41 protein-coding genes and 1 riboswitch are annotated in these 53,085 nt (G+C 41.5%); of the genes, 28 read left to right on the forward strand and 13 right to left on the reverse strand.

The features are described 5' to 3' along the window. Positions 1–29: 29 nt before the first annotated feature. Positions 30–743, reverse strand: a complete 714-nt coding sequence (gene torR, locus RH40_RS19580) for a two-component system response regulator TorR (protein WP_009603457.1) — start codon at positions 741–743, stop codon at positions 30–32. Positions 744–1,481: 738 nt separating this feature from the next. Between torR and purR the strand changes: the two genes are divergently transcribed. The 4 genes from purR (at position 1,482) to RH40_RS19600 (ending at position 4,556) form a co-directional block, all read left to right on the forward strand. Beyond that, positions 1,482–2,489, forward strand: coding sequence for an HTH-type transcriptional repressor PurR (purR, locus tag RH40_RS19585; protein WP_009603458.1), 1,008 nt, complete (start codon positions 1,482–1,484; stop codon positions 2,487–2,489). 145 nt (positions 2,490–2,634) lie between these two features. Continuing rightward, positions 2,635–2,721, forward strand: a riboswitch (cyclic di-GMP riboswitch). Positions 2,722–2,851: 130 nt separating this feature from the next. Next, entirely contained in the window at positions 2,852–3,442 is a 591-nt protein-coding gene (locus tag RH40_RS19590; RefSeq protein WP_009603459.1) for a TfoX/Sxy family DNA transformation protein, read from the forward strand. Between the two features lie 116 nt (positions 3,443–3,558). Beyond that, positions 3,559–4,254, forward strand: coding sequence for a TVP38/TMEM64 family protein (locus RH40_RS19595; RefSeq protein ID WP_009603460.1), 696 nt, complete (start codon positions 3,559–3,561; stop codon positions 4,252–4,254). Further along, positions 4,251–4,556, forward strand: coding sequence for a putative signal transducing protein (locus tag RH40_RS19600; protein WP_009603461.1), 306 nt, complete (start codon positions 4,251–4,253; stop codon positions 4,554–4,556). Before RH40_RS19595 ends, RH40_RS19600 begins: the two co-directional genes overlap by 4 nt. Before the next feature lie 69 nt (positions 4,557–4,625). Here the strand turns inward: RH40_RS19600 and RH40_RS19605 are convergent, their stop codons facing one another. From RH40_RS19605 to RH40_RS19620, 4 genes are all read right to left on the reverse strand, one after another. Further along, positions 4,626–5,429 (reverse strand): alpha/beta fold hydrolase, encoded by an 804-nt coding sequence (locus tag RH40_RS19605; protein WP_009603462.1) that lies wholly within the window; start codon positions 5,427–5,429, stop codon positions 4,626–4,628. A 154-nt stretch (positions 5,430–5,583) separates the two neighbouring features. Then, a complete protein-coding gene (topA, locus tag RH40_RS19610) occupies positions 5,584–8,214 on the reverse strand; it encodes a type I DNA topoisomerase (RefSeq protein ID WP_009603463.1) in 2,631 nt (876 codons plus the stop codon). Between the two features lie 431 nt (positions 8,215–8,645). Then, the gene (gene aroA, locus RH40_RS19615) at positions 8,646–9,926 is read right to left on the reverse strand and encodes a 3-phosphoshikimate 1-carboxyvinyltransferase (protein WP_009603465.1); all 1,281 of its coding nucleotides are present in this window, start codon (positions 9,924–9,926) and stop codon (positions 8,646–8,648) included. A gap of 225 nt (positions 9,927–10,151) precedes the next feature. Continuing rightward, positions 10,152–10,607: an outer membrane lipoprotein gene (locus RH40_RS19620; RefSeq protein ID WP_009603467.1), complete on the reverse strand. Its 456-nt coding sequence runs from the start codon at positions 10,605–10,607 to the stop codon at positions 10,152–10,154. 19 nt (positions 10,608–10,626) lie between these two features. On the opposite strand from RH40_RS19620, the gene aat reads away from it, so the two are divergent. The 3 genes from aat to infA all read left to right on the forward strand — a co-directional run bounded on the left by aat (position 10,627) and on the right by infA (position 12,343). Continuing rightward, a complete protein-coding gene (gene aat / locus RH40_RS19625) occupies positions 10,627–11,331 on the forward strand; it encodes a leucyl/phenylalanyl-tRNA--protein transferase (protein WP_009603468.1) in 705 nt (234 codons plus the stop codon). Between the two features lie 14 nt (positions 11,332–11,345). Beyond that, positions 11,346–12,044 (forward strand): arginyltransferase, encoded by a 699-nt coding sequence (locus RH40_RS19630; protein WP_009603469.1) that lies wholly within the window; start codon positions 11,346–11,348, stop codon positions 12,042–12,044. Between the two features lie 80 nt (positions 12,045–12,124). Beyond that, positions 12,125–12,343, forward strand: a complete 219-nt coding sequence (infA, locus tag RH40_RS19635; protein ID WP_001040192.1) for a translation initiation factor IF-1 — start codon at positions 12,125–12,127, stop codon at positions 12,341–12,343. A gap of 81 nt (positions 12,344–12,424) precedes the next feature. Here the strand turns inward: infA and RH40_RS19640 are convergent, their stop codons facing one another. Together RH40_RS19640 and cysS are read right to left on the reverse strand one after the other, a co-directional pair. Continuing rightward, a complete protein-coding gene (locus RH40_RS19640; protein ID WP_009603475.1) occupies positions 12,425–13,003 on the reverse strand; it encodes a thymidine kinase in 579 nt (192 codons plus the stop codon). A gap of 59 nt (positions 13,004–13,062) precedes the next feature. Next, positions 13,063–14,442, reverse strand: coding sequence for a cysteine--tRNA ligase (gene cysS, locus RH40_RS19645; protein WP_009603476.1), 1,380 nt, complete (start codon positions 14,440–14,442; stop codon positions 13,063–13,065). 200 nt (positions 14,443–14,642) lie between these two features. Between cysS and RH40_RS19650 the strand changes: the two genes are divergently transcribed. From RH40_RS19650 to RH40_RS19660, 3 genes are read left to right on the forward strand one after another with little or no spacing between them, the layout of a single operon-like run. Continuing rightward, a complete protein-coding gene (locus RH40_RS19650) occupies positions 14,643–15,137 on the forward strand; it encodes a peptidylprolyl isomerase (protein ID WP_009603477.1) in 495 nt (164 codons plus the stop codon). A 48-nt stretch (positions 15,138–15,185) separates the two neighbouring features. Beyond that, entirely contained in the window at positions 15,186–15,908 is a 723-nt protein-coding gene (gene lpxH, locus RH40_RS19655) for a UDP-2,3-diacylglucosamine diphosphatase (protein WP_039955073.1), read from the forward strand. A gap of 43 nt (positions 15,909–15,951) precedes the next feature. After that, positions 15,952–16,413: a YchJ family protein gene (locus RH40_RS19660; protein WP_009603479.1), complete on the forward strand. Its 462-nt coding sequence runs from the start codon at positions 15,952–15,954 to the stop codon at positions 16,411–16,413. A gap of 40 nt (positions 16,414–16,453) precedes the next feature. Here RH40_RS19660 and RH40_RS19665 read toward each other — a convergent pair whose 3' ends face one another. After that, positions 16,454–16,744, reverse strand: a complete 291-nt coding sequence (locus RH40_RS19665; RefSeq protein ID WP_009603480.1) for a YeaC family protein — start codon at positions 16,742–16,744, stop codon at positions 16,454–16,456. 105 nt (positions 16,745–16,849) lie between these two features. Between RH40_RS19665 and RH40_RS19670 the strand changes: the two genes are divergently transcribed. Beyond that, positions 16,850–17,671, forward strand: coding sequence for a DUF2989 domain-containing protein (locus RH40_RS19670; RefSeq protein WP_009603481.1), 822 nt, complete (start codon positions 16,850–16,852; stop codon positions 17,669–17,671). A gap of 99 nt (positions 17,672–17,770) precedes the next feature. Here the strand turns inward: RH40_RS19670 and msrB are convergent, their stop codons facing one another. Beyond that, the gene (msrB, locus tag RH40_RS19675; protein WP_009603482.1) at positions 17,771–18,172 is read right to left on the reverse strand and encodes a peptide-methionine (R)-S-oxide reductase MsrB; all 402 of its coding nucleotides are present in this window, start codon (positions 18,170–18,172) and stop codon (positions 17,771–17,773) included. A 309-nt stretch (positions 18,173–18,481) separates the two neighbouring features. Here msrB and gap point away from each other — a divergent pair, with 309 nt between their 5' ends. The 7 genes from gap (at position 18,482) to RH40_RS19710 (ending at position 25,861) form a co-directional block, all read left to right on the forward strand. Further along, positions 18,482–19,477, forward strand: a complete 996-nt coding sequence (gene gap, locus RH40_RS19680; protein ID WP_009603483.1) for a type I glyceraldehyde-3-phosphate dehydrogenase — start codon at positions 18,482–18,484, stop codon at positions 19,475–19,477. A 79-nt stretch (positions 19,478–19,556) separates the two neighbouring features. Continuing rightward, positions 19,557–20,441: a D-hexose-6-phosphate mutarotase gene (locus RH40_RS19685; protein WP_009603484.1), complete on the forward strand. Its 885-nt coding sequence runs from the start codon at positions 19,557–19,559 to the stop codon at positions 20,439–20,441. Between the two features lie 76 nt (positions 20,442–20,517). Then, positions 20,518–21,330: a 23S rRNA (guanine(745)-N(1))-methyltransferase gene (gene rlmA / locus RH40_RS19690; RefSeq protein ID WP_009603485.1), complete on the forward strand. Its 813-nt coding sequence runs from the start codon at positions 20,518–20,520 to the stop codon at positions 21,328–21,330. Between the two features lie 133 nt (positions 21,331–21,463). Further along, positions 21,464–22,414, forward strand: a complete 951-nt coding sequence (locus RH40_RS19695) for a ChaN family lipoprotein (protein WP_009603486.1) — start codon at positions 21,464–21,466, stop codon at positions 22,412–22,414. Positions 22,415–22,728: 314 nt separating this feature from the next. After that, positions 22,729–23,088: a hypothetical protein gene (locus RH40_RS19700; protein ID WP_009603487.1), complete on the forward strand. Its 360-nt coding sequence runs from the start codon at positions 22,729–22,731 to the stop codon at positions 23,086–23,088. Positions 23,089–23,385: 297 nt separating this feature from the next. Continuing rightward, positions 23,386–24,963 (forward strand): alkaline phosphatase, encoded by a 1,578-nt coding sequence (locus RH40_RS19705; RefSeq protein ID WP_009603488.1) that lies wholly within the window; start codon positions 23,386–23,388, stop codon positions 24,961–24,963. Positions 24,964–25,261: 298 nt separating this feature from the next. Continuing rightward, complete coding sequence (locus RH40_RS19710; RefSeq protein ID WP_009603489.1) at positions 25,262–25,861, forward strand: alpha-ketoglutarate-dependent dioxygenase AlkB family protein; 600 nt, start codon at positions 25,262–25,264, stop codon at positions 25,859–25,861. Between the two features lie 31 nt (positions 25,862–25,892). Here RH40_RS19710 and RH40_RS19715 read toward each other — a convergent pair whose 3' ends face one another. Beyond that, entirely contained in the window at positions 25,893–26,807 is a 915-nt protein-coding gene (locus tag RH40_RS19715; protein WP_009603490.1) for a DMT family transporter, read from the reverse strand. 121 nt (positions 26,808–26,928) lie between these two features. Between RH40_RS19715 and RH40_RS19720 the strand changes: the two genes are divergently transcribed. The 4 genes from RH40_RS19720 to RH40_RS19735 all read left to right on the forward strand — a co-directional run bounded on the left by RH40_RS19720 (position 26,929) and on the right by RH40_RS19735 (position 29,232). Continuing rightward, the gene (locus RH40_RS19720) at positions 26,929–27,819 is read left to right on the forward strand and encodes a LysR substrate-binding domain-containing protein (RefSeq protein ID WP_009603491.1); all 891 of its coding nucleotides are present in this window, start codon (positions 26,929–26,931) and stop codon (positions 27,817–27,819) included. 90 nt (positions 27,820–27,909) lie between these two features. Next, positions 27,910–28,305, forward strand: a complete 396-nt coding sequence (locus tag RH40_RS19725; RefSeq protein ID WP_009603492.1) for a VOC family protein — start codon at positions 27,910–27,912, stop codon at positions 28,303–28,305. 227 nt (positions 28,306–28,532) lie between these two features. Further along, a complete protein-coding gene (locus RH40_RS19730) occupies positions 28,533–28,811 on the forward strand; it encodes a ribbon-helix-helix domain-containing protein (protein WP_009603493.1) in 279 nt (92 codons plus the stop codon). Positions 28,812–28,947: 136 nt separating this feature from the next. Beyond that, entirely contained in the window at positions 28,948–29,232 is a 285-nt protein-coding gene (locus RH40_RS19735) for a putative quinol monooxygenase (RefSeq protein ID WP_009603494.1), read from the forward strand. A 120-nt stretch (positions 29,233–29,352) separates the two neighbouring features. Here RH40_RS19735 and rtxA read toward each other — a convergent pair whose 3' ends face one another. Genes rtxA through rtxH form a run of 3 tightly spaced genes read right to left on the reverse strand, consistent with a single transcriptional unit; the run spans position 29,353 to position 44,207 of the window. Next, the gene (gene rtxA / locus RH40_RS21125) at positions 29,353–43,341 is read right to left on the reverse strand and encodes an MARTX multifunctional-autoprocessing repeats-in-toxin holotoxin RtxA (RefSeq protein ID WP_009603495.1); all 13,989 of its coding nucleotides are present in this window, start codon (positions 43,339–43,341) and stop codon (positions 29,353–29,355) included. A gap of 18 nt (positions 43,342–43,359) precedes the next feature. Continuing rightward, entirely contained in the window at positions 43,360–43,821 is a 462-nt protein-coding gene (rtxC, locus tag RH40_RS19745) for an RTX toxin-activating lysine-acyltransferase RtxC (RefSeq protein ID WP_009603496.1), read from the reverse strand. A gap of 32 nt (positions 43,822–43,853) precedes the next feature. Then, complete coding sequence (gene rtxH, locus RH40_RS19750) at positions 43,854–44,207, reverse strand: protein RtxH (protein WP_009603497.1); 354 nt, start codon at positions 44,205–44,207, stop codon at positions 43,854–43,856. A 426-nt stretch (positions 44,208–44,633) separates the two neighbouring features. Here rtxH and RH40_RS19755 point away from each other — a divergent pair, with 426 nt between their 5' ends. The 6 genes from RH40_RS19755 to RH40_RS19785 all read left to right on the forward strand — a co-directional run bounded on the left by RH40_RS19755 (position 44,634) and on the right by RH40_RS19785 (position 52,770). Then, positions 44,634–46,730, forward strand: a complete 2,097-nt coding sequence (locus RH40_RS19755) for a peptidase domain-containing ABC transporter (RefSeq protein WP_009603498.1) — start codon at positions 44,634–44,636, stop codon at positions 46,728–46,730. Then, on the forward strand, positions 46,723–48,084 hold the full coding sequence (locus RH40_RS19760; RefSeq protein ID WP_009603499.1) for an HlyD family type I secretion periplasmic adaptor subunit: 1,362 nt from the start codon (positions 46,723–46,725) through the stop codon (positions 48,082–48,084). Before RH40_RS19755 ends, RH40_RS19760 begins: the two co-directional genes overlap by 8 nt. A gap of 2 nt (positions 48,085–48,086) precedes the next feature. After that, a complete protein-coding gene (locus RH40_RS19765) occupies positions 48,087–50,213 on the forward strand; it encodes a type I secretion system permease/ATPase (RefSeq protein WP_009603500.1) in 2,127 nt (708 codons plus the stop codon). Between the two features lie 458 nt (positions 50,214–50,671). Continuing rightward, positions 50,672–51,304: an alternative oxidase gene (locus RH40_RS19770; protein ID WP_009603501.1), complete on the forward strand. Its 633-nt coding sequence runs from the start codon at positions 50,672–50,674 to the stop codon at positions 51,302–51,304. Between the two features lie 293 nt (positions 51,305–51,597). Beyond that, entirely contained in the window at positions 51,598–52,449 is an 852-nt protein-coding gene (locus RH40_RS19780) for an SDR family oxidoreductase (protein ID WP_009603503.1), read from the forward strand. A 21-nt stretch (positions 52,450–52,470) separates the two neighbouring features. After that, a complete protein-coding gene (locus RH40_RS19785; protein ID WP_009603504.1) occupies positions 52,471–52,770 on the forward strand; it encodes a hypothetical protein in 300 nt (99 codons plus the stop codon). Positions 52,771–53,085 lie beyond the last annotated feature (315 nt).

Below are 53,085 nucleotides of genomic sequence, written 5' to 3' on the forward strand. Positions count from 1 at the left end.
ACACTACTCGTGCGGCTTTTTTATATTCGTTAGTCTCCCGCAAACATATAGCCTTCCCCATGCACGGTGACAAATATTTGTGGATTCTTTGGGTCGAACTCCATTTTTGCTCTCATACGGCGAATAAGAACATCAATAGTCCGGTCATTGGGAGCATCAACACGATGGCTAATCATGTTTAAGATCCGTTCCCGGCTTAAAACCTGATTGGGGTGCGAGGATAACGCAACCAGAAGCTCATATTCGGCTTTTGTTAGTTTCACAGGGTCACCGTCATTGCTAAGCGCTCTTCTCTGAATATCAAAAACCCAGTCCCCAAAACGCACTAAGTTTTCATTTTGTTTTCCGGATACCTCAGAGTAAAAATCTCCTTTTGCCGCTGACATTCGCCATAACAAATTCTTGACTCGGACAAGAAGCTCTCGCAATTCGAATGGCTTAGTAACGTAGTCATCTGCGCCCATTTCGAGTCCAACAATTCTATCGATACTGTCTGTTCTGCCTGTTACCAGAATAATGCCTATATCAGATTGACTCCTGAGCTCACGAGTGAGCATTAAGCCATCTTCACCTGGTAAGTTGATATCCAGCATAACCAAGTCAATCTCATTACAACCAAGTATATCGCGCATTTCAGCTCCGCTCTCAGCCTCACTGACACAATATCCTTCGTTTTGAAAATAACCCGCCAACTTGCTCCGAGTAACCGCATCGTCTTCTACAACTAGTACATGATAACTCATCTGGTTCACTTATTCTGCATTGGTATTTAATTTGGTAGTTATTCTATTCATAAAAAACCACAATTCTAGTATTAATTATTTTATTTAAGATCAATTTTGCCAATATATTTGTTATTGTCTAAGCCATATTCGGCATACATTTAAACAAACACTATGCCAACCAAATGTAAACTGACAATTTTATCTTTAAATACAACTGCCTAAAAGTTCAACAGCCATAACCCAAAGATAAATGCAATTAGCAAAAATCGTCAACAAAAAAATATGTCTTCTTTAATTATTTATTAGTTAAAACACACTAAATAGCATACAGATAATTAATAGGCTGTCGTCCTTTTTTTTATTCTAATCCCAATGGAGAATATACCCACGTTACTTCAAAAGGTAGAACTCATATAACCAAGTGACTTCAAAATACAGGGTTTAGAGCGATGCCACAGTGTTGAGTTTAAGGAAAATAAAACGGAGCCTAACCCACTGGCCATAAGCAGTAACTATCGAGCACCACTAGATAATTGTAACTGTGTAAAATAAGAGCTCGCTATCAAATACTGAGAGCAAAAATGATTTTTGTTTGCTCAATCTGATTTTGCGGTCTAAAATCGGCATTGAAAATAATAGTATTGTTTAACTTGAATATAAACCGCTAATGATGGCGGTTTTTGTTTTTCTGATAGTTCTTCTTTCCTCTCGCTTTGAATTAGAGAAAAAGTCGCATTATCAACAGGATATCACTTTATGGCAACCATTAAAGATGTTGCTCGCCTTGCTGGCGTGTCAACCACTACTGTCTCCCATGTCATCAATAAAACGCGCTTTGTTGCTGAAGCAACCCAAGAGAAAGTGCTTGAAGCAGTAAATGAACTAAACTACGCACCAAGTGCAGTGGCTAGGAGCTTGAAGTGTAACAGTACCCGTACTATCGGCATGCTCGTCACACAATCAACAAATCTTTTCTTTTCTGAAGTCATTGATGGGGTTGAAAGCTATTGTTACCGCCAAGGTTATACACTTATCCTGTGTAACACTGGGGGTATATACGAAAAACAACGTGACTATATCCGAATGCTTGCAGAGAAGCGTGTGGACGGTATTTTAGTCATGTGTTCAGATTTAACCTCTGAGCTGAGTGAAATGCTCGATCGTCAAAAAGATATCCCAAAGGTTATCATGGATTGGGGACCAGAAAGCTCACAAGCAGACAAAATTATCGACAACTCGGAAGAAGGTGGATATCTTGCCACCAAGTATCTGATTGAAAAGGGACATAAAGATATTGCTTGTTTAAGTGGTCATTTCGAAAAAGCAGCCTGTCAGGAGCGAATTCGTGGATTTAAGCGGGCAATGAATGAAGCAAACTTGGATGTGCGAGAAAATTGGATTCTAGAAGGTAATTTTGAATGTGATACTGCCGTTCTAGCTGCCGATAAAATCTGTGCTATGGATAAAAAACCCTCGGCAATATTCTGCTTTAACGACACGATGGCTCTCGGCCTTATGAGTCGACTCCAACAGAAAGGCATACGGATTCCTGAAGACATCTCAGTCATCGGTTATGACAATATTGAACTAGCTGAGTACTTTTCTCCTCCACTTACTACTATTCATCAACCCAAGCGTCGTGTAGGTAAGAATGCGTTTGAAATATTATTAGAACGTATCAAAGATAAGGAACATGAAAAGCGGGTTTTTGAAATGCATCCGGAAATTGTAGAACGAAATACTGTTTGTAATTTCAAAAATTAAGCTTGAATATTTTTGCTCAGTCGAACGGTTTTGTATTGACTGAGCGTATGAATTTGGGCTTTTTCCTGCATCAAGATCACACTTATTTGATTTGGGCGTGATGTTACGCTCAAAATTTATTTATTCTCAGAATGTTCGAATCGTGCCACGAACAGGGCAAACCATTTCGAAAGAGTGGGACGCAAAGCCTCCGGCCTTAAACATGATAATGTCTGGTAGCGGGGTTGCCGATGGCAAATTTGCACATATCATTTGCTGTACTTGCATATGCATGACAGCACATTGACATTGTATATGCATAATTTTGCTAATCTCTCGGACCTGAATTGGTGGCGTATACATATACACCGAGAATAAAAAGCATGGATAAACCAATATTAAAAGACTCAATGCGTTTGTTTGAGCAGCTTGGCTATATTAAGTCTCGTTCGATGTTTGGTGGTTTTGGTATTTTTGCCGATAACACGATGTTTGCGCTCGTAGTGAACGATAAACTTCACGTTCGTGCCGATGCAGAACTCACCAAGCAATTTGTAGGTCAAGGGCTAGAACCATACGTTTATAAAAAACGTGGCTTTCCAGTGGTCACTAAATACTTCGCTCTATCAGATGATTGGTACTCATGTCCCACTCAAACTCTAGATATTGCGAAAATTGCTCTTAAATCTGCCAATCTGGATAAGCATACTCAGTCGACGACAAAACCAAATCGTCTAAAAGACTTACCAAACCTAAGGCTTGCGACCGAAAGAATGCTTAAGAAAGCAGGAATAGAGTCAGTAGAAAACCTTGAGAAGACTGGCGCGGTAGATGCATTCAAAGCGATTCAGTTGACACATTCATCTGATGTGAATATTGAGTTACTTTGGGCACTAGAGGGGGCTATTAATGGCACCCACTGGTCAGTTGTCCCTCAAAATCGAAGACAAGAGCTTCTACAGCAACTCAGTTAATATAGTGCTTTAAAAGTCAGTTTTACTGGCTTTTTTTGTTTCTTTGAAATTTTCTCGCCATTTGCTCTGTCTATCATAATTAAGTTACATGTGCTCAGACAGAGAGAGGGTTGTTAATGAACAAGAAGCTGTTACTAGGTATTGCTTTAATTATTGTTGTCTTAGTCGTTGGCCTGAATTTTGGCCAACACCTTACTTTGGACAATGCGAAACTGAAACAAGCAGAGCTTTCATCATTTATCGAAAGCAATTTCTTCATGGCCATCGCATTATATTTTGTGAGCTATGTAGCCATCACTGCTCTCTCAATACCTGGCGCAGCCGTTGTTACCTTGTTAGGTGCAGCTCTATTCGGGTTCTGGATCAGTCTTGCCTTGGTATCGTTTGCTAGTACCATAGGCGCCACACTTGCCTTTTTGAGTAGTCGATATTTACTTCGTGATTGGGTTCAGAAAAAGTTTGGTAATAAACTTACTGCTGTTAATCAGGGTGTTGAGAAAGATGGCCCATTTTATTTGTTTTCCCTACGCCTCATTCCTGTCTTTCCATTTTTCCTAATTAACTTACTGATGGGGCTTACTCCCATATCGACAATACGTTTTTATCTTGTTAGCCAATTAGGCATGTTACCCGGTACAGCCGTGTACCTAAATGCAGGAACGCAATTGGCTCAAATTGATAGCTTAGCCGGGATAGTCTCACCCGCCGTCTTACTCTCATTTGCCCTTTTAGGCATTTTCCCTATCATCGTAAAGTGGATAATGAATAAATTTAAAGTTTCACCATCAGCAGCAAACAACGACACCGAATGAAAATATACAGTGCACTGAATCCAACAGACGCCCATATTATTTGTGAGTTACTAAAATCACATGATATCGCCTGTGAGGTTCATGGTGCGGATTTATTCGGTCTACAGGGTGAACTACCCTTAGGTGAATCAACAGAGCCTTATATCTGGTTATTTGATGATGGCCTTTATGAAAAAGCCAATCAGATAATCATGCAGTATAGGGAGCCATCTCATCGCGCTGATTGGCGCTGTAAGCGTTGTGGCGAAGATAATGGCGCTGAGTTCGATATATGCTGGAACTGCGGTACAAACGCTGAATAGGTGTCTAGATTTTCAAATTCATGTCTACCTGTAAAGCAAGCCATCCGCGCTGAACCTCGCATCTTGAGGTTACTTAGAGATACAGTGTTGTTTAATGAATGTTATCGATAGAGAATTAAATTCCTCAGGTTTTTCAACATTGCACACATGACCACAGTCCTCAATTTGATGCAATTGACTTAAACTATGAGCGGCAACCATTTCCTTGACGGGTTGAATGAACATGTAGTCTCTCTCTCCCATCAAATACAAAGTTGGAATTGCCAATTCCCTCTCTTTAAAATACTTCATCATGGGATTAACGTCAGCTGTTAGAATGAACCAACGCTTAAATTCTTTTTGACACAGCTTCTTAGCCTCTCGAATAAACAAGCTTCTTGACTCTTTCTGTGCACTCTGTGGCATCACAATGTAAGCAAATAATCGATATAACCACATATAAGGAACAATATGCTTACATAGGTTGCCCAGCTTGACTAACACTTGAGAGCGTATATCCAGCCGTGTCACTGCGCCACCCAAAACCATAGATTGGACTCTTGGTAAAGCTAGCTCAGCGATATTTCTCACGATAATAGTACCTAGAGACATACCAACAAAGTGTGCAGAGCGAATTTTTAAATGATCCAACACTTTGAGGATATCCAAAGTAACCGCTTTAAATGTATAGCGATTCGCTATCAGATCCCTGAAAAGCTGATTAGACTTTCCATGTCCACGTAAATCTATCAATAAGAGATTAAAATGCCGTTTGTATTCTTTCACCTGCTTAAACCAGATTGATGAGCTTCCACCAGCGCCGTGCACAAATACGACCCACTGATTACTGGAAGGATGTAAAAATGTTTTGTGGAATAGCAAAGCGTCAGACATAGGCTCTTACTTATACAGTGAACTGTCACGGAGATTATCATAACTTTAGTGTCATTTTAAATGATTGGCCTCCCCAAAAGTCTTGAATCACTGAGAATGTGAAAAAAATAGCGTTTAATAGCAAAAAAGCAGCCCATGGCTGCTTTTTGTTTGTTTATTTTGCTTTTGGCTTCTTGCGTTTATCTGTCACTTCCCACTTACCATCAACATACAGCGCCGTGTAGCCAGATGGCTTACCATCCACTTCTGAGCGCACATAGTTTTCTTTGGTCTTGCGGCTGAATCTCACAACCATAGGAAGACCATCAGGGTCATTTTCAGGTGCTTCGGTTAGATAGTGAAATTTAGGTGAAATTCTATCTTTAAATCTCTTCAACTCTTCTACAAGCGGAGCTCGAGTTTCACGCGATTTAGGGAAAGTGCTCGCAGCTAGAAACAAACCAGAGGCCCCATCACGGAGCACAAAATAAGCTTCTGAGTTCTCACATGGTAGTTCAGGAAAATGAACAGGGTCTTCCTTCGGAGGTGCAACTTCGCCATTTTTTAGGATCTTACGAGTGTTTTTACAACTTTCGCTCGTACAATCCATGTATTTACCAAAGCGTCCATTTTTAAGCACCATGTCGCTACCACACTTGTCACACTCGACAACTGGGCCATCATACCCTTTCACCTTAAACTCGCCGTGCTCAACCACATAGCCGTCACAATTGGGGTTATTACCACAAACGTGCATCTTTCTCTTGTCATCAACAAGATAAGCATCCATAGCAGTTTCACAAATAGGGCAGCGTTTTTTCGCTCTGAGTGCGGCCGTCTCAACGTCTTCCTCTAGTACGTTAACGATGCCTTCCTCGTCACCAAGGTTGATGGTTGTCTTACAACGTTCTTTAGGTGGAAGTGCATATCCCGAGCAACCCAAGAACACGCCAGTAGAAGCGGTTCTTATTCCCATAGGACGAGAGCAAGTTGGGCATTCTATGTCAGTTTGCACGATATGATTGGGCTTCATACCGCCTTGTTCTTCGTCTTGCTCTGCAGCCTCTAGATCCGTCGTAAAATCATTAAAAAAGTCATCAAGTACCGTCTTCCAGTTAGCATCACCTTCCGCTATCTGATCGAGTTTCTCTTCCATTCGAGAAGTAAACTCGTAGTTCATCAAATCGTCAAAGCTTCCATCTAAACGGTCAGTAACAATTTCTCCCATTTTTTCCGCATAAAAACGACGCTGTTCAACTTTGACATAACCTCTATCTTGGATTGTAGAAATAATAGAAGCGTAAGTTGATGGACGACCAATTCCTCGTTTTTCTAGCTCTTTAACAAGCGCTGCTTCAGTAAATCGTGCTGGGGGCTTGGTGAAATTTTGCTTTGGCTCAAGATTAACAAGGTCAACACTATCCCCAACTTTAACCGCTGGTAGGATTTGGTCCTCATTTTTTCCTAGAGGTCGCTGAACACGAGTCCAACCATCAAACTTAAGAATGCGCCCTTTGGCTTTGAGAGTGTATTCTGCCGCCTTGACACTCACAGTAGTAGAATCGTACTTCGCAGGTGTCATTTGACACGCAACAAACTGATTCCAGATTAGATTATAAAGTTTGTGCGCATCGGCCTCCATCCCGTTAAGATCGTCCGATTTCACCGCAACATCAGAAGGCCTTATCGCCTCGTGAGCTTCCTGAGCTCCAGCCTTACTGCCGTAGACGTTGGCTTTTGAAGGCAAATAATCATCACCGTATTCTTTGCCAATGAAGCTTCTTACCGTTTCAACAGCCTCACTGCTCAAATTTGTCGAATCAGTCCGCATGTAGGTAATATAACCCGCCTCATAGAGACGCTGAGCCAACATCATGGTTTTTTTAACACCATAACCTAATCTTGTACTTGCTGCCTGTTGAAGCGTAGACGTAATAAAGGGAGCCGAGGGTTTACTAGAGGTAGGACGATCCTCACGTTTACATACCTCGTATTTTGCTTTTTCAAGCACTGCAACCGCAGCAAGGGTTTCAGACTCATTAGAAGGTTTGAACGCCACCCCTTCTTTTTGAGCAACTTGCAGACGAAAATCAGTGTTATTTTCTGTCTTTGTATTGGCGTGGACATCCCAGAACTCTTCGGGAATAAAAGCCTTGATTTCACGCTCACGTTCAACCAATAATTTTACTGCGACAGACTGAACACGTCCCGCAGATAAACCTCTAGCGACTTTTTTCCAAAGCAGTGGAGACACCATAAAGCCCACTACTCTGTCCATAAAGCGGCGTGCCTGTTGAGCATTAACACCATCCATGCTTAACTCGCCCGGTTTTTCAAAAGCCTGTTGTATCGCATTTTTGGTTATTTCATTGAATACAACACGCTTGTAACGTTCCTCGTCACCACCGATAATTTCACGTAAATGCCACGCAATGGCCTCTCCTTCGCGGTCCAAATCGGTCGCGAGATAGACTTGATCAGCATCTTTGGCTAGCTTTTGTAGCTCAGCAACAACCTTCTCTTTGCCGGGAAGCACTTGATAATTAGCCTCCCAACCATGGTATGGGTCGATGCCCATCTTTTTAATTAATGATTTGCGGTCTTTTTCTTTTTTTATTAGAGCTTTTTCTTCCGCACTCAGACCTTTAGTTGATACTGCTGCTGCTTTTTGGCCAGAACTCTGTCCGGCAGTTGGCAAATCACGAACATGACCCACACTAGACTTCACAACAAAGTCTTTACCTAAATACTTATTGATGGTTTTCGCTTTTGCTGGCGACTCCACAATAACTAGTGACTTACCCATAATTGACTCAATTGTCCTCGACTGAGTGCGAAATAGACGCACATAGTACCTTAATAATTTGCTTCTTTTTTTACTATTGAGCGAGATTGAAAGAAGATCAATCTCTTTTTCTCATATCTGACTCGACTGCTCGACAAATCGTCGATGGTAAAAACTATTTACGTGGTAAATTTACAAAACGCTTATACCAGAAGAATCCATTAGATTGCGCAACATACTAAACACCATAAGTTTATTAGTGCCAACTTAACACAGCTTTTTTTGCCACCAGTCACAAAACCTACCGACACTTAGTAAACTCAATCCCAAAAATTTAAATACACTCGGCTCTTTTACACAAATATTCCTCGGAAAAAAGCAAAGGGCTAGCATTCAAAGCCAACCCTTTTACCCATATTCGAACAATAAATTCGAATAATAGTCTTGTCTTGTTAAGAACTCAAACTTTCAAGCTTGTCAAAATAGTCCGGGAATGTTTTAGAAGTGCATTTGGGATCGTTAATCGTAACTGGGGTGTTGCTCAATGCGACCAAGGAAAAACACATAGCCATACGATGATCATCATAAGTATCAATCGCTGCGTGCTTCAATGACTCTGGAGGCGTGATCACAATATAGTCATGCCCTTCCTCAACCTCTGCCCCCACTTTACGTAGCTCCGTTGCCATCGCATGTAAGCGGTCAGTTTCTTTGACTCGCCAATTATATACATTTCGAATCGCTGTCGTGCCATCAGCAAACAATGCTGTTGTTGCAATCGTCATAGCGGCGTCCGGTATATGATTGAAGTCAAGGTCTACTGCTTTTAGCTTACCGACTCTAGAAATGACGAAATCGTCGCCCCATTCTATATCTGCACCCATTTTTGCTAAAGCTTCAGCAAACTGAATGTCACCTTGAATACTATTTCTACCGATCCCTGTTACTTTTATTTCTCCGCCTTTTATCGCAGCGGCAGCCAGAAAATAGGAAGCGGAGGAAGCGTCACCTTCAACTAAAAACTCGCCTGGAGACTGGTAATTTTGGCCTTTCCTTATAACAAATTCAGCGTAATTGTTGTTCTCAACCTTTACACCAAATTGCGCCATAATATGCAATGTAATATCTATATAAGGTTTCGAAACTAACTCACCAATAATCTTTATTGTCACATCGTCACCGGCCATAGGCGCTGCCATAAGAAAAGCGGTAAGGAATTGACTGGAAATAGAACCATCAATTTCAACCGTGCCTCCACTTAAACCTGTGCCGATAATTTTCAAAGGAGGGTATCCCTCTTCCTCCAAGTAAGTCACTTTTGCACCTGCTTGGCGCAATGAACTCACTAGGTGGCCTATAGGACGCTCCTTCATCCTCGGTTCACCGGTCAACACATATTCACCTGTGCCCAAACACAAAGCAGCAGCAAGTGGGCGCATTGCAGTACCCGCATTGCCCAGAAAGATTTCAAGCTCCTCAGGAGCATCGAATGGCCGACCTAAACCTTCAACATCACAAACCGTTTTGTCTTCCGAAAGAGTGTAATTTACTCCTAGTGAAGACAATGCATTGAGCATATGCCGAATATCATCGCTGTCGAGAAGATTTGTTAGACGAGTTTTTCCTCTGGCCATTGCGGCAAGAAGTAATGCTCGGTTTGAGACACTTTTTGATCCCGGTAGATTTACTACCCCATTGACTTTACTAATTGGGTGTAAGGTGAGGCTTTCCATTACGTTTATATTCCTTGCTCTCCCCTATATCTGAGTGGGAGATGAAAAATTCTTCGTACTGGCAGACTAACGAAAAATCTTTCTCAAAACTAGACCCAAATAACACTCTAGACTCAATTATATGCCTAAGTAGCGACAGTAAATTAGGCTTAAAAGAGTAACCTAGGTATAAAAATCAGCAACGTAGTAAAAAACGCATAAAAATATGTTTAGTGAAACACCGAATTAAAATTCTTTATCGACGCGAACACCATCGTCAAAATACAAAATTCTTACCCTGTCATTTTTTGTAAAGATCATTTTCTTATCAACATCTTGAATCACATCAATTAACTCATCTTTCTTGGTCCTGATTAATAGCTCCACCAGTTGATGATTTAGTCGCTGAGTTTTGTTAACGCTTTGGTGGGTAATGGCTCCACCCGCGGCCGCACCAACAACTGTCGCCACTTGTTTTCCATGCCCACCACCAAATTGATGCCCAACAATTCCTCCAACTACAGCCCCAAGAAGCGTTTTCCACCCGACTCCTTGTGCTTCAACCATTTCTTCTTGAGAAATATATCTAATCGTCTCCACTTGCCCAAATTTGACCTCATTCACTGGACGAGCGACGTTTCTTTGATAACTTGCATTGGCAATCAAAGGAAAAAGAAATACCATCAATATTAGCTTTCTCATTTTTTCTCCTTATTAAAATATGACACTATACCTCGCTGAACTTGACAGCAATGAGATTTGGTTTCCCTCGAACTCAGAAGCGTTAGCTGAGCCGAATGGGCTTCTCGCTTATGGCGGTGACTTGAGCGTTGAGAGACTCTTATTCGCCTACCAAAACGGAATATTCCCTTGGTATGGGCCAGGTGAACCGATTCTTTGGTGGACCCCAACCCCAAGAGCAGTATTCGATCCTAAGACATTCAAACCATCTAAAAGTCTCAGAAAGTTTCAAAAAAAAGCTCAGTATCGAGTGAGCATAAACCTCAACACCGATGAAGTCATTGATTATTGTGCCTCAACTCGCTGTGTTGAAGAAACTTGGCTGAATGATGACATGAGGTCTGCTTATAAATCACTTGCCAAAGAAGGGTTATGCCACTCAGTTGAAGTTTGGGATGACAATACACTAATAGGTGGCCTGTATGGTGTTTCTATAGGCAGCATTTTCTGCGGTGAGTCCATGTTCAGTCTCAAAACCAATGCATCGAAAGTAGCACTTTGGTATTTCTGTAAACATTTCAACTCACACATGGGCCAAATTATTGACTGCCAAGTCATGAATGATCACCTTCTCTCACTCGGTGCCCTTGAACTGGAGCGTGAGATTTTTATGCAGAAACTGCTATCATTTAAAGATGAAAACTTGTCTGAGAACTGTTTCAAAAAACAGTGGTTAACACCCTAATTGCGTGGTGAAGAATGAGTTCTGATTTACAACAAATCCGTATTGGTTTAACAAATTGTCACCCTTGTAGTTACCTTGATGACCGTCAAGAAAGGGTTGCGGTCGCACTTGACCCAGCTATGCACTGTGGTTCAAGTTATGAGGTACTTCTCGCTAATGGCTTTCGGCGTAGTGGAGACACCATATACAAACCTCATTGTGATCACTGCCAAGCTTGCCAAGCCCTGCGTATTGCAGTTCCCGATTTCGTTATTTCAAAAAATCAAAAAAGATTATTGAAAAAGTCTTCGAAATACACTTGGCAGTTAAAAGATGCACTTGATGACAACTGGTTCGATCTTTACTCAAGGTACATCAACCAGCGCCACAAAAACGGTTCTATGTTCCCACCTCAAAAAACTGAGTTCGCCCATTTCTCTCAATGTAGCTGGCTCAACACTCAATATCTTCATATTTATGATCAAAAGCAACTCATTGCGGTCGCAGTAACCGATATATTGTCCAATAGCGCCAGTGCTTTCTACACGTTTTTTGATCCTGATTACACATTGTCACTCGGAACTTTAGCAGTATTGTTTCAAGTCCAACACTGCCAAAATCAAGGAAAACAATGGCTTTACCTTGGTTATCAAATCGATGAATGCCCTGCCATGAACTATAAAGTAAGATTTCAGCCTCATCAAAGGCTAGTAAATCAGCGTTGGCAAGGGTAGAATACGCCCCATCTTTACTGAATTCATTTTTATCGGCATTTTGGGCTGGTAAAATGTGCCCATTTTTAAAAGAGGATTAAATGGCTAAAGAAGACGTTATTGAGATGCAAGGTACAGTCCTTGATACTCTTCCAAACACTATGTTCCGAGTTGAGCTAGAAAACGGTCACGTAGTTACTGCTCACATCTCAGGTAAGATGCGTAAAAACTACATTCGTATTCTTACTGGTGACAAAGTAACTGTAGAGATGACACCGTACGATTTATCAAAAGGACGTATCGTCTTCCGTGCTCGTTAATTTCAGATTATCGAATTGCTACAAAAAACGGAGCTAATAGCTCCGTTTTTTGTTTAGTTGTGACTGGTTATAAGTTATATATCACCTGCCCAATGCCTCTTTATAGTGTTGACGACAAACTGAAACATATTTATCGTTACCTCCAATTGAGACCTGATCGCCTTCTGCAATTGCGACGCCATTCTCATCAGTTCGGATCACCATATTGGCTTTTCTACCACAATGACAAATTGTTTTTAGCTCGACTAATTTGTCTGCCCATGACAGTAGGTACTTACTACCTTCAAATAGTTCACCTAAGAAGTCTGTTCTCAGTCCATAACATAGAACCGGAATACGGAGCTTATCAACAACCTCTGTCAGTTGATAGACTTGCTGTCTGCTGAGAAACTGGCTTTCATCCACTAATACACAGTGCCTAGTCTCTACCCCATTGAGATTGCTTATCTCTCGATAGAGATCAGTCTCAGCATTGAAAAGTTGAGCATCGGATTGTAAACCAATACGTGAGCTCACTTTTCCAACACCGTAACGATCATCAAGTGCGGCAGTGAAAATAACTGGTGTCATTCCACGTTCTTGATAGTTAAAAGACGATTGCAAAAGTGTCGTCGATTTACCCGCATTCATTGCAGAGTAATAAAAATACATTTGTGCCACAGAAACTTACCTGTAAATTTAAACCAATAAAAAAGAGCTGATATACCCAATAAATTACTTTATTTACGGCGCCAAGTGGTACCTGATGGTCCATCTTCCAAAACGATACCCATAGCAGTCAGCTTATCACGTGCGACGTCAGCTGTTGCCCAGTCTTTAGCTGCTCTACTATCGTTACGTAATTTTATCAGTGCCTCTATTTCCGCAACTTGGTCTTTATCATCGCTTCCTTGTAAAAAAGCTTCAGGATCCTGGTGCAAAATACCGATTACATCTGCCAGTTCACGGAGCAAAGAACCTAATGCACTTGCATGTTCATTGTCTGTTGCTTTGACTCGGTTGATCTCTCTGGCCATGTCAAAAAGAACTGAATAGGCTTCAGGCGTATTGAAATCATCATTCATAGCTTCAGTAAAACGGGAAACATATTCTTCACCGTCCGCAGCTGGCACAGTTAAATCAAGACCACGCAAGCTGGTGTAAAGACGTTCAAGACCTGCACGCGCTTGATTGAGGTTCTCCTCACTATAGTTAAGCTGACTACGGTAGTGACCTGACATCAGAAAATAACGAACAGTCTCTGAATCGTAGTGCTGTAAAACATCGCGAATAGTGAAGAAGTTACCAAGAGATTTAGACATTTTTTCTCTATCAACCATCACCATGCCACTGTGCATCCAAGTATTAACATATTGGGTATCGTGAGCACAGCAAGATTGAGCAATTTCATTCTCGTGATGAGGGAACTGAAGATCTGAGCCGCCACCATGAATATCGAAATGGTTTCCAAGGATAGACGAGTTCATTGCCGAACACTCGATATGCCACCCGGGGCGACCAGGCCCCCATGGTGACTCCCATGTAGGCTCGCCAGGTTTAGACATTTTCCATAACACAAAATCGAGTGGGCTACGTTTAGCAGATTCAACATCAACACGAGCACCTGCTTGTAACTGATCTAAATCTTGCTTGGAGAGCTTGCCGTACTCATCGAACTTTTTGACCTCAAACATTACATCGCCATTGTCAGCAACATAAGCAAAGCCTCGTTCGATAAGCTTCTCTACCAATTGGATGATTTCTTGAATATATTCTGTTGCTTTCGGTTCAATGTCCGGACGTTTCATATTGAGTGCGTCAAAGTCGCGGTGCATTTCACCTATAAGCCTCTCTGTAAGGGCCTCACAAGATTCATTGTTTTCGTTTGCTCGGGTGATGATTTTATCATCGATATCTGTGATGTTTCTTACGAAAGTCAAATCATAGCCCAGATAACGTAAGTAACGGGAAACAACATCAAACGAAACAAAAGTACGCCCGTGACCAATATGACAGAGATCATAGATGGTTACCCCACAGACATACATACCGATTTTACCGGCATTGATTGGTTTGAATTCCTCTTTTTGTCGTGTGAGTGTGTTATATATCTTTAACATGATCTCTTTCTAATCGTTAGGTAAATAAGGTTAGTCGGCAAGTATACCAACTCAAAGACGGTTAGGTAATCCCTGCAACGTACAAAAAGGAATCATTAAGACTATTAGTTGCTATTCATTCCGCACTTTTGCCGTATTAATGTCTTAAAAGTTCAGTTAGAATCTGTGCTCAATACAAAACACATCGAAAGGATAAAATCATGATTACTCTTCATACAAATTTTGGTGATATCAAAATTCAACTAAATGAAGAAAAAGCTCCTGAAACAAGCGCTAACTTTTTGCAATATTGTCGTGATGGTTTTTATGACAATACACTATTTCATCGCGTAATTGATGGTTTTATGATCCAAGGTGGCGGTATGGAGTCTGGCTTACGTGAAAAAGCAACTCGTGAACCGATCAAGAATGAAGCCAATAATGGTCTTAGCAATAAAGTGGGCACTTTAGCGATGGCTCGTACGATGGAACCACATTCGGCAAGCTCTCAATTTTTTATCAACGTGAATGACAATACGTTCCTTGATTTTCGTAGCGAGAGCATGGATGGATGGGGTTACTGTGTGTTCGGCGAAGTCATCGACGGCATGGACATCGTAAACAAAATCAAGGGTGTTAGCACTGGCTCATCAGGCATGCACCAAGACGTACCTTTAGAAGACGTCCTCATTACTGGTACAACAATCGAAGAATAATTATGTCGAGAGCGTGTTTTTAAACACGCTCTCGTTTAATTTTATAATATGACAACATTATTTATATCGGATCTGCATTTATCACCTTCAGCACCTGAAATCACCCGGTGCTTCTCTCACTTTATGCAAACAGAAGCTCGCCAAGCAGATGCGCTTTACGTCCTTGGAGATTTGTTTGACTTTTGGATCGGTGACGACGATGACTCTCACTTCGCACAAAGCATAAAATCTGAATTCAAAGCACTAACATCATCAGGCGTCCCTTGTTTTTTCACCAAAGGAAACAGAGACTTTCTCATCGGTGAACGATTTTGCGAACAGACGGGAATCACACTACTTCCCGATGAGTCCGTTATTGAGATCTATGGCAATAGAATCTTGGTATTGCATGGTGATACTCTCTGCACAGAAGATGTACGCTACCTTAAGTTTCGTGCCACGGTTCATAAACCATGGTTACAATGGCTTTTCAATCGTATCCCTCTATGTATTAAGAAGAAAATCATTAGCAAAGTCCAAGCTGATATTCACACCGAAAAAAGCACAAAACCGCTTGAAATAATGGATGTAACGCAGAGTGAAGTTGAAAGAGTGATGCAATACTATGATGTTAAACTTATGATTCACGGTCACACTCACCGTCCAAACATACATAAATTTGCTACCCAAAATCATTCTCATACAAGAGTTGTGCTCGGCGATTGGTACACCCAAGGCTCTGTTTTAGTTTATGACAATAATGGTTTTGAACTTCAAAACCGCCCCTTCTAAGTTTTCGAGTTTATAACATGCGATACAATGGCCTGGAGTCTCTATGAATACCTGCCCATGCGGAAGCACCAAAGAATACCGACACTGCTGTGAGCCTATCCATATTGATCATGGTGCAGCAGAAACCCCAGAACAACTTATGCGCTCACGCTACACTGCTCACGTGTTAGGCTTGGTCGACTTCGTCATCGATACCTACCACCCTAGCTGCTGCGCCAATACGCAGCGTAAACAAATTGAGGAATCTGTAAAATCCGAATGGAGTCATTTGGAAGTATTGAAATCAGAGTCTGGAGTGGATGAAAACGAAGGTTATGTCACCTTCAAAGCCTACTTTCTAGATCAGGGCAGCACACTATGCTTAGAAGAAAAGTCACGGTTTATTCGGGAAAATCAATTTTGGTACTACATTGATGGTGTATTTCATGAACATAAAAAAGTAGGTCGCAACGAGCCTTGTACGTGCAATAGTGGTAAAAAATACAAAAAATGTTGTGGGAAGTGAATTGACAAGGCAGCGTTACTCCCACTCGCTGCCTGATTGTTTAGTCATCGCCTTTGTTAATATTAACCCTAACAATATCTTGTTCATGAGACTGAAACTGTTTCTTTAGTTCCGCTTTTGACATAAAACTAATTTCGCCACCCTTTGCAACTGTCATATGTTGAGCTTCTGCATTATATTTAGATTGATACAACATCACAGCTTGCATGCATGAGTCTCTTTGCTCTGGCGTTAGTTCCGTTCCCTCAGGCCATTTACCTGTCTCAACGGCAAAGAGCAGACGCTCATAAGCTTCTGGTGTTATTGCATCGATCAACTGCTCTGCGTCCATAGTTTTTCCTTTTGAATTATTGTGGAGGACGTACCTTAACTGGTCGGGCTGATGAGTCAAGGTCGATGAGTTTAGTAATTGTAACCTATCACAAGCAAGGGCTCTATGAAATTAACTAAGATAACAATGGCTATTTTTGTAAGCCACGCGCTGGTCGGATGCTTTGAATTAAATAGGAGTACGGAGGAAGTTTGCTCCAATAACCCATCACTGCAATGCCAACGTCTTAATATGGGAGACGGACAGTGCCGTGTCCCACGAACGGATCTAGTCTGGCATCGTTATGAGGGTATAAAAAAGCCCAGTATAAAAAATAAAATAGAAGAATACGAGGCGCTAGCAAAATATCGCAATTGCCTCGACCTTGCTTCCCAAATCCGAGTAAAAAGTGACGATAAGTTAAAGCGCCTGCGCTTTGAAGCCCTAAACAACACTGCGGAAGACCTCAAACTCATCGTAAAATCTTTGGAAAAATCAGAATCTCCACAAGCACTCTATTTTTTATGGAGCCAGATCGGCGATGAAAAAGCCGGAAAACGCTTTTTATTACTCGAAGGAACGTCAGCATTGGAAACGGCAGAAATGCAGCACGCCCTTGCTACCTACTACACAAATAGGGATCCAGAAAAGACACGCCAACTACTGATACGCACATTAGAGCTCAGCAGCAAATCGAACCTAGACCCTGAAGTTTACACCTCTCTCGCTAGCGTCACATATAAACTGGGCTTAAAAAAAGAAGCGTACATTTGGACAATGGCTGCCGAAATGGCGGATATACCCATCGCCTCAGATAAAGAGATCCAGAGGCTGTATGGATTTCAAGAATCGCTTTATGACGAACTTGATGATTATGCAGACGAGATTGAAAGTGCAGTAATGAAAGGTCGCTTCAAAGAAAGTATGTTACCAAGCGAGAAACCTTAATCTGTATTTCAATTGGACTGCACTTAGGGCAGATAGCTCACTGTTGGTAACATAACATCCGTTTGCTAGGTTTCTAAAAAACCCTCAGGGACTCCTTCCCTATTGTTTAAAAACCATAGACACTGAATTAACACAATAGCGCTCGCCCGTGGTTTGAGGACCGTCTTCAAAAACATGGCCTAGGTGACTATCACAAGCAGCGCATCGAATTTCAGTACGAACCATGCCATGGCTGATGTCCTCTAAGTATCGGATGGCTGAGCGATTAATGGGCGCATCAAAACTTGGCCAGCCACACCCTGAATCATATTTATTTTCAGAGCTAAATAAGGCCATATTGCAGCAAACACAACGGTATGTACCATCATCTTTGTTATGCAGCAATCTACCACTGAACGGTGCCTCTGTTCCTTGCTCTCGGCACACACGAAATTGTTCTTCAGTCAATACTTCGCGCCAGTGCTCATCAGACTTAGTTAAATTTTTTTCAAAATCACTCATGATTCAAGCTGTCCTCTAATGGAGTCTTAGAAATAATTTGGCTTCCAAGCTTGCTAGAGCTTGTCGGCGTAAACCATACTTTGAATACATTCATACGGGGTTGTGGACATTTTACATCATGCAGATCAGTTAAACAAAACCGTTATTTTCGCTCAAGATCCGACCATAAAAATACAATTTTGAAAAAAAACCACGGTTTTTTAGACATGAAACAATTAAAAATGGATTTTTTGTTGCAGATTTTGACTTAATTATGTAATTTTACTACCAGTTATCTTTAATCGAAAATTAAGTTGTGGAGCAACTATAATGACTATAAAAGTAGGTATTAACGGTTTTGGCCGTATCGGTCGATTTGTATTCCGTGCTGCTCAAGAGCGTACAGACATAGAGGTTGTGGGCATAAATGACCTTATCGATGTTGAATACATGGCTTACATGCTCAAATACGATTCGACGCACGGACGTTTTCAAGGTTCTGTAGAAGTGGAAGGTGGAAACCTAATCGTCAATGGAAAAACCATCCGCGTCACTGCTGAGCGTAATCCAGAAGAATTAAAATGGGATGAGATTGGCGTTGACGTAGTTGCTGAAGCGACAGGCCTGTTCCTTACTGATGAGACAGCTCGTAAGCACATCACCGCTGGTGCCAAAAAAGTCGTACTTACTGGTCCTTCAAAAGATGCAACGCCGATGTTCGTTATGGGTGTAAACCACGACACATATACTGGTCAAGACATCGTATCAAACGCGTCATGTACAACGAACTGTTTAGCACCTATTGCGAAAGTCTTAAACGACAAATTCGGCATCGAATCTGGGCTTATGACTACTGTTCATGCAACGACAGCAACTCAAAAAACTGTTGATGGTCCATCTGCAAAAGATTGGCGCGGCGGACGTGGTGCATCTCAGAACATCATTCCATCTTCTACAGGTGCAGCTAAAGCAGTGGGCGTTGTACTTCCTGAGCTAAACGGAAAACTGACTGGTATGGCTTTCCGTGTACCAACAGCCAACGTTTCTGTCGTTGACCTCACTGTGAATTTAAAACAAGGTGCTTCTTACGAAGCAATCTGTGCGGCAATGAAGGAAGCATCAGAGGGCGAACTTGCTGGTATTCTTGGCTACACTGAAGACCAAGTTGTGTCTCAAGATTTTATCGGTGAGATACTAACTTCTGTCTTTGATGCCAAAGCAGGTATTGCATTAACTGACAACTTCGTCAAAGTAGTATCTTGGTACGACAATGAGATCGGCTACTCAAACAAAGTACTTGACCTGATTTCTCACGTATCTAAATAATATAATTATTATCTGTTCTAGTTTAAAAAGGCGGCGATATGCCGCCTTTTTATTACCAGAAAATTAGCAAGGTATCGTCATGCAAATTTATCATCTTCCTTCCATAGAAAATATTTCTAGTAGTGTCGACCTCATAGAAGTGTCTGGACTCAGAACGATACGTATACAACACCCATTAGCCAGAGCCGTGATTTCTCTACATGGCGGGCAATTGCTTTCCTTTCAACCAAAAGAAAAAAATGAGCTCCTCTGGCTTAGCAGCGACGCAATACTAGACGGTAGCACCCCCATAAGAGGTGGCATTCCTGTTTGTTTTCCTTGGTTTGGCAGAATTGCGTCACCTGCCCACGGCTTCGCAAGAACTGAAACTTGGGAAGTCGCAGGTATCCAAGAAGATGAGTCAAAGCTTACTATTGAGCTTGTGCTGGCAGCCACTGATTCGACATTGTCCATCTGGCCATATCATTTCGAAGCAAAATTAACCTTCGAAATTGAACAAGATATAAAAGTCCGACTGTTTGTCAAAAACGTGGATTATAAGCCCTTTCAGTTTTCGGCGGCTCTTCATAGCTATCTCAATGTAGGGGATATACAAAATTTCAAAGTATATGGCTTAGGTTCAACATACCTTGATAGCCTTGCGAATGGTGAAAAGCGTGTTGGAAAAGAAATACTGTCTATCGATCAAGCCATCGATCGCGTCTACCTCCAACCAGCCCCCACGGTCACCATTGAAGATCACGACCGAGAAAGAGTGATTTCAATAACAAACAATAATCACAATTCAGCGGTTGTTTGGAACCCATGGTTAATAGGTGCCGAATCGACACCAGATATAAACTCCGCTCAATTTACCCAATTCGTTTGTATTGAGTCCTGCCTATATGCAAGCTCATTGGAACAAGGAAAAACCTTGGCTCCCGGAGAGAGTTACGAGTTAAGTACAAAGATTGCCTCTTCATAGTCCATACTCAGAAGCACTGTCCCAAACAGCGCTTCTCTGATAATATCTGGCTTCTATTTTTGTCTAGTTAGCTTCTATGTCATATTCTTGTCCACTGTGTTTCCAAGCACTTAATCTCGAACAACGAATGTTTCGTTGTTCCAACAATCATTGCTTTGATATTGCAAAAGAGGGTTATATTAACTTAATGCCCGTGCAACATAAGCGTTCCAGAGAGCCTGGAGACAATAAAGAGATGATGCAGGCGAGACGTTTATTCTTAGAGCAAAATCACTATCAAGCAATGCAGAAAAAGGTTTCAAGTTTATGTAACGAATTACTTGTCGATAGCCATTATCGTTTACTCGATATTGGCTGTGGTGAAGGTTACTACACATCTGCAATCGCTGATTCGATACAAAATCCGGTACATCACGTCTACGGTTTAGACATCTCTAAAGTCGCCATACGTTATGCAGCCAAACGCTACAATAACTGTTCTTTCTCCGTCGCCTCGAGTCACAGACTGCCATTCACCGATAAAAGTCTAGACGCAATCGTACGAATATATGCTCCATGCAGTCCAAATGAGATGGCTCGGGTGTTAAATGACCAAGGCCTTGTTGTCACCGTTACTCCAGGAAGTAGACATTTAATTCAACTAAGACAAGAAATTTATAGAGAAGTCAAACTTCACAACGAGACAGAAGAGGAATTACCTGGCTTTACACTCGAGCGTGAAGAAAGCCTCAATTACATGATGCCCTTAACAGGCCCAGACAGTTATCATTTGCTTCAAATGACTCCTTTTGCTTGGAAAGCGACTCAAGAATTATGGGATAAATTAAAAAACGTGGAGCACTATGAGTGCGAAGCGCATTTTATTATTCGAGTTTACCGTAAACAATAATCGAAAAAAATGGTCTCTTAATCGTAGCTCTGGAAGCACGCGCTTAGCCACAAATGGAAATAATTGTCATTTCCATTGAAGTCGAACGTCGTCTTCTCTACTATACTTGGGAATTGTTTTCATAGAGGCCACCATGTTTAGGCTAACTCTCTTACCCTCGATAATCTTACTGCTAAGTGCTTGTTCTGGAAATCAAGCAAGACAAGTAGCTAATCTAAATAACTTTTATCAATACCAGATTTATTCTCCCAATTCCGAACCAATAACAACTGATGAGCTTGCACAGAACGTTCAAAAGGCAGATGTGATACTTGTTGGTGAATGGCACACACATTCTGGCATCCATAGGTTCCAAACCGAACTATTACAACGTTTACTCAGGCAAAATATGACTATCGCTCTCTCCATGGAGCAATTTTCGAGAGACTACCAGAGTGTGGTAGACTCCTATTTAAAAGGCGAAATCGGTGAGCAGACACTGATAACACAAACCGATGCTTGGCCCAACTATCCCAGCGACTATCGGCCTCTTGTCGAACTCGCTAAACAACATCAGTCGGACATCATTGCTGCTAACGCGCCAAAAAAAATTGTCCGTTGCATCGGTCAATTAGGGATCGATTATCTAAACACATTGACACCAACTCAACGTAGTTTTGTTGCCAAGTCCATCAGTACGGATAGCAGTCCTTATAAAAACGTCTTTATGGAGTCCATGCATCACGGAGATGAAGAGCAAACCGAGCGCCAATATGCCGCTCAGATTAGCTGGGATGAAACAATGGCAGAAAGTATCGTCAATTATCTCAAGAAAAATCCAAAATCAAAGGTCATGCATATCGCTGGTTCCTTTCATGTTCAACAAGGCCTTGGTATAAAATCTTCGATCCTCAAACGAAATCCGACCTTAAACGTCGTTGTCATTACACCGCAATCTATTAATGAACTGAGCCCAAAAAGCGGCACAGACTACCAACTTGCTGTACTTGCTCCACCGGTACGCTATGTAAAAATGGAGAACAGAATGGCTGCCTATCATTCCATCAAAAAAAGAAATCACCAACTAGAATGTTCAGCCAATTAAACTTTCAATTCTTCTTGTTAACGCTGTAGGAAAATCGATTATTTCTGTGTCACTCGATTATGCAATCAGTGCTGTAACACGCTCTTGAAAAACAAGTTGCCTCACCTTAATCAAACCATCTTAAGGTTGCTTGGATATGGAATTGTTATTGAGTACGCAGGGTAAGCATTATCACTGAGAAAAATATTTTCAGGTCAATGAAATATAAAGGCACGGTTTATGCTTGATAAAATTTGAACAAAATGTCGGATTAATACACAAGTTTCTATTGATGCTGCCGATATCTACAGTAAGCATAGTGCAAGGAGAACATTATGAAGCCGGTAGGAATGGGGACAATGGGCGCCACGCCCCCACCTCAACAAGCAAAGGTTCAAGACTCTCAAAACAATAAAGTAGAACACTCAGCACCACTTAAAGTTGAACAAAATAAAGTCACCCTCTCTGAGGAGGGTAAAGCTCTGCTCGCTGCTCTAAAAGAAATCGACAAGGAAAGTAAAATAGCTGAACAAGAAAATAAGACTGTCGGAGATAAAGTGGAGTCTTTTGCTCATGGAGCTTTAGGAATGACTCATCCTGATGATGAGGAAAAAGTGGAAGATACGTCTTATTCCGCAGGGCAATTCCTTTCCACAGCGGCAACAGTTGGTGGTTTTTTGCTCGCCTTAATTTAGTTTACCCTTCCAATTCACCAGCATCACCATTTGATGCCCAACCGTAGTACCCCTCAATTAATAATGATAAATAAGTCAATTAAACTCAAGATATTAAGAGCTGCGAAAACAAATAAAGCTCGAGTTAGTACCAATTCAATCGAAAAATCATAGATCTAAAAATAAAATAATCACTTCATCTATGAGCTAAACTCTCTCTACCCCACAAAATTTGAAACGCCAATGAAACATAACAGAAATATCAATGAAACAAATTGATGTTTAAATCAGTTCGCTTTTATAAATAAGGACACTTTAATGAAGCGTTATATAAAACCAATAGTTACGGCAGTCACAACTTCTGTTCTTTCTTTCAATGCTATTTCTGCAGAAATAAAAAATGTGATTTTGATGATTGGTGATGGAATGGGTCCACAACAGGTTGGATTATTAGAAACTTATGCGAATCAAGCGCCGCACTCTATCTATAAAGGGAATAAGACCGCACTGTTCAAACTGGCTAATGAAGGTGTCATAGGTTCATCTTTGACCCATCCAGAAGATGCCATCGTCGTTGACTCAGCTTGTTCTGCCACCATGCTATCAACCGGCGTTTATACCGCTTCTGAAGTCATAGGCATTGATTCTCAGGGAAACACCATAGAAACAGTACTTGAAAAAGCCAAGAGATCAGGCAAAGCAACTGGATTGGTATCTGACACTCGCTTAACTCATGCAACACCCGCCTCTTTTGCTGCTCACCAACCACATCGCTCACTTGAAAATGATATTGCCTCGGACATGCTATCCACTGGAGTAGATGTGATGTTATCTGGAGGCTTACGCCACTGGATCCCTAAGTCAACAAACGAGAAGGGGGAGACATACGAACAACTCAAGTTACTGACTCAAGGCAACGTATATCTTAAATCAAAGCGTAAGGATGAGAGAAACCTCCTCACTGAAGCTCAGTCTGCTGGGTATCAGTTGGCATTTAACCGTCAGATGTTAGATAAAGTAGAAGGCAATAAACTACTCGGACTCTTTTCCTATTCAGGGATGGACGATGGTATTACCTATAGTAATAAAAAAAATAGCACCGACCGAACCCAGCCTTCTCTGAGAGAAATGACGGATAAAGCCTTATCCATCCTTTCGAAAGACGAAGATGGTTTTTTTCTTATGGTTGAAGGTGGACAAATTGATTGGGCTGGGCACAGCAATGATGTCGGAACTATGTTGCATGAGATGATAAAATTCGACGAAGCAATAAATACAGTCTACCAATGGGCAAAAGGTCGAGACGACACCATTATCATTGTCACAGCTGATCACGAGACAGGGTCATTTGGCTTTAGTTATTCATCTCAAAACTTACCGAAACCGCAGAAACGTCTTGGTTCAGCATTCACCAAGCAAGACTATGCACCAAACTTTAATTTTGGTTCATTTGATATACTAGACGGTTTATATGCTCAAAAAAAGAGCTACTATCAAATGGTCAGCACATTCCAAAAACTTGAAAAAGAACAGCAAACAGCAGAAAAATTTGCCGAAATTGTTAATAGTAATAGTGCCTTCCCTATCACTGCCCAACAGGCTGCCAATGTTCTGAAAAGTAAACCTAACCCTTACCGTTTAGCGAGCCACAAGTATTTATCGGCTGAAAGCATACCAGCTATAAATGATTTTGATGCTTTTTTCCCTTATAACGATCGCGGCAATCTTCTCGCTAGAGAGCAAGCCACCAGCCAAAATATTGTCTGGGGCACAGGCACGCATACCCATACACCCGTTAATGTGTTTGCTTGGGGACCTGCTGAGAAGATAATCCCAGTTTCAAAAATGATGCATCACTCAGAGCTGGGAGAGTACTTAAAGTCTCAAGTACATTAAACCCACTCAATAAAGTGCCCTTTCTCTCTTAACCTAAAAGTATTAGAGATAAAGGGCATTTTTATATCCAAGTAGTCTCAAAGGGCTAGGTTTAGCGAAAGTAACTTGCTTGACAGGCAAGGCAACGATTTAAAAATCTAGTCATCTACGTTGAATATCGGTAACGACGTATGTAAAGCAAGACAACTCACCCTTCCCTATCGATCGCTAAAATTCGCAACCAAACTTCATGTTATGATCTGCACAAAGACTCAATACATATCAATGGAGACATGAGATACATGATGGAGAATAACCCTTGACCTTACTTAGTGAGCTCAACGTTCAAAAGCAATGGATTGATTTACCCAATGGCCGATTACTTATGATTGATGACTTTTTATCAATCAACGAAGCCGATACGTTAATGGCCCACCTAAAAAGCCATGTCTCTTGGTCTCAAGAAGAAATCAAAATGTTTGGCCGTCTAATTGCTCAGCCTCGCTTACAAGCTTGGTATGGTGATAAACCTTATACCTATTCTGGGCTAACCATGTCATCAAAACCCCTTACCAAGCCAATGCAGGAGATGAAATCACGCTGTGAGTCGGTTGCAGAGCAAGCTTTTAATAGTGTCTTTCTGAATTTATATCGAAATGGGCAAGATTCTATGGGAGCACATCAAGATAATGAGCCAGAATTAGGAAAAAACCCGACAATAGCATCACTAAGTTTGGGGGCTACTCGACGATTCACCTTGAAACATATACAAACAAAACAGACACACAACATCAATCTTACCCATGGTAGTTTATTGGTTATGGCTGGTGAAATGCAGCATTACTGGAAGCACAGCTTGCCCAAAACTAAGCGTGTTTTTGATGAAAGGATAAATCTTACCTTTAGAGCGATTTATTAGTATTCGAGCAAAATTCAGAGTAATGAGCGTCTCACAACGCCCTTACCGAAAGGTCCCGATGCTGCTTCCATTGGTTCACCGAAAGCCCCAGAATATTCGCTCCAAGGATCAAAACTAAACCAAAGATTTGATAGAAGTTATAAGTTTCATCATAAAAAATTACCTGCCATAAAGCGCTAAAGATAAGGCTCGTAAAAATAAGTGGTGCTAATTGCGAGCCAGACTGGGCAAACTTGTAAGCTTTGGCACGAAACACCTGAGTGTTGATAATCAATACAGAAAGCGCCCCTAATGCAAGGACGAGTATTTCGGGTTGAGTTATCTTTTGGGTAAAGAGCTCTTCTGTGGTCAAATTGACTATCACCATCGGGGTTAAAACAACAGAAGCAAATAAGAATGTCCATAGATTAATTTCAACCGCGTTTAATCGACTATGACTGACGCGATATAGAGTCAGTTGAGAGCCAGCGTTGAAAAAGCCTGCTGCCAAACCTACTAGGAGTTCTGGTCTAATATTAAACCCACCGTGGTCTCCGGCTAGCAGTGTTACACCTATAAACGTAACAACAAGTGCCATCGCATTTGCTATACTGATCCTCACCGAAAATATTAATTTTTCTAACAAAGGGATAAACAAGGGTCCAGTACCAAATAACACCATGCTCTCCACCAGCGTTAAATGCTGTAAAGCATAGATAAAACAGAACTGACAAGCCGAAATACAAACGGATCTCAACCAAAGATATTTTTGCTCAGCCCGATTTGGCCATCGAGCTTTTTGGTGGATTGACAGAGCGATCAGCAAAATTGCTGGCACTAGGAAACGAAGAAAAGTTAATAGGTTGACATGGAAGTATTCACCTAAATATTTGGAAAATAGCCCAGTTAATGACAGACTGAACGTTGAAGATAGCATAAATAAAACTGGATAGTACTGTTTGGACATAACGCCTCCTAACTTATATCCAAGTGACTTCAAGGTGTTTGGATATACTATTAAGTCTAATAATTAGGGAGGCAAAATAAAAACGATTAAAACTGACGAGTTTAGTAAGAAAAACTTACATATGAAAAAAATAGCACCTCTTAAATCAATTTATTCATTCATTACTGTTGCTGAAACAGGAAGCATGACAGATGCAGCGAAGATCCTCAATGTGAGTCACTCAGCCGTCAGCCAAGCCATAAAGTCTCTTGAAACCCAGCTAGGGCAAGCACTTTTAATCCGAATAGGGCGGACTGTCACTCTAAATGCTTCTGGTCGTCGTTATTACGAGCAAGTGGCACCTGCCATAGAACAGATAACTATAGCAACACAACAGATAATCGATAGTACCCATAACCAGCGTTTAACACTTAATATGGTTAACTCACTGGCTATGCACTGGTGGATCCCTCGAGTAAACCGCTTTAACCAATTCGCACCAGACCTTGATATTCGCATATCAAATCTAACTGGTAGCTTTATGATGGAGAGTGAAGGCGTTGATGTTGCAATTATTCACGGAAAAACAGATGACTGGCAGGATTATTACTGCGAGTTACTTGCACCTGATGAGTTGGTCATGGTCGCTAGCCCAGAACTGGTTACCCAAACGACCACTCCCGAACAGCTTCTGAATCAATATCCAGCGATCATTGCCACTAATGAGAGACGAAAGCACGACTGGCCAATTTGGTGTCAACACCACCAAATTGATTTACCAAATTCAGTCAACAATCTGAGCTTTTCAGCATCTATCCAAGCAATGCAGGCAACGATTCGTAAACTAGGCGTTTTCGTCACCCACAGACAATTTATTCGAGATGATGTTGAACATGGCTCTCTTGTTGAAGTCGGAGAAGCTGTGCAGAATCCTTACCAAGATTTTTATTTTGCATGCCAAAGAGAAAAACTCAAAAATCCGCATGTCCTAACATTACGTAACTGGTTGAAACAAGAGCTCCGTTATCAATAAAACTGATTTGAGTAACGTCGTACCTGAGTACTACCATTTATCATGTTTATCTCTTTATGCTTTTTCTTTTAAGCTCATAAGGAGAGCGAGATGACAAAATTGATCCACACTATGATACGTGTGAGTGATCTCACCAAATCATTAGCATTTTATGACCAAACTTTAGAACTAAAAGTGAAAAATCAATATGTTTTTGATGACTTTACTCTCACCTACTTAGGAAATGACTCCTCCGACTTTGAACTCGAACTTACTTATAACCACAATATTAACCAAGAATACACTCATGGTGATGGTTATGGGCATATTGCTGTTTCTGTTGATGATATTGAAAGTGTTCATAAAAAAATGGCAGCACTTAATACCAAACCCTCCGAAGTGACCACCTTTCATCATCAAAGTGAGGTACTTGCTACTTTCTTTTTCATCACGGATCCTGACGGATATAAAATCGAATTTATTCAAAGAAAAGGAAGATTTGCCTAATTTCAAGTCATTCTAAAAGTCATTTCCATATCAAAAATACCTAACTTTAAGTTACTTAGGTATATATAATGCAGGATTCAGAGCGATGACACAGTGTTGAGTTCAAGGAAAATAACGCAGCGTAATAGTCGACTCTTACCAAGTTGTTTGTATACTAAGTAAAATATTGATTGGTTGAGATACAAGACATAAACTGGCTCTTCAATAGACCGTTTCCGAGAGATGTTATGTGTGAAATTTTTTCTAATCAACCACCTGAAAACTATCAAATCATTGCTCGCTCAATTCGCATAGATGGTCATGCCACTAGCATCAAACTTGAGGCTAAATTTTGGCAAGTTCTTGAACAAATGGCTAAAGAGCAAGGTGTCTCTGTACCAAAATTTATTAGTACCATTTACACTGAAGCCCTGACATATAATGATGAAATTAACAACTTCACTTCTTTACTGCGCTGCTCTTGTTTGATCTACTTGAGCCAACCGAAGTCACCAAGCCCTTTTTAAATTGGTATTGTCGTACTCATGTACCACCAAGTTATCTGAGTTTTGTATATTCTGTGCAAAGTAGCGTCACCCAAATTGATGCCTCCGGAAAACGGATTATCGTTTCTCTACAATTAGGCCAAAAAAGAGCAAAAATATGATCAATTTAACTGCGACATTCCAAGCGAAACCAGAACACAGAGACACATTAGAGGTACACCTAAAGGCTATGTTAGAGCCCACTCGACAAGAAGAGGGGTGCATTCGATATGTCTTGCTTAATAATAATCAGCAACCAAATATCTTCATGTTTCAAGAGCAATTTGCAAGCCAAAACGCTTTTGACCAACATTGCCGTCAGCCCTATTTTTTAAATCTGCTCCATAATATTGAGGGGCTTTTGGAACAAGAAGTCGAGATACAGTTTTACACTGAGCTCTGATCAAGTCACTTCTCTCAATTACCTGCTAAATCCTGAGTCAGCCAAAAGAATAATAATTTCTATATCAGGAGAAAAGCCGCTGTCCATGAGCGGCTTTTTTATTAAAAAGGTCAACAGCCCCTAGGTAAAGTGAGTTTTGCCAGAAACAACATCACTCCAAGCACTGATCACTTGTTCTTGACTGTGAACATCAAAGCTATCCATAAAGCCATTTGCTCCAACCTTTGGCTCGAAATTACTCATAGCTTGCACCAAAGTATCGACTGCGCTATCTGTTAAAGCGGTATATTCACTTTGCCCTGAGTCATCGGTATCACTCATTGATAGGACAATATCGGCTCTATTATTATCAAAATAATTTGCAAAAAGAACACTGCCGGTAGTCTCAAACTGACCTTGTGAACTCACCGTCTCAATGTCTCGAATAATGGAGAGTTCCAAATCATAACCACTGCGCCTAAACCATAACTGATGCCAATCAACATCATTGAAGACAATTTTGTCATCCCTTCGGATATCCTCGACAAAGACATCAATGGCCTCCCCACTGACCACAAAACTGTCGGTATCCTCTCCACCTTTGAAGGTATTTTGGTAACCACCAAGCACCATAAGATCTCTTCCTTTACCTCCGTCAAAGTGGCTAAATTTAGACATAGCAGCAGCAATCAAATGATCATTACCCTCTTGACCGTTTAGTGCTGCATGATAGCCCATCAGTTTTACTACATCATTCCCTGTCCCTGCATTTAAGCGGTTGTAATTACCAAAAATACGCGCAAAATCATCTCCTTCAGCCAGTGAAATTTGATTGTTACTACCTATGGTCACCGAGTAATCTTGACCACTCCCGGCATCCACGCGATTAAAATTTCCGCTGGTTACTAGATAGTCGAAACCAGATCCCATATCGACTTCACCACCTTCACCAAAAATGAAAGCTTGATCACTACCCGAGCCAAGGAAAACATGATTTATGCGTCCAGCGACCACCGCTGTGTCATTGCCTTCTCCACCGAACATCATATTTTCTCGGCCCATCATTACACCAGTATCATTACCTTCATCACCCGAGAATATATTGGATATGCCAGTGGCATAATAGACATCATGTCCACGCCCACCCCAGAAGTTGTTATTATCTCCTAAGTAAGCGCCCAAATCCTGACCATCACCAGCCCAATTGAAATTGTAGTTACCCAAAGATACATGCATATCACCATCACCTTTCAAATGACCACTTGAGCGCAAGAAATCAAAGGTTTGTTCTTTTATATTAAGCACATCTTCACTCAGGTTTTTCTTGAGGTTTTCCGCTAATGATGTCATCTCTGCTTGCTTTTCTTGATCAAAGATCGTGGCAAATAGATTGGGTAAATTGAGCGCGTTAAAACCAAAGGTACGATCCTCAGAAGTATCGGATTCAGCCACAGACTTGACTGAAGCCAGGCCATCTCCCACATTCGAATGTTCTTCCTCCAACGTTCTTTGCTGCAAACCATGACTCGTGGCAAATGATTTGATGCCATCCGCACCCATATCAATACCTGACTTCAATTGGTTTAGTAATTTCGCAGGGTCGGCAAAAGATTTGAGCTGTTCACCACCAAATTCAGCCATAACCTCAATTATTTCACGCAAAGTCGCGACAGTATCTATCGGTTCACCGGTTCGAGAAATCAGTTGTCCACTGGGGCTATAGTCAACACCAAAAATATCGCCTAGTGTCGTTTCACTCGTTAGCCCAGCGAGCCTTCCTAACAAACGATTTTTGAGCTGACGCGGTAGATCTGCTGGTTGATAAGTAAAGGTTGCTCTTGCTTGCCCTGTTGCAGAAAACTGCTGAGTCATAGCACCGAACAAAGAACCTATATTGGTATCCAGAATCGACTGAATATTATCACCAAACATGAAGTTCCAATTGCCCGTAGTAACCTGAATATCTGCACCTTCTCCCGCAACTGCAAGGTTAAATGCTGATTTGTCATTGAGTTGGCGCAATTTATCAGCACGACTCAAACCCGATTGAGCCTGATTACCTGACTTCGACAACCACTGATTATATTTCTTATTTAACGTTGCTTCTGCATCGTACTTTAGACCTCGGCTACTGCGTTGATTATGAGCATCGAGTTCGGTCAGTGTCGAATAGTCAACACTACTGCTGAGATCAATCCCAGACATATCATTGACAAACTTCTTCGCTCCCGAGAGATTCCACTGTTGATCTTGCTGAGCAAGCCAACCATTACCATCGCTTGATCCAGCAAGAGATTGTAAGACACTAGCAATGCGCGCAGATCCATCAAATGGATTGATAAGCGGAGGCGTTGGTATAGATTTATCCATCATAAAGATGACATCATTACTACGGCCCATATTGAAGCTTACATTTCGATTGCCGATAAATGCTTGAACTCCTTCAAGAGCAGTGTATCCCGCTATGTCTACGCTGTGTTTACTATCACCATCACCAATATGTAACATGACATTGTTATCACCAAAAGACAGTGATTTAAAGCCGCCTGTCCCCACTTTTATTCCGAGGTTAGAGGTTCCCCAATTTATAGAAGTAAATTCACCATCACCAACATTAACTTGAATATTACCCGAATAACTTAGTTGATTTGATGCACTAGCAGAGACAGCAATCTTATTCTTTGGCTGCCTAGCAGGTGCGGAAAAGATCTCTCGGTTGGCTGATATTGCTCCATTTAATCTATAGTCGCTCTCACGCACACCGATTTTATTAATATCAATGTCTCCGATTGCGATACCGTTTTTTATCGCTTGTTGATGGGTAGTAAGCTCTCCATTCGCTCCCCAGTTTAATACCACCTTATGATCTGTGTGCTTACGCGTCCATTGTTGACCATCGGTTAAAGTGTATTTGCGACCATCCTGACCAATTGCAACATCCACACTTCTGGCTGATCCATCCGCTCTTATTCCTTCACTATCTAGCGACGTCAGAAATTGATGGGCAAAACCCTGCTGCTTGTCATCACTCACTAAAGAACAACCTACCATGCTTATGTAATCTGGTTTTAACGAAACACCTTCAACCTTCTTAAACTCTCGTTCAAACTTTGCTAAGTGTGTCGCCAATTGTTCAGCACTATAACCACTCATTTGGCTATGATTAACATCAGAAGACTCTCGCCCATGGCCGACAATTTGCCAACGTAAAAAGCCAGAGAATTTTGTTGCATCGCCATGAACAACTCGATAACCCCCTTTCTCATCCAGTTGAATAACAACACTGCTACTGGCATATTTACCCGCTAAATTTGCAGCCGCTTTGGTAACCACAGGGTCATCTTCAAGTTGAATAACAACATGGCCATCGAAACGACTCTCAGCACTATGATCCACCGCAGGCGTTTCAGCTTGTTGCCATGAGGTGACATCACTTCTGTTGACCTTATTCGACTGAAGGCCCTCTAGTTTTTGCTGAGCAAGTGCGTGCAAACTTTTCTCGAACATTTGCGCGTCATTGGGATAATTTTTGAACTGCTCACCAGATTCAAAGCTCTCTGCTGTCTCAAAATCAATCGGCCAAAACCGCTGACTCTCAGCATCGTACATAACATTACTTAAATTTAAGTCGCGATGGTAAATGTTGGCATCACTTAAATCTGAAATCATGTTTAAGTACAGTTGCTGGGCATTGTTGGGAATATCCTGTACAGCTAATTCAGAAACAGGCGTACCCGGTATTTTGAGCATTCGAATAAACACTTCACCATTATCATCTCGATATACGCTGGCACTGTCTTCACCATAGAACTGGTTGAAGAATTCAGCCTCCGCCAAAGCTGAGTTATGAGCTTTGCCAAGGTATTTGATGAGTACGCTGCTATCATTCGGGTCGCGTAATACAAGACCAAAAGACCCTGAAGCGACTAATAGTCCTTGCTGTTGGTACTCTCGTTTCTTTCGCTCAAGTGGTGTCATTGACGTATCAATATTTAACTTCAAACCTGGCTTTCTTTTCGGCCCCAAAGACTCAAGCCCAATTTCTTTTGGTTTTTGAAAACGTTTCGCCAATTCATCTCTTGCATTGAGATAATCGTGAGACAACTTGCGCTTAGTGGTAAAGAGTGGATCTTCTAAGCCCTTATTCCATTGACTGTTTTGTGCTGCTCGGTAATTAGCGTTAATCGCCACTTGCTGAAAGTTTGAAAACTCTTGTGCTGAGCGAATAACGACAGCACCTTGATCATTGACGTTAAAGTAGTCTTGAATTGAGCCTCTTCCAGCCCCGAGTCCACTTTCTGCAAATAAACGCCTCGGTAAAAAGAACGCAGCAGGAAAGTTATCTCCCATCACGCTAAAAAAGTTGGCATCATCGGCACCATGGTGAACCATTTCATAGCCTTCTTCTCGGCCCAAACCTGTATTAATAATATCTTTAAGCGTCTTTATCCGATCGCTCAACACTCCTAAACTTTCGCCATCCTTACGGTTGTATAGGGTCTCGTTGTCATACATGGCTTTTTGTTTTTTTGATAGCTCGGTATAGTCAACGCTTTCTTTCCATTCTTGCCAACTAATAGGTTGTTTGACTTTATCTTGCGGTCCTAAATCACGAATTGAGGGCATGACTGTGAAAAGATCGTAGTCTGCCGTCATAGGTAGACGAGAATCTGGATTCCCCATCACTTGCATCGGTTTACCCGGAGCTTCAAATACCTGCCAACGAGATACACCATCGACAGTGACTTGCTGAAGATAAAAATCTATTTGGTCCGCAACTTCTCCTCCCATCAATGCGCGTGTCTTGAAGAGCCCCGTTTGTGGATCCCATTTAGGTCGCGTCATGGCTTGGAATTTATCGACTAATTCATTGACTCGTGATTGCTCAAGGATAAGATCAACGCTTACGGCATGCCCAGAACTAAGCGCTTGTTGAGCAAGATGATTAAATCGTTCAAGATTATTTCTTGCTGATGCTTTAGCAAAAGACTGTTCAACAGGAATAAAACCGGACATTGGCCCCCAATCAGCACTTTTAGCTTTGACCATCAGGCCCTTGCTACTATATTGTTTTGACGCAATCAAAGATTTAGACTTTTCGTCGATCGGTCTAAGACCAATAATTACGTCTTCTCGTTCTGCAATCTCCGCAAACGTCTTTTGGTCGTGTTCAGGAATACCAAGCTTAACGTTTTCACGCTCAGCGAGTGGCGTTAAAGTAAAGTCGCGCGAATTATAACGCTCCTCTCTAAATCCTGCTCGCCCTGCTTCAGCCGGTAACAACCCTTCAAATAATTGCTTTAGGTCATCAAAGGAGCGATGCACTAGAACTTTGTCTTTATTAGGGTTGTACAGAAAAGTATTAAGTTCACTGAACGGATAGTATTGCCCTGTCCAAGGGTCGACGATCTTGGCGGATTCAGAGTTTCCTCCTACTTTAACAAAAACATGATCGCCAGAGCCTGCCAACCGCAGCGTTTCAACTTCACCTTTGTAGCCATACTGATTAATGATTAAGTGCGCCGCGTATAGGGCCCTGTCTCCACAGTTACCAACCCTTTTCTCCTTTAACGCATCAAAGTAGCGCTGCATATCGTTAGGAAAATACAGATTTCTGATCGTGTTAATCGCTGAAAGCGTTTGGGCCCAGTCTCTTTTAACCTCATGGCTGTTCGCCTCATGAGTCCTCAGATTATAAAAGCCAGACTCCATCATCGCTGTCGAGGATTTTCCAAGACTTCTCACCACCTTATCTAATATTTCAGCGAGGGGAAGTCGAATCACATCCCGTTTCAACTCATCTTCAGTCAGAACGTTGGCCAATGAAAGATAGTCAACAATTTCGCTTGCATGTTCTTTTATAAGCAACCCCGTAGCTTGATGACCAAAGTTCGTTTGCTCACCTGAAACATGGAACCCCGATTCAATGAGCTTGTGACGAATTTTTTCACCTTGGTCGCCAAGTATACCTTTATCTGTGTACAACATAACCGGAGTGCTTTTCGATAAGCCTGTCATATTCTCTTGCAAAGAGAATTGTCCCATTACCGCTTTTGAAACCGACGCAACGATACCCGCCGGATTAGCAATATCAATAGAGGCGACAGCTTTGCTCATGTTTGGTATAGGACGGTCCAACAACAGACCCGAGACAGGTTGATCGTTCTGCGCTGCATAACGGGCCAAGTTTGCCGCTACAGGTGCCCCGGTAGAGTAGCCATGAAGGATAATATTACTCGGCTTAATACCACGTTCACTGATCAAATAACGGAACATGCTGCGAGCATCTTGGTAAAAGCCTTGTTCACTTGGAACGCCATCACTTGCTCCAAAACCACGCATATTGACAGCCATCACATCCACATTAAGCTTGGCATAATGTCGTCGGACTAATAATGCTTGTTCTTCTGCAGAAGCTCCTGGACCATGAAGAAATAGCACGACCTTTTTCTGCGCTGTTACAGCATTTTCTTTATCCTGACTTTGCGAGTGACTGTGGTGGTAATACCCAGCCAGTCTGCCCACATGACCATTGATAGTTACTTTTTCAGCCTCATTAGAGGAAATAGCATTGCTCAAGATCAAACGTGTTGAATCCTTAACTTGTTTTCGCTCATCTTGCGTGCCAAACACTCGTTTTTGAAAAAAGCGAGTCAATACACTCTGACTCTCGGTATGTGAAAGTAAGTCCCTATCTACCTTCTTGAGAGGAGTATTCTGAGATACTGAAGACTCTGCCACTTTTTTGAGCTGAGCTTGTTGCAGATCTTGCCCAAATTTAAACAATTTTTTAGGAGTCCAAACTCCAAAACTTGGCTGCTTCGAAAGTGAATTTCGCCCAAGTAGTTTATTCGCTCCCCCCGCATTGAGAACTCTTGCGACCAGCGAGGAACAGTTTTGAGTCATGAGTTGGTAGCGTGCATTAGGATTAGTGCTGATCTTCGCCCACTCTGCTTGCATCGCACCAGCATCTAACCCTTCTAGATGGATACGAAAAACTCGGCCGTTGTCCGCTTCGGTATTTTTAAATGTATGGATAGCTTCGAAGGCATCTTGCATACTTCTTTTCAACAAATCAGAAATATAGCTGGGATCTTTAAGCTCTTTGGCATACGCTCTTATTGCATCAGCAAACCTCTCACCAACTTCGCTCATATCATTGTGCGGATCACTCCATTGCTCGATGTAAGGCGCTGATACTTCCGATGGAATACCACTTTTTTCCAACTGTTCAGGACTCATCAACAAAAAAGATGCGTAAGGCCCATTCATAGATTCAAACAGATCAGCATTACCCGAAAAAGCAGCTTGTATCTCACTTTTCTTGGCTTGATTCTGTTCCAGATCAATACCAAATTTATCGTTTTCTTCCGACGCGACATCATCTTCTAGTCGGCTTCCCATTGATGCCGGTAGGCTCAAATCAGGAAAACGGACTCTTGCATCTGGGTTGTCCTCGGAAGCGACTTTGAAAGGATTCTTTCCTTTAGAACCCGTTGGCCACCAACTGACGTAATTGTCTTCGTTAAAAAAACGAATTTCATCAGCATCAGGCTCTACATTTACTCTACCACGACCAATTTGCAAAGCCGCATGCCCATACATACTATGGTCACTTGGTTTCCAGACAAACAGCGTCGCACTGACTGGCTCAATCTTGTCCTCAAGTGCTCTGTGAATTCTCTTTAATCCACTCACATCAACGCCATTGCCATCTTTTGCTAACTGTTTAGCAGAGAGCTCGGTAAAGACAGAGTCTGATAATGATGTGCCATATTCCTTCTCTACCGCTGATTGTAATCGCTCTAAGGTAATGTCTTGGCTTATAGCAGCATCGAGGTCTCTGCTTAATTTCAAACGACCATCACCATCAATATAAAGGTGCTCACTTGATTTTAAGGATGCATTACCGAGTTGATCGTAGAGACGGCTAAACTCACCTTTCGCATCAATATCCATATCAGGATCAAGCTGGTTAACGACACTCTCAAGATTCATTTCCGTCTGGGATAATAGTGTTTGCATCGCTTGAACACGCCCAGAATCGGAATGTCCAAGTAGGTATCCCTGTAGTTGTTGGCGCAGGGTGGTTAGCCGAGTCAAAACCTGATCTGGGTAATCCGAATCTGCACTATGATAGCTTTCCAATGCTCGCAGCACATTGTAGTAACTTTTCCCTCTGCGTTTACCAGTGTGATTGGCAAGCTTTTTAAAAGCTCTCACCTCCATCACTTTGCCAATAGACAGCACTGCTTCCTCGTTTACCCGAGGTACTTCACCAAGCCCTTCAAGCTTTAGTCCAGATATCAGAGGGTTGCTACGCGAAATGGCGATTTTGGTATCGTTTAACACAACAGTGCTTTCTTGTGCTTGCCTTCTACTCACGACATCGCCAACAATAAGCGGTTTTGACGCACGGCTGCCGGCATTAATTTGCAAGCGATTAACCGCAGCCATACCAGCTTCAAGCTCTTCTTGCTCAGTGGGTTCAAGCATCTGAATCAAGCGACCATCTGGCCTAATCTCTGAGATATTCTCAGTCGAGACTGTTTCACCTCCACTGTTTTGAGTTAACTCAGTGGGCTTGTCAGCTATTTGATCCGGTTGTTGTGGCGCTGGTTTTGGTTGACTAGACTGCTGTACCGATTTAGCGTCTTTGATTGCATTAGCAACTTTTGAATTTGCATGCTCAACCTTCGCACTCGTTTCTCTGTCCGCATTTTGCACCGCATCTTGAGCCGAGTTTTTGGCTTCTTTGGCCTGTTTTTCATGGTTTTGTGCAGTAATTAACTGAGTATCAGCCTGGCTTTTGACTTGATCAACTCTATTTTTTGCGTCAGCTTGACTCTTCTCACTGTGCATCATGCCGTATTCAGATTGAACAACTGCATTTGCTAATTTGTTGCGATTTTTAATCAGGCCTTTTTGAACGGCAGAAATTTGTTCATTCGACTCCGCTTTAACGGAATCAAGCTGAGTTTGTATTCCGGAGAGATAACCACTAGCAAATTTCTCGCGCCATTTATTGCCTGTCGGCTGACTATTAATATCTGGTTGTACTATCTGCTCTAGGCCATCAGTGATAGAAAACAGCTCATCCCTTACTTCCCTTGCTTCTCGTTCAAGGTTAGCTTTTTGCTCACTACCGTTTTGGGATAAGGCATCTTGGTCAGTCGACTCGAGCTGCCGTTGAGAATTTTTTAATTTGGCTAATTGCTGCTCTTTTTCCGCTGCTAAACGCTGCCCGTCTTCACTGGCTCGCTCCTTATCACTCAGGGCAGACACTTCTGCGGTATCACCACTGGAATGATTTTCCAATATATCGTTTTGTGCGAGATACTCAGATTTTGCGATGACATTATCGAGAATATATCCACGACCATTACTCTCTCCCGTCGCTCTAAAGCTAATACGGTTTGTACCTTCTTGAGCTCTAAGCTTAAGGTCTTTTTGTTGCCATCCATCTTTTACATCAGAGGCCGAAAATACGATATGGTCATTCCATAAAACTTCGATACCCTCTTGCTCTCCAATGTGCGAGCGCTTTGCAAAATCAAAGCTTAATTGGATAACTTCTCCTGCTTTCAAAGCAGAAATTTCCTGATATAAGGTAGTATTCGAATAGACATCCAGCTCGGTAACCCGATCACCGTGAGAGGAATTATCTAAGCCATAAACACTGGCTGAGTGGCTAACTTCTATTCCATTTGTTCTCAGCCAACCCTGACTTCCTGACTCAAAGTCACCATTAGTGATTAAATTCGGTTGATGACTTAAATCCTGCTCCTCGATAGATAAGTCCGTTTTTAACGCCTCTAAATTTGGTGTTTCAACCTTAGTGATTTGACCTCGGATACTGGAACTCAGATCCGTTGATACGGGATCAATACTTTCTAGCTCAAAACCTGACAAGTGGTTAATCTCTGGTGTGGCTATCGCAGCACGTCCTCTTCGTGAACCTGACGTCGACGCCTCATCCCCTTGGACAAGATAATTGATCGCCTGACTTCCTCCGACACCAAGTACCGTTTGTTTTATCCCCTCAAATAGAGAAGAAAGTTTCTGGCTTTTTGTATTGCTTGATGCAATCGCTAAATAATACGAATCACCATTACCAACCTTAATATTGATATTGTTTCGCGCATAAGAGGCACTGATATCCAACCCATCACCCATGTGAATATTGGCATTGGCATTCCCCTTCATTACAGCGAGGTTTAAACCATCCCCAACTTTGGTATTGAGGTTATATTTTCCCCATGCAACATTGACTGAGAGACCATCACCTACCTTGGTGTGCACATTAGCATCACCATAAGAGGCTGCCACGCTCATACCGTCTCCAACTACCGTGGTAATATTGGCTTTACCTTTAGCCGCGGTGACTTGTGTCCCATCACCAACCTTAGTGACAATATTCGCTTTGCTCCAAAGTGCATGATAGCCATCTCCTTGGCCAATGTGAGTGACGACATTGGCTTCTCCCTTTGCAAGCACAACTTGGTTCCCATCACCAACTTTTGTGACAACATTAGCTTTACCCCAAGCGCCAACATAGTCATCACCAGCGCCAATGTGGGTCATAATATTTGCGTCTCCATGCACCACGGATGTTTCTTGGCCATCTCCGACTTTAGTGATGATATTGGCTCTGCCCTTGGCAAGAGTGTAGCGTTCACCTTCGCCAATATGAGTTAAGACATTTGCTTCACCCCAAACCGCGTTGACACCTAAGCCATCACCGATTTTTGTTATCAGATTCACTTTACCTTTAGCAAATCCTAAAGTGGTACCATCACCCACGTGAGTCATTACATTACCCACATCTGATATCAATAGTCCTACGGCAGTTCCATCACCAACTTTGGTTAATATATTGCCTTTGCCAGCAAGTACTGCAGCTGTGGTTGCATCACCAACATGAGTAATCACATTAGCCTTGGAGGCCGCAACGACACCCATAAAACCATTACCAACCTTGGTCACAAGGTTGGCTTCACCCAGAGCCAAGACACCCGTTAAGCCGTTCCCTACATGAGTCATAATGTTCGCCTTGCCGAACATAGCAGCAAGTGTGGTACCATCACCAACTTTGGTCATGACATTCAATTCACCAGCAAACACACCAATGCTCGTCCCATTACCAACATGGGTCGAAATATTGGCTTTGCCAAACATCAAAGAAGCGGTAAGTTCATCCCCTACTTTCGTCATCACATTCGCCTGGCCAATCATGGCAGCAAATGTTGCTCCATCTCCGATATGAGTGAAAACATTAACATTACCGATCATTGCCCCGAGAGTAGGTCCATTGCCAACCTTAGTTGCGATGTTACCTTTAGCAAGCATCAGAGCTATTGTCAGTCCATTACCAATATGAGTGAATACATTCGCTTCAGCGATCATTAGTGCCAAGGCATCTCCATCCCCTACTTTGGTAAAGATATTACCCATTCCCCCCATTAGGGCCCAAGTATTGCCTTTACCAATGTGAGTAAGCACATTGCCTGCTCCAATCATCGCAGCAATCGAAGTACCTTGACCCACTTTAGTGAAAATATTTCCCGCGCCAGCCATAACGCCAAGAGTTTTCCCAGAGCCTACATGAGTCACAACGTTGCCTATGCCAAACATAATACCGGTCGTTTTGCCGTCGCCGACTTTTGTCAGAATATTCGCACCACCTAACTGGATACCTGTGGTACTACCGTTCCCAACATGGGTTAACACATTCGCGCCACCGGCCATGATTGCCGTTACATCTCCGTTCCCTTTCTTGGTAAGGACATTTGCACCACCAAAGGCAATAAATTTGGTATTATTTGGAGCATCATCTTTAGACAGATGGGTAAGGATATTACCGCCTCCTAGCATACCCACATTAAGATCACCCGCCCCTAGTTTAGTGAGCGCGTTGGCACCACCAAGCATGATCGAGTTTATGCCACCATCACCGATTTGAGTCAAAATATTGAAACCACCACCGGCAACCCAAAGACCTTTTCCGCTACCGATCTGGGTATGAGAGTTAAATCCACCAAAAAGCATCAGGTTACTATCACCATTGCCTTTATGAATCGAGATATTGCCGTAAGCCAGCAAATGAGCAAGGTAATCTCCATTACCGACTCTGATGAGTACATTGAGCGCACCACCTGCCGCAACATCCGTCATTCCGCTGCTCGAACTATTGACAATAACATTCGCAAGTCCGGCTCCCTTAAACGACAAATTCCCTTCCCGGCCACTTTTAACAATCACGTTGGCACCACCACCACCGGCAAAGTAAGTGTCACCAATTAGACTATGATGAGAGATAACATTTGCAGCACCAATACCAGAAAAATGCACGTCACCTTCAGTCACGTCTGAGTGAATAACATTGCCAGCACCTGCACCTTTGAAATGTACATCACCAGAGCTGTCGCTATCTGCAGTATTGGAAGAAATTAATGGTAGCGTTTTCTTATCACTCAGGTTAAGGATACGCTCTGAGTCAACCCGCGATGCTTTGACGCTGTATTGAAGATCACTTAAAGAATACCCACCCTTAGCCATAGAGCGATATCCATTAGCGGTCGAGTATACTTCATTTTGGATATTGTCAGTAAAATTGCCCGCCTTATACCAAGCGCTCGCATAATATTTTAAAACGCCAGTTTTCTCATCATTAATCAGTTCAACTTCAACTATCTTGGTGTGTTTGCCTGTCCAGACAGCATAAATATAAGCATTGGGCTTTTTAAGAGACTTGATGGCTTTAACATCAACCGGGTTACCTATTGAATATCCCCCCATCTTGGCATTAGAAAGAGTAATATCGGCGGCCTCAACTAAGGTACCCCCTCCATATGTTACCCATTCATATTCAGTGAGATTTTTTTCAATAGCGTGAATCTCAAAGTTCTGTTGACGCTCCACGGACAAATCGAAGAGTGCGTATGCCCCCTTTTGCGCTACTGCCGTATATCCACTTTGTTGAGAAACTTGAGTATTAGTGAGGTTATTAAGATGGTTACCTTCTCGGTACCAAGAAGTAGATAGATAATTTAACTGTCCACTGACAGGGTCATTGTCCAGTACAACCTTATTGACCTTAGTGAAACCATCTTCAAGAATAGCGAAAAGATAGGTATTACTTTCCACTTCAGATTTTAGCGGTTTCACCTGTCGAGCAGTCGTGATCCATTTTCCTTTAATTGTTGCATTGCCGAACGCCACATTGTCTGCATCAGCAAACTCAATGCTGGATTGAGCAACCTTTTGGCCTCGGCCTTGACGAACGATATTATTATACCCACCAACTCCATCAAAATGGATATCACCGTGGGCGACATCAGAATATAAATGGTTATAGGCACCGACACCTTGAAATAGAATATGCCCCTGCGTCTGCGAGTAATTGTCCTGTGCGTTTCGAGTACGTTCAATACGGTTTGATGCCCCAGCCCCACGCAAAGTGATATCGCCCTGCTTGCCTTTACGAACTAGATAATTATCCGCACCTGCTCCAGAAAAGTGGATGCTGCCTTCTTCGATACTGGAATAAATATTGTTTGCTACCCCAGCACCAGAAAAGTTGATATCCCCGTGAGACTCTTGATATTGATCAAACCAGGTGCGGGTCAATTTATTGCCAGCACCAGCACCAATATACTCCATACTTCCAGCATTGGTTTGATGATTTAAGCGGTTGTAGCCTCCGGCACCGCTAAAAGAGACCTCTCCCTGTTTACCTAGTCGATTAAGTTCATTATATGCAGCAAGCCCTTGATAATCTAAGCTGCCGATGTCTCCATTATGGTCGATCGATACCGCACCCGCGGCTCCTGAGAACGAAACATTACCAGCACCGCTTTTATTAATGTCTGCATAACCAGCGGCTCCCTGCACTTTCAGATGACCACTAGAGTCATTAATTTTTAGATAAGCAGAGCCTCCGACAACCGTATCATCGCCACTACCCGTATGAACCGTTGCTCCGATGGAACCTAAACTAATGTGATCATCACCACCGTATGCATGAATTTGTCCACCAAAACCGATAGCAACAATCGTATTGTTTCCTTGGTCAGCAGAATAGTTGCCCGTAAAGAAGTATTCGACACTTCGCCAAAATGGTTTTCCCATAAATGAACCTATGAATTCTTAGATAGAGAACCACTGAACTTTTCTAATACAGCGGTTATTTTTAGCACTTACTTTTGCCCGAACTGTACATACCTTTTGGCCTTGCCAAGGGGCAAAGACCCGAGATCTTAGATCGTTGACAACTTCCCGAGCATGACCAAATGGTGCAATCATCTCAGGCATAAATATATGCGAACCAGATCGCCAATCACTGTCAAGGAGCTCTCTTTCGCCATTGAGAAGTAATCGTCGGTTCTCTGTAGAAACAAACGCCCAATTACAAAAGGCTACAGGACGTTGGTTTTCATCTTCGTAGTAACAATATTGATTGAGTTCGAAGGATGGCATAATTCTCTGTTGCCATTCTGCTAACACGTAGCGCTGATGAAGAGGAGAATACTGACTGAGCAGCATTATGCCTCCGATCATGGTTTGTATTTGGTTAAAAGTAGGTGTTGAGAGTTTATGTTCAATGGACATAATTTGATCCAAAGAAGACGCTGTCTATTGCTTTAAGTGTTAGCGTTTTGATCAGCAATCACACCATCAGTGACTGCACAGCCATTTTCAGCAGGATCCACTTCACTGTCTTGTTCATCGGAACTAACGGGAAGAAAACCTGAAGAGATAAGCTTGTCGAATTCTGCTTCCATTCTCGGGTCATCAAGCATATTTTTGATCATAGAAACCATATGCATAAAACCTGAGGCGGGCATATGTATGGCCTGCTTGAGTTCTAATTCTTCGTCACTTTCGGCGACAATCCCATTCGCCATTTTATTTTGGTCTTGTCCGACAAAATAAAGAGAAAAAATACCTTTATTATAATTAACGCTTGATATTGTTTGAACGAATTTCTCTGTCATGATGCATCCTGAATATTATAAATTTCAAAAAATAAAGAATAAAAACTGGCAAAAAATTCACTAAAAATGAATCTAATTTTAATAATATATGAACATCGTTTTATAAGTATATTGAGTGATTAATTATCCACCTAATCTTATAAATACCATCTATGTAATGAATTTTTTAGAGCTTATTAAGAGGAATTTCTTATACGAAAACTTTCCACTTTTCATTTAGACTAACCAACAAAATTAGGATTTAAAATAGAATAATAAGTGGTATGACCAGATTAAGATTGATACATTGCTCTTGAAGTTAATAGATTATTAACAGATTTGTATATAAAAATAATCATAGATTAATATATTTCACCTTGTTGACGGTAATATGAAGCAATGATAGTCTAATTTTAATAAAAATAATAAATATTCTTATATAAAAATATGAACGCAATCGATTATATGACTTTGAATTGTATTCAGTTATGCACCTCTATTATCGGTGATAAAAAAATAAATATAAATTTTTCAAAAAATGAAAAATATCGAGAAACATTAAAGAAAATATCGATATCTAACAATATAAGAACCAAAGAAAGACATGATACCAGTAAGATTATTAATAAGTTGAAGCTTCCAATAATTTTATTTAATCAGGAAAATAAACCATTTGTCCTTGCAAAAGTTGCTGAGGGGCAATGTCTTATCCAAGATCCAGAGAAACAAGCTCCAGAAATTATCTCATCTGAAACACTTTTAAAACGTTGGAATGGTCGATCCCTATCCATATTAACAAAAAAGTCAAAGTTTGATATTCGCTGGTTTGTCCCCGAATTCCTTAAGCATAAAAGTCTGTTGGCAGAAGTGTTGATTTTTTCTTTCGTGTTGCAAATTTTGGCGCTCATTTCCCCACTCTTTTTTCAAGTGGTCATGGATAAAGTACTTGTACATCAGGCTTTCACGACATTAGATGTATTGGTGTTTGGCTTGGTCATTACGGGAGTATTTGAAGTAATACTCCGTGGTTTGAGAGAATATCAGTATGCGCACACAGCAAATCGAATTGATATTCAGCTTGGCTTAAAACTAGTCCAACACTTGCTCGGCCTCCCTTTGTTATTTTTTAAATCTCGTCAAGTAGGTGCAATTGTTACTCGGGTAAGAGAACTAGACACAATTCGAGAGTTTCTAACAGGCTCCATGTTTACGCTCAGTGTTGAGCTCTTATTTATGTTTATATTCATTTATGTCATGAGCATATTATCCTCAACTCTAACTGTGATTTTCACTCTGTCCCTACCGGTCTATATTCTTATTGCATGGTGGTTTACGCCGAGGATGCAAGTTGCTATTGAAGAACAATTTACCCATGCAGCAGTCAACACCTCATTTTTAACCGAGAGTATTTCTGGTAGTGAAACAATAAAGAGTTTGGCTGTAGAGCCAAAGTTTATCAGGCGCTGGGATAACCAAACAGAAAATATGGTTGCAACCGGTTACTCAGTTCAACAACTGAATAATCGTTCCGAGCATTGTGTGCAGCTATTACAAAAGTCAATGAGCGTTATCATTTTATGGTTAGGCGCGAGTGAGGTTCTTTCATTACACATGACCATCGGTCAATTGATCGCCTTCAATATGCTCAATAGTCATGTATCCCAACCCTTAGCCAAAATGGTGCAACTGTGGGGACAATATATTCAAGCGCGAGTCGCGATAGAAAAGTTAGGGGATGTTTTAAATCTTCCCACAGAAAACCAGTCGAATGTTGACCAACACTCCATCAAAGGTTCGGTATCATTCAATAACATCGTATTCCAGTATCAACCAAATATCCCAGCAACGATTCAGGACTTATCTTTAGAAATAAGTGCTGGAGAAAGTATCGGAATCGTCGGCACTTCAGGATCAGGAAAAAGCACTCTAGCACGACTCCTTTTGAGGCTCTATACGCCTCAACAAGGAACAATTGCGATAGATGGTACTCCACTGAATAAGTTTAACGTGCAACAGTTACGACAAGATGTAGGTGTCGTGTTGCAAGAAAACTATTTATTCAACAAAAGTGTTAGCGAAAATATTGCTCAAGCGGCTCCTCAGGCTAGCCTAGAATCGATTATTTCTGCCGCAAAACTTGCGGGCGCTCATGACTTCATTCTCAAACTACCTATGGGCTATGACACCATTTTAGCTGAGGGTGGCTCTTCTCTTTCTGGCGGACAGCGCCAAAGGATTGCAATAGCAAGAGCCCTTTTACCACGACCGAAAGTGTTGATTTTTGATGAAGCAACCAGTGCCCTCGACGATGAATCACAAGCTCTGATTCAAAATAACATGCAAGATATTGGTCGTAATCGAACGGTCATTACTATTGCTCACCGCTTATCTACTGTCAGAAATTGTGATCGAATCATTGTGCTGCACAAAGGCCAAATTGTGGAACAGGGTACTCATGATCAATTACTTGACCAAGGAGATCGCTATTACCAATTATGGGAATTACAAAAAGAACTAAAATGTGAAGGAAAAAATCATGCGTAAAATGATCCAGTTGCTGAAAACCAAAGCAAAAGGCAACAAGACTCAAACAAAACATTATGACTTTTTACCATCACATCTTTCTCTATCCCATCAACCGCCCTCACCTTTTGCGCGGCTAACAGCCCTGTCACTGAGCATTGGTGTCATCGTTACTTTGCTATGGGCATATTTCGGAAAGCTTGATGTTCAAGCTACAGCTACAGGTAGACTGATCGTTTCGGGACGCTCGCAGGTCATTCAGGCCTACGAGCAAAGCCGAGTTATGCAAATCCATGTAAGGGATGGTCAGCAAGTCAAAATGGATGATCCTTTACTCACCGTTGATATATTGGGGGTTAGTCAGGATTTGGAACGGCTCAACTCTGAGGTTAACTTTCAAACTCAAGAGTTAATCCTCTACCGATCGCTTTTGTTGGGGCAAGACATCGAAAACGATGAGCAGTTTCTTTCAATTAGCGTTATACATCGAGACCAGTTAATTGAAAGTTATCACATTGAACATCAAGAGTTTTTGACGACTCTCGCCGACATCCAATCTGAAATGGACGTGAATCATACCTCTCAATCAGCCCATCAAAGTGATATCGAAGCACTCGATCAGCTGAGAAATAATATTTCACTGCGTCTACAAGCCAGAAAGGCACTTAATCAAGCCCGCGCGATCAGCCGTGTTGAATATTTGGAACAAGAAAAAGAGCTATTGGAGACCGACCGTCAACTCGCTCAGCAAAAAGCGCAACTTAAGGTACTACAATCAGAACATCACGGGCTTACGCAGCGGATGAATAGTTTTAAAGCACAGCGTAAAGGAGAGTGGTTAGATAAAAAGAGACAGGCCAGCCTCACATTGAAAGCACTCAAGCAACAACTTTCGACAGCCCAAGAAAGGCAAGAACTTGAAATCATTCGATCGCCGGTCAATGGCACTGTCCAACAACTGAATATTTTTACCCTAGGTGCGGTATTGCAACCCGCTCAAAGCCTGATGATTATTGTACCTGAAAATACAGTACAGCAAGCTGAAGTCAAAATTCTTAATAAAGATGTCGGTTTTGTTTATTCAGGACAAAAAGTCACCTTAAAGGTTGATGCTTTTTCTTACACTCGATATGGCACCATTGAAGCTGAACTTATCAGTGTATCGCGAGATTCAACAGCAGATGAACAATTGGGACTAATATTCCCAGCGTTGGTCGAGTTAAAAACGAACAATATTGTCATTGATGAAAAGCCAGTCACTCTATTGCCGGGAATGTCTGTGGTTGCGGAAATAAAAACCGATAAACGCCGCATCATTGATTATGTACTCAGCCCCATACGCGAGTACCAAGCCGAAGCAATGAGGGAAAAATAACCATGGGTATATCGCAAACCATCTCTGCTTCCGATATCATCACTGAGAGTAATGGAGCCCTTGAGGCCGTCGCCTTTGTTGGACATCAGTTTGACAAAAAATGGACAGCACCACAAATATTACACGCTATTGGAGTATCTAGCGAAAATCTAACAACTGGTGAGTTAAGAGAAGCTGCTGATCTAATCGGCTTTAAAAGCCAATTGATTTCGCTAGGCCCCAAAGCAGTACAAGACATTCCAATGCCTGCTTTAGCCTGTTTAGGAAACCATTGGTTTGTTATTAACGAGATCAAGGACAATCAATGGATATTGTATGATCCCAAAAGTGAAAGAAGTCTTAGCCTCCCCCTTTTAGACGCACAACACATCCTTTTACTCGCGGATAAAGAAATAGATAAAAGCCAAGTTAAGTTTGGGCTTCAATGGTTTTTTCCGTCCGTATTACGTCAAAGTAAGCAGATAAGAGATGTCTTTTTTTATGCTAGTGCTATTCAATTATTAGCACTCGCCAGCCCTCTTTTGTTTGAAAACTTAATCGACAAGGTTCTTGTTGGAAGAAGTTTATCGAGTTTACATGTCCTCGCCGTTGCAATGTTGGCCTTCGCAATCGCAGAGCCTGCCTACAGCTTTTTGAGAAGCAAAGTCTTTGGGCACCTTGCCAGTCAGGTAAATGCTGAATTATCTGGACGCTTATATCGCCATTTGGTTGGTTTACCGCTCAATTATTTTAAGCAACGTCAAACCGGTCAAATCATAGCTCGAGTGAGGGAGATGGCGCAGATTCGTCAATTTCTTACCGGTTCGACTTTAATGCTTGTCTTAGACCTGATTTTTGTCATTGCCTTTTTAGCCGTCATGTTTCATTACGCGAAAGTGCTGACTTGGATCGTCATCGGCTCATTGATCACTTATTTTATTCTGTGGTTAATCGCAGGCCCAATCATCAGACGGAAAGTAGAGGAAGAATACGAAGCAGACGCATCAGCAACCAGTTTTTTGACTGAAGCCATTACTGGTATTGAAACAATCAAAACAACAGCCACAGAACATCGCTTCATAAAAGAATGGCAACGTATTTTAAGTCAACAGTTAAAAAGAGGATTTCAGGCAAAAAAATCTGGGCTAATAGCTGGACAAGGAATCTCTCTGATACAGAAGCTCGCAGCTGCCATTATTCTCTGGTGGGGAGTCAATGAAGTCCTCGATGGAACCCTATCACCCGGACAACTTATTGCCTTTAATATGCTTGCTGGACATGTTACTCAACCTGTTTTGCGCTTGGCGCAGATATGGCAAGATTTTCAACATACCTTAATAGCTTTGCGAAGAGTTGGTGATATTCTTGATGAACCACAAGAAAATAGTAAACATGGACTAGCCTCTGTTCCAGAGTTACAAGGTAAAGTCGCCTTCAAAAATGTCCGTTTCCGTTATCACCAAGATACTCCCGAAGTCTTGAATAATGTCTGTATTGATATTAAACCCGGTCAATTTATTGGCATCACGGGGCCATCAGGTTCAGGAAAAAGTACGCTCACACGTCTATTACAAAGACTGTATACACCTCAACATGGGCAAGTATTGATCGACGGAATGGATCTGGCTATTGCTGATCCTGTATCACTGCGTAGAGGAATAAGTGTTGTGCTCCAAGAGAGCATCTTATTCTCTGGTACCATTGCAGAAAATATTCGCTTATGTAAACCTCAAGCAACAGATGAAGAAGTACACCATGTAGCTCATTTATCTGGTGCGCTAGAATTTATTCAAGAACTCGCTCAAGGATTTAACCAGCAGGTTGGAGAAAAAGGTAACTCATTGTCAGGGGGACAAAGACAAAGAATTGCGTTGGCTAGAGCACTACTCACCAACCCTAAAATTCTTATACTCGATGAAGCTACATCCGCCTTAGACTACCATTCTGAGGCCGCTATCATGAGTAACATGCCAGAAATTTGCTACCAGCGTACGGTTATCAGTATTGCGCATCGCCTCAACACCATACGCTTTGCTGATCGAATTGTTGTCCTCGACAATGGAGAGGTAGCAGAAATGGGCAAACACTCTGAACTTTTGAACAAACAAGGACTGTATGCAAAACTTTGGAATCAACAGGTTGGTACTTAGCCCCCTACTCTAGTAATGAAAAAGTAGCCTACCATCTTAGGTTCGCTACTTTCCTTGAACTCAACACTGTAACATCGCTCTGAGCCCTACACCTTGAAGTCACTGGGTATAGCACGGCCAAAATTATAAAACTTTAAAGCCATTTGAGCACACTTTGCCCAAACCAGTAGCTGTCTAAATCGTTATCCGGCCTTAAACTTCAGTCGCTCTGAGATCATACTTTTATCCCTATCACCTGCCCATCTCAATCTAACAAAACTTCTACCTTAATTAAGCTCAAACCCTTTGCTATACGATAAACATACAAAATAATGTCATTTAGACACAAAGAGTCATATTGACACCAACCAAAAAAGAGTCAAAAAGACTTCTTGATAAGTGAAAGATATATTAAAATCAACAACTTAAAACTTGGCACGGAATGTGTAATGTCTATAAGCAGAAGAGGAGATTTTATTATGACATTTGAGCAAAAGCATTACACACCAAACAGTGGTTCCGAAAAAATTGCCTTACTAGTCACAAAGCTACTTAAGAAAACACTTAACCTTTTCTATGGAGGTAAATACGCAAGACGAGCCATGCTGCTCGAAACAATAGCGGCAGTACCCGGGATGGTAGCAGGTGTATTTAATCACCTCAAAGCATTACGAAGAATGAAAGACGACGGAGGGTGGATTAAAGAACTTCTTGATGAAGCAGATAATGAACGAATGCACCTGATGATTTTCTTACGCATTACTCAACCCTCTATCATAGAGCGCGCATTGGTCATGCTGATCCAATTCTTCTTTGTTTTGATTTACAGCTTTGTTTATCTGCTGTCCTCAAAAACAGCGCATCGAATTGTTGGCTATTTTGAGGAAGAAGCATGCAACAGCTACTGTGAATTTATTGAAAAAATTCTCGATGGCACCGTAGAAAACTCTCCAGCACCAGCGATAGCAATCCGTTATTACAGTCTCCAAGATGACGCAAAATTACTTGATGTACTGGAATGTATTCGCGACGACGAAGCAAAACATCGAGATAAAAATCATGATATTGCTGACGCCTACAAGAATCACAATTTACCCGACCATCAAAGTTAATCAGGAACATTACTGTGGAGACTCATCATGAAGCATAATAACTGTGATATCAGTGAAGCTGAGTTTGGTGCCTCAATGGGAATTTCTCATCTGCTGATAGATAAAACGGAAACCCTAAACATCACACATCATTGTCACCATAAATATCAGCATAATCGATCGCTTCGATTAAAAAAGAATGCTCTGAGTCTCTCATCCAAGAGAAAGTTTAATTGGCACTTTTATATACAGTGTTTTTGCAAGGCACCCAGAAATTTGCTTTCAAAAATAACTGCCCACGTTAGGAGAAAAAAATGAACGACAAAATTATAGTTATCACAGGGGCAAATTCTGGAATGGGTTTGGAAACCACTAAACTACTCAGCTCTAAAGGTGCAAAAATCTTTGCAGGTTATCGCGGAGAGAGAGGAAGAGAAATACTGGAAGACTTAAACGACACGAACATCATCCCAATCTACCTTGATGTAACTTGTTCGTCCTCTGTTTTTGAAGCATTTCGTCAGATATTTGAATTAGAGAAAAAAATTGACGTTCTAATAAATAATGCGGGTTACGGCTACGTATCAGCAAATGAATTTGCTGACGATACCAGCATTTATGACCAATTTGATGTGAATGTTTTTGGTGTGTTTAGAACATGTCGGGAAGTCGTTCCCTACATGAGAAAACATCAAACAGGTCAGATAATTAATATCAGTTCATTTTTAGGAAAAATGGGGCTGCCTCTGCTAAGTCATTACTCCGCATCAAAATATGCTGTAGAGGGATTATCGAACTCTCTAAGATACGAACTCGCTCCCTTTAATATTGCAGTTAATACCATAGCGCCTGGACTGTTCCGTACTGGTTTTGTTAACCATGGTCTACATGCCAATGAGCTTACCAGTGAAAGGACCTCTCCATACGCCAAAACAGCCGACGCCCTACTACCGACCATCGTTGAGCGTATTAACCAAGGCATTGATCCAATTTTGGTGGCGGAAGCGGTTTATGAATCAATTACCGACAGGTCATGCCAACGCGTTATGGTTGGGAATGAAGGTGCTTTTTTTGAAAGTATGAAGTATGAAGTAGGTGAAAATCATTTTGAAAATAGTGTTGTCGACGCACTTGGACTACCGAAAACAAATTATCCTTCGAAATAAAAGAATAGAGGTTAGAGTATTATGATAACCATTACTTCGAGCTCACTACTCGTTACTTTAGACTTGCTAAATCGTATAGATTTCAATAAAAATCAAGTATTCTATTATGACTACGACCATGCCTATCAGATATTAAATATCGTAAAAGACAAAAATGGCTCTGACGACAACTATGAGCTGATCCTAGGCGGTGCTTCAAGCTTAAAATTTAAAGTATGTGATGATGAAATACAGTTCTCCCCCAGAAAAGTTCATATTTCTCATGAAATTGCAAACAAAATATCAGGGATGCCACCTGATATTTCAAAGTATAGCTTTTGATATTTAAATAAATTTACACACTTAAAAAACCCCAAATCTACATGCGGGGTTTTTATATTTAAAAACAATAGAATCACTATTTGATTATTTATTTGCTAACTTCAACCTTGATAAAATAAAAGCAGAAAGTAAATTCACCAGCCAAATATAAAATTAAAACATGAATTAAAAGTAACCTATTACTAATTAATGGCATGCTATCAATATATTTTTAGATAGAGTGATGATTTATGAATAATGTCTTAATTACTGGTGCCAGTAGAGGCTTGGGGTTAGCTCTCGCACAAAAATTTTATCATAGCTATTGGGGGGTAT

This window comes from Vibrio caribbeanicus ATCC BAA-2122 (assembly GCF_000165125.1).
GTDB lineage: Bacteria > Pseudomonadota > Gammaproteobacteria > Enterobacterales > Vibrionaceae > Vibrio > Vibrio caribbeanicus.

Coding starts and splice junctions, on each gene's coding strand:
- rtxH (WP_009603497.1), bottom strand. CDS start 44,207: ATGACAGAGAAATTCGTTCAAACAATATCAAGCGTTAATTATAATAAA.
- aroA (WP_009603465.1), bottom strand. CDS start 9,926: ATGGAAAGCCTCACCTTACACCCAATTAGTAAAGTCAATGGGGTAGTA.
- RH40_RS19755 (WP_009603498.1), top strand. CDS start 44,634: ATGAACGCAATCGATTATATGACTTTGAATTGTATTCAGTTATGCACC.
- RH40_RS19600 (WP_009603461.1), top strand. CDS start 4,251: ATGAAAATATACAGTGCACTGAATCCAACAGACGCCCATATTATTTGT.
- infA (WP_001040192.1), top strand. CDS start 12,125: ATGGCTAAAGAAGACGTTATTGAGATGCAAGGTACAGTCCTTGATACT.
- RH40_RS19670 (WP_009603481.1), top strand. CDS start 16,850: ATGAAATTAACTAAGATAACAATGGCTATTTTTGTAAGCCACGCGCTG.
- RH40_RS19760 (WP_009603499.1), top strand. CDS start 46,723: ATGCGTAAAATGATCCAGTTGCTGAAAACCAAAGCAAAAGGCAACAAG.
- RH40_RS19780 (WP_009603503.1), top strand. CDS start 51,598: ATGAACGACAAAATTATAGTTATCACAGGGGCAAATTCTGGAATGGGT.
- rlmA (WP_009603485.1), top strand. CDS start 20,518: ATGTCATATTCTTGTCCACTGTGTTTCCAAGCACTTAATCTCGAACAA.
- msrB (WP_009603482.1), bottom strand. CDS start 18,172: ATGAGTGATTTTGAAAAAAATTTAACTAAGTCTGATGAGCACTGGCGC.
- lpxH (WP_039955073.1), top strand. CDS start 15,186: ATGACAACATTATTTATATCGGATCTGCATTTATCACCTTCAGCACCT.
- RH40_RS19590 (WP_009603459.1), top strand. CDS start 2,852: ATGGATAAACCAATATTAAAAGACTCAATGCGTTTGTTTGAGCAGCTT.
- rtxC (WP_009603496.1), bottom strand. CDS start 43,821: ATGTCCATTGAACATAAACTCTCAACACCTACTTTTAACCAAATACAA.
- RH40_RS19630 (WP_009603469.1), top strand. CDS start 11,346: ATGAGTTCTGATTTACAACAAATCCGTATTGGTTTAACAAATTGTCAC.
- RH40_RS19695 (WP_009603486.1), top strand. CDS start 21,464: ATGTTTAGGCTAACTCTCTTACCCTCGATAATCTTACTGCTAAGTGCT.
- RH40_RS19785 (WP_009603504.1), top strand. CDS start 52,471: ATGATAACCATTACTTCGAGCTCACTACTCGTTACTTTAGACTTGCTA.
- RH40_RS19725 (WP_009603492.1), top strand. CDS start 27,910: ATGACAAAATTGATCCACACTATGATACGTGTGAGTGATCTCACCAAA.
- RH40_RS19735 (WP_009603494.1), top strand. CDS start 28,948: ATGATCAATTTAACTGCGACATTCCAAGCGAAACCAGAACACAGAGAC.
- RH40_RS19765 (WP_009603500.1), top strand. CDS start 48,087: ATGGGTATATCGCAAACCATCTCTGCTTCCGATATCATCACTGAGAGT.
- rtxA (WP_009603495.1), bottom strand. CDS start 43,341: ATGGGAAAACCATTTTGGCGAAGTGTCGAATACTTCTTTACGGGCAAC.
- RH40_RS19700 (WP_009603487.1), top strand. CDS start 22,729: ATGAAGCCGGTAGGAATGGGGACAATGGGCGCCACGCCCCCACCTCAA.
- RH40_RS19595 (WP_009603460.1), top strand. CDS start 3,559: ATGAACAAGAAGCTGTTACTAGGTATTGCTTTAATTATTGTTGTCTTA.
- torR (WP_009603457.1), bottom strand. CDS start 743: ATGAGTTATCATGTACTAGTTGTAGAAGACGATGCGGTTACTCGGAGC.
- RH40_RS19720 (WP_009603491.1), top strand. CDS start 26,929: ATGAAAAAAATAGCACCTCTTAAATCAATTTATTCATTCATTACTGTT.
- RH40_RS19685 (WP_009603484.1), top strand. CDS start 19,557: ATGCAAATTTATCATCTTCCTTCCATAGAAAATATTTCTAGTAGTGTC.
- RH40_RS19730 (WP_009603493.1), top strand. CDS start 28,533: ATGTGTGAAATTTTTTCTAATCAACCACCTGAAAACTATCAAATCATT.
- RH40_RS19715 (WP_009603490.1), bottom strand. CDS start 26,807: ATGTCCAAACAGTACTATCCAGTTTTATTTATGCTATCTTCAACGTTC.
- RH40_RS19650 (WP_009603477.1), top strand. CDS start 14,643: ATGATTACTCTTCATACAAATTTTGGTGATATCAAAATTCAACTAAAT.
- purR (WP_009603458.1), top strand. CDS start 1,482: ATGGCAACCATTAAAGATGTTGCTCGCCTTGCTGGCGTGTCAACCACT.
- gap (WP_009603483.1), top strand. CDS start 18,482: ATGACTATAAAAGTAGGTATTAACGGTTTTGGCCGTATCGGTCGATTT.
- RH40_RS19620 (WP_009603467.1), bottom strand. CDS start 10,607: ATGAGAAAGCTAATATTGATGGTATTTCTTTTTCCTTTGATTGCCAAT.
- aat (WP_009603468.1), top strand. CDS start 10,627: ATGACACTATACCTCGCTGAACTTGACAGCAATGAGATTTGGTTTCCC.
- RH40_RS19770 (WP_009603501.1), top strand. CDS start 50,672: ATGACATTTGAGCAAAAGCATTACACACCAAACAGTGGTTCCGAAAAA.
- RH40_RS19660 (WP_009603479.1), top strand. CDS start 15,952: ATGAATACCTGCCCATGCGGAAGCACCAAAGAATACCGACACTGCTGT.
- RH40_RS19605 (WP_009603462.1), bottom strand. CDS start 5,429: ATGTCTGACGCTTTGCTATTCCACAAAACATTTTTACATCCTTCCAGT.
- RH40_RS19705 (WP_009603488.1), top strand. CDS start 23,386: ATGAAGCGTTATATAAAACCAATAGTTACGGCAGTCACAACTTCTGTT.
- RH40_RS19665 (WP_009603480.1), bottom strand. CDS start 16,744: ATGGACGCAGAGCAGTTGATCGATGCAATAACACCAGAAGCTTATGAG.
- cysS (WP_009603476.1), bottom strand. CDS start 14,442: ATGTTAAAGATATATAACACACTCACACGACAAAAAGAGGAATTCAAA.
- topA (WP_009603463.1), bottom strand. CDS start 8,214: ATGGGTAAGTCACTAGTTATTGTGGAGTCGCCAGCAAAAGCGAAAACC.